The organism is Salinivibrio sp. PR919, assembly GCF_001995355.1.
Classification (GTDB): Bacteria; Pseudomonadota; Gammaproteobacteria; order Enterobacterales; family Vibrionaceae; genus Salinivibrio; species Salinivibrio proteolyticus.
On sequence record NZ_MUFL01000023.1, the window covers coordinates 1 to 45,479 of the forward strand.

The 45,479-nt window shown below is 48.6% G+C and carries 41 protein-coding genes; 20 read left to right on the forward strand and 21 right to left on the reverse strand.

Features of this window, described 5'->3' with window-relative positions:
• Positions 1-78 precede the first annotated feature (78 nt).
• The gene (gene hutC / locus BZG83_RS06295) at positions 79-783 is read right to left on the reverse strand and encodes a histidine utilization repressor (RefSeq protein ID WP_077479801.1); all 705 of its coding nucleotides are present in this window, start codon (positions 781-783) and stop codon (positions 79-81) included.
• Positions 784-1,035: 252 nt separating this feature from the next.
• On the opposite strand from hutC, the gene thrS reads away from it, so the two are divergent.
• The 6 genes from thrS (at position 1,036) to BZG83_RS06325 (ending at position 5,454) form a co-directional block, all read left to right on the forward strand.
• Positions 1,036-2,964, forward strand: a complete 1,929-nt coding sequence (thrS, locus tag BZG83_RS06300) for a threonine--tRNA ligase (RefSeq protein WP_069587636.1) — start codon at positions 1,036-1,038, stop codon at positions 2,962-2,964.
• Between the two features lie 3 nt (positions 2,965-2,967).
• Complete coding sequence (gene infC, locus BZG83_RS06305; protein ID WP_069587637.1) at positions 2,968-3,513, forward strand: translation initiation factor IF-3; 546 nt, start codon at positions 2,968-2,970, stop codon at positions 3,511-3,513.
• A gap of 95 nt (positions 3,514-3,608) precedes the next feature.
• Positions 3,609-3,803 (forward strand): 50S ribosomal protein L35, encoded by a 195-nt coding sequence (rpmI, locus tag BZG83_RS06310; protein WP_069587638.1) that lies wholly within the window; start codon positions 3,609-3,611, stop codon positions 3,801-3,803.
• 38 nt (positions 3,804-3,841) lie between these two features.
• On the forward strand, positions 3,842-4,195 hold the full coding sequence (gene rplT / locus BZG83_RS06315; RefSeq protein WP_069587639.1) for a 50S ribosomal protein L20: 354 nt from the start codon (positions 3,842-3,844) through the stop codon (positions 4,193-4,195).
• Positions 4,196-4,363: 168 nt separating this feature from the next.
• On the forward strand, positions 4,364-4,654 hold the full coding sequence (locus BZG83_RS06320) for a hypothetical protein (RefSeq protein WP_077479802.1): 291 nt from the start codon (positions 4,364-4,366) through the stop codon (positions 4,652-4,654).
• Positions 4,651-5,454 carry a PhzF family phenazine biosynthesis protein gene (locus BZG83_RS06325; RefSeq protein ID WP_077479803.1) on the forward strand — a complete coding sequence of 268 codons (804 nt, stop codon included), beginning with the start codon at positions 4,651-4,653 and terminating at the stop codon, positions 5,452-5,454. The genes BZG83_RS06320 and BZG83_RS06325 overlap by 4 nt, the downstream gene beginning before the upstream one ends.
• Positions 5,455-5,458: 4 nt before the next feature.
• Here the strand turns inward: BZG83_RS06325 and BZG83_RS06330 are convergent, their stop codons facing one another.
• The 3 genes from BZG83_RS06330 to BZG83_RS06340 are packed head-to-tail and all read right to left on the reverse strand — an operon-like array spanning position 5,459 to position 8,849.
• Positions 5,459-6,706: an ABC transporter substrate-binding protein gene (locus tag BZG83_RS06330; RefSeq protein ID WP_077479804.1), complete on the reverse strand. Its 1,248-nt coding sequence runs from the start codon at positions 6,704-6,706 to the stop codon at positions 5,459-5,461.
• Complete coding sequence (locus BZG83_RS06335) at positions 6,703-8,145, reverse strand: ATP-binding protein (protein WP_077479805.1); 1,443 nt, start codon at positions 8,143-8,145, stop codon at positions 6,703-6,705. Before BZG83_RS06335 ends, BZG83_RS06330 begins: the two co-directional genes overlap by 4 nt.
• On the reverse strand, positions 8,145-8,849 hold the full coding sequence (locus tag BZG83_RS06340) for a response regulator transcription factor (protein ID WP_077479806.1): 705 nt from the start codon (positions 8,847-8,849) through the stop codon (positions 8,145-8,147). The genes BZG83_RS06335 and BZG83_RS06340 overlap by 1 nt, the downstream gene beginning before the upstream one ends.
• A 200-nt stretch (positions 8,850-9,049) precedes the next feature.
• On the opposite strand from BZG83_RS06340, the gene ptsG reads away from it, so the two are divergent.
• Positions 9,050-10,486, forward strand: a complete 1,437-nt coding sequence (ptsG, locus tag BZG83_RS06345; protein WP_077479807.1) for a glucose-specific PTS transporter subunit IIBC — start codon at positions 9,050-9,052, stop codon at positions 10,484-10,486.
• 55 nt (positions 10,487-10,541) lie between these two features.
• On the opposite strand, the gene BZG83_RS06350 is transcribed toward ptsG, so the two are convergent.
• Positions 10,542-11,930, reverse strand: a complete 1,389-nt coding sequence (locus tag BZG83_RS06350; RefSeq protein WP_069587649.1) for a peptide MFS transporter — start codon at positions 11,928-11,930, stop codon at positions 10,542-10,544.
• A gap of 354 nt (positions 11,931-12,284) precedes the next feature.
• Positions 12,285-13,313: a lipoate--protein ligase gene (locus BZG83_RS06355; protein WP_077479808.1), complete on the reverse strand. Its 1,029-nt coding sequence runs from the start codon at positions 13,311-13,313 to the stop codon at positions 12,285-12,287.
• Between the two features lie 373 nt (positions 13,314-13,686).
• Here BZG83_RS06355 and pheS point away from each other — a divergent pair, with 373 nt between their 5' ends.
• From pheS to btuD, 6 genes are all read left to right on the forward strand, one after another.
• Positions 13,687-14,670: a phenylalanine--tRNA ligase subunit alpha gene (gene pheS, locus BZG83_RS06360; RefSeq protein ID WP_077479809.1), complete on the forward strand. Its 984-nt coding sequence runs from the start codon at positions 13,687-13,689 to the stop codon at positions 14,668-14,670.
• Positions 14,671-14,689: 19 nt separating this feature from the next.
• Positions 14,690-17,092, forward strand: coding sequence for a phenylalanine--tRNA ligase subunit beta (pheT, locus tag BZG83_RS06365; protein ID WP_077479810.1), 2,403 nt, complete (start codon positions 14,690-14,692; stop codon positions 17,090-17,092).
• Positions 17,093-17,499: 407 nt separating this feature from the next.
• Positions 17,500-17,796 (forward strand): integration host factor subunit alpha, encoded by a 297-nt coding sequence (gene ihfA, locus BZG83_RS06370; protein ID WP_069587653.1) that lies wholly within the window; start codon positions 17,500-17,502, stop codon positions 17,794-17,796.
• Between the two features lie 173 nt (positions 17,797-17,969).
• On the forward strand, positions 17,970-19,010 hold the full coding sequence (locus BZG83_RS06375) for a succinylglutamate desuccinylase (protein ID WP_077479811.1): 1,041 nt from the start codon (positions 17,970-17,972) through the stop codon (positions 19,008-19,010).
• A gap of 62 nt (positions 19,011-19,072) precedes the next feature.
• Complete coding sequence (gene btuC, locus BZG83_RS06380; protein WP_077479812.1) at positions 19,073-20,056, forward strand: vitamin B12 ABC transporter permease BtuC; 984 nt, start codon at positions 19,073-19,075, stop codon at positions 20,054-20,056.
• Complete coding sequence (btuD, locus tag BZG83_RS06385; protein ID WP_077479813.1) at positions 20,056-20,844, forward strand: vitamin B12 ABC transporter ATP-binding protein BtuD; 789 nt, start codon at positions 20,056-20,058, stop codon at positions 20,842-20,844. Before btuC ends, btuD begins: the two co-directional genes overlap by 1 nt.
• Here the strand turns inward: btuD and BZG83_RS06390 are convergent.
• Positions 20,828-21,280, reverse strand: a complete 453-nt coding sequence (locus BZG83_RS06390) for a tellurite resistance TerB family protein (protein ID WP_077479814.1) — start codon at positions 21,278-21,280, stop codon at positions 20,828-20,830. The two genes, btuD and BZG83_RS06390, sit on opposite strands and share 17 nt — an antisense overlap.
• A 225-nt stretch (positions 21,281-21,505) precedes the next feature.
• On the opposite strand from BZG83_RS06390, the gene hrpA reads away from it, so the two are divergent.
• From hrpA to BZG83_RS06405, 3 genes are all read left to right on the forward strand, one after another.
• Positions 21,506-25,399, forward strand: coding sequence for an ATP-dependent RNA helicase HrpA (gene hrpA / locus BZG83_RS06395; protein WP_077479815.1), 3,894 nt, complete (start codon positions 21,506-21,508; stop codon positions 25,397-25,399).
• Between the two features lie 183 nt (positions 25,400-25,582).
• Positions 25,583-26,218 (forward strand): murein L,D-transpeptidase catalytic domain family protein, encoded by a 636-nt coding sequence (locus BZG83_RS06400; RefSeq protein WP_077456138.1) that lies wholly within the window; start codon positions 25,583-25,585, stop codon positions 26,216-26,218.
• A gap of 172 nt (positions 26,219-26,390) precedes the next feature.
• Positions 26,391-27,248 carry a DNA ligase gene (locus tag BZG83_RS06405; protein WP_077479816.1) on the forward strand — a complete coding sequence of 286 codons (858 nt, stop codon included), beginning with the start codon at positions 26,391-26,393 and terminating at the stop codon, positions 27,246-27,248.
• Between the two features lie 39 nt (positions 27,249-27,287).
• Here BZG83_RS06405 and dld read toward each other — a convergent pair whose 3' ends face one another.
• Entirely contained in the window at positions 27,288-29,078 is a 1,791-nt protein-coding gene (gene dld / locus BZG83_RS06410; RefSeq protein ID WP_077479817.1) for a D-lactate dehydrogenase, read from the reverse strand.
• Between the two features lie 109 nt (positions 29,079-29,187).
• Complete coding sequence (locus BZG83_RS06415; RefSeq protein WP_077479818.1) at positions 29,188-30,879, reverse strand: L-lactate permease; 1,692 nt, start codon at positions 30,877-30,879, stop codon at positions 29,188-29,190.
• 195 nt (positions 30,880-31,074) lie between these two features.
• Between BZG83_RS06415 and BZG83_RS06420 the strand changes: the two genes are divergently transcribed.
• Entirely contained in the window at positions 31,075-31,977 is a 903-nt protein-coding gene (locus BZG83_RS06420) for a LysR family transcriptional regulator (protein ID WP_077479819.1), read from the forward strand.
• A 120-nt stretch (positions 31,978-32,097) separates the two neighbouring features.
• On the opposite strand, the gene BZG83_RS06425 is transcribed toward BZG83_RS06420, so the two are convergent.
• Both BZG83_RS06425 and BZG83_RS06430 read right to left on the reverse strand, forming a co-directional pair.
• On the reverse strand, positions 32,098-32,922 hold the full coding sequence (locus BZG83_RS06425) for an HDOD domain-containing protein (RefSeq protein ID WP_077456142.1): 825 nt from the start codon (positions 32,920-32,922) through the stop codon (positions 32,098-32,100).
• Positions 32,923-33,000: 78 nt separating this feature from the next.
• Positions 33,001-33,708, reverse strand: coding sequence for a DUF3581 family protein (locus BZG83_RS06430; RefSeq protein WP_077479820.1), 708 nt, complete (start codon positions 33,706-33,708; stop codon positions 33,001-33,003).
• Between the two features lie 215 nt (positions 33,709-33,923).
• Here BZG83_RS06430 and cobB point away from each other — a divergent pair, with 215 nt between their 5' ends.
• Positions 33,924-34,640: a Sir2 family NAD+-dependent deacetylase gene (cobB, locus tag BZG83_RS06435; protein WP_077479821.1), complete on the forward strand. Its 717-nt coding sequence runs from the start codon at positions 33,924-33,926 to the stop codon at positions 34,638-34,640.
• 31 nt (positions 34,641-34,671) lie between these two features.
• Here the strand turns inward: cobB and BZG83_RS06440 are convergent, their stop codons facing one another.
• The 4 genes from BZG83_RS06440 to potA all read right to left on the reverse strand — a co-directional run bounded on the left by BZG83_RS06440 (position 34,672) and on the right by potA (position 38,509).
• Positions 34,672-35,715 carry an extracellular solute-binding protein gene (locus tag BZG83_RS06440; protein WP_077456145.1) on the reverse strand — a complete coding sequence of 348 codons (1,044 nt, stop codon included), beginning with the start codon at positions 35,713-35,715 and terminating at the stop codon, positions 34,672-34,674.
• A 70-nt stretch (positions 35,716-35,785) separates the two neighbouring features.
• Positions 35,786-36,556, reverse strand: a complete 771-nt coding sequence (potC, locus tag BZG83_RS06445; RefSeq protein WP_069587677.1) for a spermidine/putrescine ABC transporter permease PotC — start codon at positions 36,554-36,556, stop codon at positions 35,786-35,788.
• On the reverse strand, positions 36,553-37,407 hold the full coding sequence (gene potB / locus BZG83_RS06450; RefSeq protein ID WP_077456146.1) for a spermidine/putrescine ABC transporter permease PotB: 855 nt from the start codon (positions 37,405-37,407) through the stop codon (positions 36,553-36,555). The genes potC and potB overlap by 4 nt, the downstream gene beginning before the upstream one ends.
• Complete coding sequence (gene potA, locus BZG83_RS06455; RefSeq protein ID WP_077479822.1) at positions 37,394-38,509, reverse strand: spermidine/putrescine ABC transporter ATP-binding protein PotA; 1,116 nt, start codon at positions 38,507-38,509, stop codon at positions 37,394-37,396. Before potA ends, potB begins: the two co-directional genes overlap by 14 nt.
• A gap of 275 nt (positions 38,510-38,784) precedes the next feature.
• Between potA and BZG83_RS06460 the strand changes: the two genes are divergently transcribed.
• Together BZG83_RS06460 and BZG83_RS06465 are read left to right on the forward strand one after the other, a co-directional pair.
• On the forward strand, positions 38,785-39,603 hold the full coding sequence (locus tag BZG83_RS06460; RefSeq protein ID WP_077479823.1) for a hypothetical protein: 819 nt from the start codon (positions 38,785-38,787) through the stop codon (positions 39,601-39,603).
• Positions 39,604-39,632: 29 nt separating this feature from the next.
• A complete protein-coding gene (locus BZG83_RS06465) occupies positions 39,633-40,289 on the forward strand; it encodes a DUF2987 domain-containing protein (protein ID WP_077479824.1) in 657 nt (218 codons plus the stop codon).
• A gap of 50 nt (positions 40,290-40,339) precedes the next feature.
• Here BZG83_RS06465 and ttcA read toward each other — a convergent pair whose 3' ends face one another.
• The 6 genes from ttcA to BZG83_RS06495 form a co-directional block, all read right to left on the reverse strand.
• The gene (ttcA, locus tag BZG83_RS06470; RefSeq protein ID WP_077479829.1) at positions 40,340-41,269 is read right to left on the reverse strand and encodes a tRNA 2-thiocytidine(32) synthetase TtcA; all 930 of its coding nucleotides are present in this window, start codon (positions 41,267-41,269) and stop codon (positions 40,340-40,342) included.
• A 133-nt stretch (positions 41,270-41,402) separates the two neighbouring features.
• Entirely contained in the window at positions 41,403-42,350 is a 948-nt protein-coding gene (gene uspE, locus BZG83_RS06475; protein WP_077479825.1) for a universal stress protein UspE, read from the reverse strand.
• 152 nt (positions 42,351-42,502) lie between these two features.
• Positions 42,503-43,246: an FNR family transcription factor gene (locus tag BZG83_RS06480; RefSeq protein WP_077479826.1), complete on the reverse strand. Its 744-nt coding sequence runs from the start codon at positions 43,244-43,246 to the stop codon at positions 42,503-42,505.
• 81 nt (positions 43,247-43,327) lie between these two features.
• A complete protein-coding gene (locus tag BZG83_RS06485; RefSeq protein ID WP_077479827.1) occupies positions 43,328-44,002 on the reverse strand; it encodes a sulfite exporter TauE/SafE family protein in 675 nt (224 codons plus the stop codon).
• A 12-nt stretch (positions 44,003-44,014) separates the two neighbouring features.
• Positions 44,015-44,221 (reverse strand): cbb3-type cytochrome oxidase assembly protein CcoS, encoded by a 207-nt coding sequence (gene ccoS, locus BZG83_RS06490; protein ID WP_077479828.1) that lies wholly within the window; start codon positions 44,219-44,221, stop codon positions 44,015-44,017.
• 9 nt (positions 44,222-44,230) lie between these two features.
• Positions 44,231-45,479, reverse strand: a 1,249-nt coding sequence (locus BZG83_RS06495) for a heavy metal translocating P-type ATPase (RefSeq protein ID WP_077479830.1), incomplete at its 5' end; no start/stop codon positions are given.

Here is a 45,479-nt window from a genome sequence, read left to right on the forward strand (position 1 = left end):
TGTCTATACAAATGTATAGACAAATAAGTGATTGAGCACAAGAGGAGATGTAAAGGTTTTGTGATCAGTTCGATATAATTATCGATCGGTGCGTGAAGTCAGCTTGTAACGGGTGCCGGGATGGTAGAGTAGTGCCGCACTGACCAACGTTTGTTGGCTCCATGTTCTTCGGTGCAGGAGCAAGCACGGTTCGTCGGCTTTCATCGCTAGCGCTTGGCGGACCGAATCCGAGGCGATGATCGCCTCTACCGTGTGTTCAATGGTATTCACAGGACATACCTGCGACAGGTACTCGTTGGGCGTGTGTTGACCAAAGTCTTGATGCAGATAATCCGGTGCAAGTGCCGGATTAACCCACCGTTGCTCTAGCTGCAGAGGGACATTATCGGCGTAGTGCACTATCTCGCTAAAAAAGACGTCCGTGCCAAGCATGWCACCTAGGCGCATCGCGACATCTGCAGAGGCCGATATCCGTTTTAGGGTGCGAATATCACTGCGATAGGTTTGGCCTCGCGCCGTTACTTCATCAGCAATGTTGCGGATATCCATTAGCGGCGATTCTGCTTTGGGTTGCGTAACAAATGTGCCTAGTCGCGGTGTACGCTCAAGCCGGCCTTCGTTTACCAAATCGCGTACCGCTTTATTCACTGTCATGCGACTTACATTAAACTGCGCGCAGAGCTCATGCTCAGTAGGAATACGCGCGCCCACAGGCCACACTTGCTGCTCAATCTTATTTACGATGTAGTCTTTGATTTGCTGAAAGCGGGGCGCTTTGGCCATGCGTGATCCTTTCATTGTTTATTGTGTATACAAATGAGCATCGATGAAGTTTATAACAAAATCAAGTGACTGGCAGGCGCAAATGGGGTGATAAGGACGAAAAGAAAAGGGAATTAATTTAGGGGATGACTTGCATCACAAAAGCGGTATCTTCATAATCGACGCTTACTTATTCTGCGCGGTTATTCTCAAACCGTGAAATACATTCATGTGCCACTTGGTGTGTGGCACCACTGAGAAGGATTGTTATCAATGCCTGTAATTACCCTCCCTGACGGCAGTCAGCGTGCTTTTGACCACCCCGTTTCTACTTTTGATGTTGCCAGTGATATTGGCCCAGGCCTTGCCAAAGCGTGTATTGCCGGTCGTGTTGATGGCGTGCGTGTTGACGCGTGCGACCTTATTGAAACTGACGCACAGCTAGAAATCATTACCGCGAAAGATGAAGACGGTTTAGAAATTATCCGTCACTCATGTGCTCACTTGTTAGGTCACGCAATTAAGCAGCTTTTCCCAGAAACCAAAATGGCGATTGGTCCAACCATCGACAATGGTTTTTATTACGATATCGATCTTGAGCGGTCGTTAACTCAAGACGATCTCGATGCGATTGAAAAACGCATGAAAGAGCTGGCGAAAACCAAATATCAAGTCGTTAAGAAAAACGTCAGCTGGCAAGAAGCTCGCGATACGTTTGAAGCGCGCGGTGAGTCATACAAGATGGAAATCTTGGATGAGAATGTATCACGCGACGACCGTCCGGGCTTGTACCACCACGAAGAATACATTGATATGTGTCGTGGCCCACACGTGCCGAATATGAGCTTCTGTCAGAATTTCAAAATTTTGAACGTAGCGGGCGCGTACTGGCGTGGTAACAGCGACAACAAAATGCTGCAGCGTATTTACGGCACAGCATTTGCGGATAAAAAGCAACTTAAAGCACACCTAGTGCGTCTCGAAGAAGCCGCGAAGCGCGATCACCGTAAACTGGGTAAGCAACTTGACCTGTACCATATGCAGCAAGAAGCGCCCGGGATGGTATTCTGGCATCACAATGGCTGGACGATCTTCCGTGAGCTTGAGCAATTTATTCGCGACAAACTGACTGAGTATGATTATCAGGAAGTTAAAGGCCCATTAATTATGGACCGTATCTTGTGGGAGCGTTCTGGTCACTGGGACAAGTATGCTGACTACATGTTTACCACTAACTCTGAAAACCGTGAATATGCACTTAAGCCGATGAACTGCCCAGGTCACGTGCAGATCTTTAACCAAGGCTTGAAGTCATATCGCGATCTGCCATTGCGTATGGCGGAATTTGGTAGCTGCCACCGAAATGAGCCATCAGGTGCACTGCACGGTCTCATGCGTGTGCGTGGCTTTACCCAAGACGATGCCCACATCTTCTGTACGCCTGAGCAGGTTCAGCAAGAGGTAAGTGCGTGTATCGAAATGGTTTACGATACCTACAAAACATTTGGCTTTGAGAACATTGAAGTCAAACTGTCTACACGTCCTGAAATGCGTGTTGGCTCAGAAGAAATGTGGGATCGTGCCGAAGAGGCGTTAAACCAAGCACTGACTTCAATGGATATTCCATTTGAAGTTCAAGAAGGTGAGGGCGCGTTCTATGGTCCGAAAATTGAGTTTACTTTGCATGACTGCCTCGATCGCGCTTGGCAGTGTGGTACGGTGCAACTCGATTTTGCCTTACCAGAGCGTCTGAGTGCCACCTATGTTGGCGAAGATAACGAACGCCATACGCCAGTGATGATCCACCGCGCTATCTTGGGCTCATTGGAACGTTTCATCGGTATTCTTATCGAAGAATACGCAGGACACTTCCCTGCATGGCTCGCACCACAGCAAGCGGTTGTGATGAATATCACGGATAACCAAGCTGATTATGTGCAAGAGATTGCGAAAAAACTGCAAAAAGCTGGATTTAGAGCATCTGCGGACTTGAGAAACGAGAAGATTGGCTTTAAAATCCGCGAACACACTCTGAAGCGTGTTCCGTATATGCTGGTTTGTGGTGACCAAGAAATGGAAGCTGGTGAAATCGCAGTACGGACCCGTAAAGGTAAAGATTTGGGTAAATTCAAGATTGACGATTTCTTAGCTCAATTGAAGCAAGAAGTGCAAGATCGAACACTCAATATTGTGGAGGAATAAGGTATTAAAGGCGCAAGAAAAGCCCCGGCAAAGAAGAACGCTCATCGTCTAAACAACGAAATTCGTGGTGTCAAAGAAGTTCGATTGTCTGATGACAGCGGCGAACAACTCGGTATCGTACCCTTTGATGAAGCGCTTGCGAAAGCGGAAGCTGAAAGCTTAGATTTGGTCGAGATCAGTCCGAACGCTGAGCCGCCGGTTTGTCGTATTATGGATTACGGCAAATTCCTTTACGAGAAGAGTAAAGCTGCGAAAGAGCAGAAGAAAAAACAAAAGACTATTCAGGTTAAGGAAGTTAAATTCCGTCCTGGTACAGATGTAGGCGACTATCAGGTAAAACTACGCAACCTGGTTCGCTTCATTGAAGAGGGTAACAAGGTCAAGGTTACTATCCGATTCCGTGGTCGCGAAATGGCGCACCAAAGCATCGGTGTTGACGTGCTGAACCGCTTGAAAGAAGACACTGCTGAAATCGCTTCAGTAGAAAGCTTCCCTTCACGCATCGAAGGCCGTCAAATGATCATGGTTCTTGCCCCTAAGAAGAAGTAATTTTGGCTTCCAAGTAACGATCGGCTGCGCCGAAAGGTGCGGCCGTTTTGTTCGCCAAATTGCTATGTTATTAACACAATGCGGAGTTATTCATCATGTCTAAGATGAAATCCAACAAAGGTGCTGCTAAGCGTTTCAAGAAAACTGCTGGTGGCTTCAAGTACAAGCGCGCAACCAAACGTCACATCCTGACTAAGCGTACTACTAAGAACAAGCGTCAGCTGCGTCCAAACGCGATCCTACCAGCGTGCGAAACCGCGCAAGTAGCTCGCATGCTGCCATACGCATAAGTTTTTAGTTTTAGTTTATTTAGTTTAGGAGAGACACAATGGCTCGCGTAAAACGTGGTGTACAAGCTCGTGCACGTCACAAGAGTGTAATGAAGCAAGCGAAAGGCTACTATGGTGCGCGTTCACGCGTATACCGCGTAGCTTTTCAGGCGGTAACGAAAGCTGGTCAATATGCTTACCGTGACCGTCGCCAGAAGAAACGCCAATTCCGTCAACTGTGGATCGCACGTATCAACGCTGCGGCTCGCCAAAACGGTATGTCATACAGCCGTCTGATTAACGGTCTTAAAAAGGCATCTATCGAAATCGATCGTAAGATCCTTGCCGATATCGCGGTATATGACAAAGCAGCATTCTCTGTGCTGGTAGAAAAAGCGAAAGCTTCACTGTAATTTTTACAGTAAAGAATTGCTGAGAAAGGAGAGCTTCGGCTCTCCTTTTTTGTTACCTCTGCGTGTCTAGATAATTGAGCTTTGTGCGTATAAAAATGTGCTCTAGCACTTCCTTCCAATTCCTATCATCATGATATAGTGCTTAAAAAGTGAAACAAAGGACACACGATGAACCAATACGTCTTTTTTTGTCAGCCTAACAACTGTGACCAGTTTACTTACTTGATCAAGGAATTCCCCAGCTATCTTGCTGAAAAAGAAGCATTGTTAGAGCAGGGATTGATCATCGAAGGAGATGTGATTGTTGCTGATTGTGCGGAGACTGCGATTGAAAAATTCCGCCAGATTAATCTCAATGCAATCGAGGATTACATTCAACACGATCCTATCGTTGGCTTTACGACCTTTATCATGGAAATGTATCATTCGCTGCGTCGCCGGCTTGGAATGAAATCATGATTGTGGATATCTATCAGGTTGATGCCTTTAGCGCGTCATTGTTTCATGGAAACCCGGCAGGGGTGTGCATCTCGGCGTCCATGTTGGATGAAGCTACCATGTTGGCTATTGCCGAGGAAATGGCGGTATCTGAAACCGCATTTCTTGCCTTAGATACCATGTCCTTACGCTGGTTTACACCGACAGTAGAAGTCGCACTCTGCGGTCATGGCACACTCGCCATAGCACATGTTTTGGCTGAGCGTGGTGACGTCAAAATAGGTGACAATGTCACTTTTTATACGCAGTCTGGACCTCTTGAGGTGACGGTAAAACGCGAGGGGATAGCGATGGCATTTCCTGTTCCTGAGCTTGCAGAAGTAACGCCAACCCCATCGCGGCTAGAAGCTTTAGGTCTACATGGCTCTATTATCCGCGCGAGTTATTGCTTTGGTGAAAAAGAGCTATTGGTAATTGATTCTGAAGACGATGTAAAAGCGCTGTCTCCGGATTTTGCGGCGCTAAATACGCAGCCTGGACGTGGTGTGGTGGTGACTGCGGCAAGCTCTGATAACACGATCGATATTGTCTCTCGCTACTTCGCCCCTTGGGTGGGGGTGAACGAAGACCCAGTGACAGGATCCGCACATTGTGCGCTGGCAGCTTATTGGTCTCAAGCACTGAGTAAAAAGCAGCTTATCGGTTATCAAGCATCCGCACGCGGTGGGTATATCAAGATGACGCTTAGCGAAGACCATGTGTTGCTACAAGGCCAAGCAGTAACCGTATTTAGCGGAAAGCTGGATTTAAGTAAGAAGTAGTCATTTATTTTCCTCGCGGTATATTTTCAAGGTGCAGAATAAATTCCTCTGGCCCAATACTTTCATCATTAAAATACCGATAGATCTCACTGGTTGTTGCTTTTTGAACGATAGGGCTTACAGCCATTGAATCAACCGTGCTAGGGAGCAAGCGGCCGTTTTGTTCTGCTTGCTCCATATCATGATGAGCTTGGCGAGAGCACGGGTTGAACCGGCTTAGGTCGATATCTTTACGAGCGGGCAGTGCTCCTTTTACTTGATTAAAAGCAGTAAGAAATGCTTTGGATGATAAGGCGCGAGCGAGCGTATTAGCCGTTTTTCTATTACTGCGTGCGCTATTAAAGAGCGCGAAGCTGTCCATATTGTAGATAAACCCTGTGTGCTTGGCGGGGGCTTGATAGCAGCCGATTACTTCTGGAGCCGCTACATGTTTGGCCAATAGCTCTCCCAGTACCCAATCGCCAGAAAACTGAAATGCGTGTTTTCCTTCAATCAGCAACTGAGTCGCTTCATCCCAGCGTATGTGAGACATCGTTGGCTGGATGAGGCGGCTAATCTCTCGGAACAAACTTAAAATCTCAAATGTGGTTGCGCTCCGCAGTGTATGTTCATCCATATCCATAAATGCACGTCGATAATAATCCGCACCTCCGTAGCCAAAAGCAAGGTTTTCAAACAGTAAGGCGATTTGCCATTGATCATTGCCGATGGCTAGCGGTTGCACATTATGACGCTTTAAGGTTTTAAATGTATCGATTAGTGCTTCCCAGTTGTCAGGTGGCGATAGGCTGTATTGACGAAGCACGTCATGATTCACCCACATCCAATTTAATCGATGAATAGTCACTGGCGTTGCCACAAATCTCCCTTCAAATTGATTGACCGCGCGCGCAATAGGATAGAGCTGCGAGCGCCAATGCTCTTGATTGGCTAACTGTTCTAGATCGTAAAGAAAACCCAGCGCTGCCCATGACTGGATCGCGGGCCCCTCAAGCTGAGCGATGGTTGGCGGTGTGCCCGCAATTGCGCGAGCTTGCAAAATAGACATTGCCGTATCCCCACCGCCTCCTTGAATTGCCTGTTGTTCGACGTGAACGTTAGCCTCCTCAAGCGCCTGTTTAGCGATGTTGGCAGCGCGGACTTCGCCTGCTGATGTCCACCAATGCAGAAATTCAACAGATGCTACGGTGGACTGTGCTGCGTTAATGGGGAAAGCGATTGTGAATAAAAGGGTAAGCAAGTATTTTTTCATAGTTCACACGCCAACTGAATGGTGACAATAAGCCCTTTTTGAGGGTGATTTTGTACATAGAGATCACCGCCATGGCTGCGAGCAATACTGCGTGAAATGGTTAGACCGAGCCCTGAACCAGGGTGTGTCGTTGCATCAACGCGAAAATACGGCTCAAAGACTTTTTCTTGCCACTTTTTATCTAATCCTGGACCAAAGTCGCGAACCTGAATAACAACCTTGTCATGATCGTCGTAAAGACCAACCTCAGCGGAGCCACCATATTTAATCGCATTGTCGATGACGTTATAAAGACATCGTTTAATCGCGAGGGGCTTCCCTAGGAATCGGCTTTCAACCGGTAGAGAAAGCTGAACCTTATGTTTACTTCGGTTGTAGTACGCCGCGCATTGTTCAAGCGTGTCGACCAAATTAATCCATTCAACGTCCTCATGGATGTCAGTTTCACGAATACACTGCAAAGCACCTTTTAACAGCACATCAAATTCAGTTAACACGGTCTCAAATTTTTGCCGCTCTGCATCATCTTCCAACATTTCCGTGCGTAATTTCAGGCATGCTAATGGCGTCTTTAAATCGTGTGATATGGCCCCGAATAGCATTTCACGGTCGCGGATATAGGCGCGTATACGTCGCTGCATTTTATTAAACGCTCGCACAGCAGCACGTGTTTCTTTACTACCTTCTTCTTTTACTTCTTCGACATATAGCTGTCCGCTCATTAGCGTAGCGGCTTTAGCCAGTCGCCGAATTGGACGAATTTCTAATCGCAACAACCAGACCGTACAAAAGACAAGGAGTAACGAAGATATCCCCAAAAAGACCAGCTGTTTTTGGTCAATAAACTGTGGAGATAAGGTAGAGAAGGGGACAGGTAGTGTCGCCGCGAGATAAAACCATTCGCTTTGTGACATTTGAATCTGTACCACAACGATAGGTAAATCCAGATCGCCTAAGGCTAAACTGTAGTCGGCCCAGATAGCAGGCAATGCCTCAAGCTTAATACCTGAGTTAAACACTTTGAGATCTTGGCGTCGGCTTAAGGCAACATCAATGTCTTGTGCGTGGCGTACTGATTTAGACAATCGCGTTGATGCCTGCTCTAAAATCATGGCGGTACGCGCAGTTTGTGTGGGTAAGCCAACATCTAATTTGCGTTGGTTGATGGAAATAAAGAATCGTGTACCGCCCATTTCTCTAATTTGGTTCAAGATGAGGTAGCGATAACTGACGGGAAGCGCCTCAAAGTAATTGTAAGTATCGGCAACGTTACTGGTTAGGCTTTGTACCGTTTTCTGTAGGCTCTCTTGCTCCTTTTGCGCACTGGTTTGGAACCAAATTAACCCTGCGATCAATTGGGCGATAACAATCACGATCAATAAGGTCGCGCCAATACGAAAGCGAATGGAGGTGAACAACGATAGCGCAAGCGTACGCATCAATGCACCTCTGTTGCGATGACATCAGTGGCGAGCATGTAACCTTTATTTCTTACCGTTAGAATCAGCGAACGCTCGTCGTCGTGAAGGTGCTTACGTAATCGGCTGATTTGCACATCAATCCCGCGTTCAAATGGCTCTGCATCTCGCCCCCAAATGCAGCGAGCAATATCATCTCGACTCAAAAGCTGATTGGGTTTTTCTAGCATTAAGCTGATCAGGTTAAAATCGGCGCCAGACAATTGTTTACACTCACCGTGAGGGCTAACTAATTGACGCTTCAGCAGGTCACACGTCCATCCGGCGAAAGTGACTTTATGGCCGACACCGGATGATTGGGTCATACGTGTACGCCGCAATAAGGCTTTAATGCGTGCCAGTAGCTCACGTGGGCTAAAGGTTTTTGTCATGTAATCATCGGCGCCCACTTCAAGCCCTGCAACACGATCAGCTTCATCTGTCACGGCCGTGAGCATGATGATGGGGACGTTAGAGTGTTTGCGAATTTGGCTACATAGCGTTAGCCCATCATCGCCCGGCAGCATAATATCGAGAATGATGAGGTCCGGTGCGTGCGTTTGATAGTGCGCCCACATTTGCTCACCGTCACTGGCAGTAAGAACATGAAACTCAGCACGCCCTAGGTAATCGGTAAGTGCATCTCTAAGCGATTGATTGTCATCCACAACGAGGATGGTTTTCATCTTGCACGTTCCTGTGTTTTTCACCAATGCCTTGTGTATACCTCAATTAAAACGAGATCACTATTGGCGCAAGCTGATATTGCCACACCGGTAGGCCTTGGTATGTAACAGCCTGCTTACAAACTCATAGGTTTTTGTAACCTTAGGGGAGACGCTTTTCTTTATCGTGTGTATGTCTCTACATAAAAAAGGAACATCACATGTTTAGTCACGCGTTTGGATTACTACAACGGATAGGGCGCTCTTTGATGCTGCCTGTGGCCGTATTACCTGTTGCTGGTCTATTACTCGGTATCGGTTCTGCTAACTTCGCATGGATACCGGATAGTGTCTCTGAAATCATGGCCATGTCAGGCGATGCCGTATTTAGCAATTTGGCACTTATCTTTGCGATTGGTGTCGCTCTGGGCCTATCAGATAACGATGGCGCGGCTGCGCTGGCGGCAACGGTTGGCTTTGCCATTATGACCGCGACCTTAGGGGTTATGGCTAACATCCACGGCATTGAGCCTGCGATGATCATCGGGATCCCTAGCCTTAATACTGGGGTGTTCGGCGGGATTATGATCGGGGCTGTGGCAGCCTATTTGTTTAATCGCTTTCATAACATCCAACTTCCTGAGTACTTGGGCTTCTTTGCCGGAAAGCGCTTTGTCCCTATCGTTACGGGTATTGCTGCAATATTCCTCGGTATTGGGCTCAGCTATATCTGGCCTCCTATCGGCGGCGCAATCAAGAGTTTTTCGCACTGGGCGGCTTATCAAAGCCCAACCACCGCTTTTGGTATTTACGGGTTTGTTGAGCGCTCTTTGATCCCTTTTGGCTTGCACCACATTTGGAACGTGCCTTTCTTCTTTGAAGTGGGGGAATATGTCGACCCTGAAAGCGGCAAAGTGATCACCGGTGAAATTCAGCGCTACCTTGCCGGTGACCCTACTGCCGGCAATCTAGCCGGAGGCTATTTGTACTCGATGTGGGCGTTACCGGCGGTGGGATTAGCTATTTATCACTCAGCTCGCCCTGACAAACGCGCACTGGTTGGCGGGATTATGGCTTCGGCAGCGTTAACATCATGGCTGACGGGTATTACCGAACCGATGGAGTTTTCTTTCCTATTTGTCGCACCAGTGTTGTATGCCATGCATTGTGTCTTAACGGGGATCGGTTTTGCACTCGTCACAACGTTAGATATCCACCATAGTGTCACCTTCGCACATGGCGCAATTGACTTCCTGATCTATTACCCACTGTCGACTAATGCTTGGCTTTTCGCACTGATTGGCCCGCTCTGGGCGTTAATGTATTACAGCTTGTTTAGATTAACGATCAGTAAGCTTAATTTACTGACACCAGGCCGCGAAACAGCTGAAACCGAGGTGAGTCAACTTTCGGAAATCGGTTCAGAGCTGGCACATCAATTGGTCAGTGCGCTTGGAGGAAAGGAAAACATTAAAAATGTGGATGCCTGTATCACACGACTGCGAGTCAGCCTGAATGATATCCAGCATGCTGATATCGCCGCAATTAAGCAGCTCGGCGCCAAAGAGGTACTGGTTGTTGGTGGCAACCTTCAAGCCATATTTGGTACACAATCAGACAGTATTAAATCTGAAATAAAAGCGGTGCTTGTTGGGTAAGTGACCATTAAAAAAGAGGCCAAATGGCCTCTTTTTCAGTAGTGAAGTGGGTGTATTACGCCACTTGTACTTGTTGTTGTTCGATTTCTTCACTTGGTGTAGCACCAGATTCAGCACCGTGCATCCAACGAATTAGCGTGCCGGATAGCGCCAATAAGATCACACCGGAAATCGCTGCTGTTGCTGCAATACCACCGAAGATGGCCATGGCACCGTAATCGCCCACATGTGAGCCAATAATACCTGCTACATAGTTAGCGACTGCATTAAAGCCAAACCATGCACCCATCATTAGCGAGGCCAAACGTAGTGGTGCAAGCTTGGTGACTAGCGATAAGCCGATTGGAGAGAGACAAAGCTCGCCCATGGTATGGAAGAAGAACGCGCCCACCAGCCAGAACATAGAGGTTTTAACCGCCGTGTCGCCACCTTGTTCTAAAACGGCGCCAATCATGAACACAAATCCTAACGCGAGCATAAATAGCGCCATTGCGAACTTCACGGGTGAACTTGGCTCTTTACTGCCCAAGCGAACCCATAGTGATGCGACAATTGGGGCAAACACAATGATGAAGAATGGATTAAGCGATTGGAACCAAGCCGCAGGGATCTCAAAACTACCCACCATACGATCTGTGTATTGTTGGGTATAGATATTCATCAGTCCGCCTGCTTGCTCGAAGCCAGCCCAGAAAATGATCACGAACAAGCCCATCAATAAAATCACTTTGAGGCGATCGATTTCTTTTTTCGTCAGTGGGGCATTGGTGGTCGACTTATTGGCGTCTCGCGCTTGTTGTGCGGCGGGTACTTTACCGATTTCGCCCAGCCATGAGTTCGCCATGGTAAGCTGGATTGCCAAACTGATTAGCATGCCAACGCCTGCCGCGAAGAAACCGTATTGCCAACCGTAAGCACTTGTTACTGTACCAGAGACAAAACCGGCGAGCAGTGAACCAATATTGATCCCCATATAGAAGATGGTAAAGGCACCATCTCTACGGTGATCGCCTTCGTTATACAGGTCGCCAACCATGGTTGAAATATTGGGCTTTAACAGGCCACAACCAGTGATCAGTAAGGCGAGGCCAGCATATAAGGTATGCACGATATCCAAGCCATATTGGTGAGCGGGAAATGCAAGGGTGAATTGACCGATGGCCATTAAGGCACCACCGAACACCACCGCACGTCGCTGACCAATATAGTTGTCGGCAAACCATCCACCAATTAATGGCGTGATGTAGACCAAGCCTGTGTAGTAGCCATAAAGCTCAAGTGCATCTTTGGTTGACCAGCCTAAGCCACCGTTGATGGTTTGATCGGTCAAATAAAGGACGAGGATAGCGCGCATCGCGTAGTACGAAAAGCGCTCCCAAAGCTCAGTGCCAAAAAGCAAAAATAGCCCACGAGGGTGGCCGAGTATATTCTTTTGGTTTTCCATAACTATCTAATTATTCACTTAAAGTTTTTGTTGGGTCTGCATTTCATCATTTGGCGTGCAGTACGTCGCCAAGGGGGAAGGTTGTGGTTAGGTGAGCTCCTTAAGTGTAATTTGTAACAAAATATTTAAATCTAGAGTAATGGTTTTTTACCAAAATTAAAATCTATTAATCAATCTCTTTATGAGTCATTTGATTAACTTTCGAGCAGGTAAATGAAATATTGTGTTTTGATGGTTTCAAAAAAGGCTGCCACCATCATAGTTGGTGTAGCAGCCTCTTAAATCTTTGAGTGGGATCAAAAGAAGGGTGTTTATGTGATATGTGTCACTATGGCGAGTGCGTTTGGGGAGAAATTAGACAATGGCGCTACGTAGCCACAGTGCAATATCTTCGTACATAGTTTGGTGGCTCTGATCGGCATCAGCCCAGCTCATCACAAAGTGATAAAGCTTTTCGTGGTGATACGCTTGCCCCACCATTTGATTGGCCAGTAACTCTAACGGACCGGGCGTCAGGCTATCGGTAAACAGTTTACAGTCCACAATCTCACCGTGTTTGACGTCCAAGTGTAATTCAACGCCACCCCAATCAAATCGCTCGTCAAAGGTGTGCATAAATTGCGGACTTTGGCCAAAGTTCCATTCCCAACTGCATTGCTTCTCGTAGATAGCATCAAACCCTTCGACGTCGGGTTTTGCTTGGGGAGAAATGTATTCAATCTCAGTGTGCTGACCAAAGTGCGCGAAGAATGCTTGCTTGATGGCGTCACAGACCTTTTCGTGATCCACCGATGGCACAAACTCCGCAATGTTAGCGACGCGAGCGCGGACTGACGTGATGCCTTTGGCTTGCAGTTTTTTGGGGTCGGGGTTGAGGTAATCACCCAATCGAGATAGATCGGCGTTAATCAACAATGTGCCATGATGAAAACCACGATCTTTGGCTTCTTTATACGCAGAGCCAGAAATTTTACGTTGTCCTTCAGGGGTGTCCATAACCAAATCGTTGCGTCCACTGGCGGAGGCATTCACGCCAAGCGACTTGAGCGCATCAAGGACGATTTGCGTAGAAATGGATTTATCATAGCCGGGTTTGCCTGCCATGAAGGTGAAATTGGTATTGCCGAGATCATGAAACACTGCGCCACCGCCACTTTGACGACGCGCTAAGACTACCTTGTCCTCTTCCATCTTTCGCGTATTACATTCGCGCCAAGGATTCTGACCGCGTCCAATGACCACCGTATTGTCATTGCGCCACAAGAACAGCACATTTTGTTGGGCCGACATGGTGCGAAATATGGTGTCTTCCACGGCAAGATTGAACCAAGGGTGAGTGGACGTGGATACAAAAACGCGCAGCGGCAGAGAGTTAGGGTTCATGCAAGGCTCCAATCAGTCAAAAAGCTGGGCAGTAGAATAACAAACTCACTGAGGCGAGCGGGAACAAATAGCAATAAAAATCATCACCGAGCGTCGCTAAGACTGACAACTCTGCTTAAAGAGCAGACAAATTTACTTTTTCTCCGCAAATCAGTGTGGAAAAATCCAACAAAAGCGGTTTAGGGTTTGGCATTAGCCGTGGCATTAATTAGTATGTAAGGTCATTTTTATTACCCGTTCTCTCAGTTAATTGGCATGGTAGTGCAAATCGGCGCTCTGTCAGTTTGCTCAGACAATTGGTAAACCACGATTTCCAACTGGTATGCCACTTCTTTAATCTGGTTGGACAGCCCCACGGGTCGACGAGGAAACAATGCAACAATTAGAAGAAATTCTTGCTAGCGCAACAGCGGCGATCGCCAGTGCCGCATCCGTTGCTGCACTGGATGAGGTCCGGGTGAAATTCCTGGGTAAGAAAGGTGAGTTAACTGCGCAATTACAAGCTTTAGGTAAATTGCCTCCGGAAGAGCGTCGTGAAGCAGGTCAAACGATCAACCAAGCGAAGCAAACCGTACAACAAGCGATTGCTGAGCGTAAAAATGCACTTGAGCGCGCCGAGTTGGAAGCGAAGCTTGCGGCTGAAACCATTGATGTCAGCTTGCCGGGCCGTCGTATTGAAAACGGTGGTATTCACCCTGTAACGCGTACTATTGAGCGTATCGAACAGTTTTTTGGTGAGTTAGGCTTTTCTGTTGCCGCTGGCCCAGAAGTCGAAGACGGCTTCCATAACTTTGATGCGTTGAACATTGCTGCGGACCATCCGGCACGCACAGACCATGATACTTTCTTCTTCAACCCTGATCTGATGTTGCGAACCCATACCTCGGGTGTACAAATTCGTACTATGGAAGCGGGTAAGCCACCGTTCCGCATTATCGCGCCGGGCCGTGTTTATCGAAATGATTACGACCAAACCCATACCCCCATGTTCCACCAAGTGGAAGGTTTATTGGTTGATAAAGACATTAACTTCGCTGACCTGAAAGGCGTGTTAAATGACTTTTTGCGTAACTTCTTTGAAGAAGATTTAGAAGTGCGTTTCCGTCCGTCTTACTTCCCGTTTACTGAGCCGTCAGCAGAAGTGGATGTGCGCCGTAAAGGTGGCAAGTGGCTTGAGATTTTAGGCTGTGGCATGGTTCACCCGAATGTCCTACGCGCGGTAAACATCGACCCAGAAACGTACCAAGGTTTTGCCTTCGGTATCGGGGTAGAGCGCTTGACCATGTTGCGTTATGGCGTGAATGACCTTCGTGCGTTCTTCGAGAACGATCTGCGCTTTTTGAAACAATTTAAGTAATCAGTGGGGCAAGGTAATAATGAAATTCAGTGAATCTTGGCTGAGAGAGTGGGTGAGCCCAGCAAACGACACCGAGGCGCTTGCCCACCAAATCACGATGGCTGGCTTGGAAGTAGACGAAATCGCGCCAGTGGCCGGTGACTTTTCCGGCGTAGTGGTTGGCGAAGTGGTTGAGTGTGGTCAGCATCCGGATGCGGATAAACTGCGTGTCACCAAAATCAATGTTGGCGGTGATGAGCTACTTGATATTGTTTGTGGTGCACCAAACTGTCGCCAAGGCTTGAAAGTTGCAGTAGCGACCGTTGGTGCGGTCCTTCCTGGAAACTTTAAGATTAAAAAAGCGAAGCTGCGTGGTCAGCCATCTTTCGGGATGCTGTGCTCTTTTACCGAGCTGGGTATCGATGTGGAATCCGATGGCATTATTGAACTGCCGACCGATGCGCCAATTGGCACCGATATTCGCGAGTACTTGTCACTCAATGACGCTGCGATTGATGTTGATTTAACACCTAACCGCGCTGATTGCTTGAGCCTGCGTGGCCTCGCTCGCGAAGTGGGGGTTCTCAACCGCGCCGATGTTGTTGAGCCGACCATTACCCCAGTGGCACCTAGCATTGATGATAAAGTCGCGGTACGTATTGATGCGCCTCAGGCATGCCCACGTTACCTCGGCCGCGTCGTTCGCAATGTCAATGTTGGCGCACAAACACCGCTTTGGATGCAAGAAAAACTGCGTCGCAGCGGCATTCGTGCCATTGATCCTGTAGTCGATGTCACCAACTATGTGATGCTCGAACAAGGTCAGCCGATGCACGCGTTTGACCTCAGCAAAATTGAAGGCGGCATTGTCGTGCGTCTTGCTGAAGAAGGCGAAGCACTGACCTTGCTTGATGGCAACGAAGCGAAATTGAATGCCCAAACATTGGTGATTGCCGATGACCAAAAAGCCTTGGCGATGGCGGGAATTTTTGGTGGTCAAGACTCAGGTGTGACGTCGGAAACTCAAGACATCTTATTGGAGTCCGCATTCTTTGCACCTGAAGCCATTCGTGGTCGTGCACGTAACTATGGTTTGCATACTGACTCGTCACACCGCTTTGAGCGCGGCGTTGATCCAGCACTGCAAACTGCTGCGATGGAGCGTGCGACTGAACTATTGATCGCGATTTGTGGCGGAGAAGCCGGTGAAATTGTGGTGGGTGAGTCATCTGAGCATCTGCCTAAGCGTGACACTGTGACTTTGCGCCGCGAGAAACTCGATCGCCTGCTGGGCCATCATATCGACGATGCCACCGTTACCGACATTCTGATCCGTCTTGGCTGTGGCGTCACGCAGACGCAGGAAGGTTGGCAGGCGACAGCACCAAGCTGGCGTTTTGATATTGCTATTGAGCAAGACTTGATTGAGGAAGTGGGCCGTATCTATGGATACGACAACATTCCGACGCGCGCACCGAAAGCCGCACTGACTATGCGCGAGCATCAAGAAGCCGCGATGCCGCTAAAACGTGTACGCGATTTGTTGGTTGACCGTGGCTTCCACGAGGCAATTACCTACAGCTTTGTCGAGCCAAAACAGCAAGCGTTGATTGTGCCAGAGGTTGAGCCGCTGATCCTACCAAGCCCAATTTCTGCAGACATGTCAGCCATGCGTTTGAGCCTGCTTCCAGGGCTTTTGAATACAGTGGCGTACAACCAAAAACGTCAACAACCGCGCGTGCGTTTGTTTGAGTTTGGTTTACGTTTCACACCAGAAGGCGATATGACGGGTGCTGTTCGTCAAGAAAATATTCGTCAAGAGCGTATGCTCGCGGGTGTGATTGCTGGTCCTCGTAGTGAAGAGCACTGGGATATGGCAACGGCGACGGCGGATTTCTTTGATTTGAAAGGCGATCTTGAAGCCGTTCTTGAATTGAGCGGTAAGTTGTCTGACTTCCGTTTTGTCGCCGCCAAGCATCCAGCGATGCACCCGGGTCAAACCGCTGCGATTGAATTGGATGGCAAGGTCGTTGGCTATATGGGTACCTTACACCCGGAGCTTGAGCGTGAGTTTGGCTTAAATGGTCGTACCGTGGTGTTTGAGATTGAGTGGCAAGCCATTGACAGTCGCTTTATTCCGGAAGCCGCTGGCCTTTCTAAATTCCCAGCAAACCGCCGTGATATTGCGGTGATTGCCGACCAAGCACTCGCGTCTGGTGACGTAGTGGCTGCTTGCTTGGAAAGCGGTAATGCGTTGGTGAAAGGGGCGAAACTGTTTGACCTCTACACTGGCAAAGGGGTGGAAGAAGGCAAGAAAAGCTTGGCGATTGCCCTTACGCTTCAGTCTGATGAGCGCACGTTGGAAGAAGCCGATATTAGCGATGCCGTGTCTGGTGTTGTGGCCCATTTATCAGAAAAACTGGGCGTAACTTTGCGTGATTAATCCCACTCTGATTAGAAAAAAGCAGCGGAAACGCTGCTTTTTTTATGCCTAATTGATCTAACATCTATCCGTTTGAAAAGCTGAGTAAATTCACTAAATCTGTATAAAATCCACTCAGATATTGATAAATTTGCCTAAAATCAGTCACTAATGGATATATGCAAATAGCGTGACTAAAATACGCTTGGTAAGTGGCTGGTAACAAAGGTCAAATTTTTGGACACTGTTCTTGCTTTTGCAACTTAAAAAAGTTGGCGCAAATCAGCCAGTTGGCATACACTTGTTTTGAGTTGGTCCTCAAATATCCCTAAAATACAAGGGCTAAAGACGTGTGGACCACGTGTAGAATGGTGGTGTCGATACTGCGGTATTGCATATGTGTTCAACAATTCTTGAGGGAAAAACCTATGGCGCTCACTAAAGCCGATTTGGCTGAGAACCTGTTTGAAAATATCGGGATTAGCAAACGGGACGCCAAGGAGACAGTCGAAGCGTTTTTCGAAGAAGTTCGTAAAGCACTCGAAAGTGGCGAGCAGGTGAAATTATCGGGTTTTGGTAATTTTGACTTGCGAGACAAGAATGAACGTCCCGGTCGAAACCCTAAAACAGGGGAAGATATTCCAATCACTGCGCGACGCGTTGTGACGTTTCGACCTGGCCAAAAACTAAAAGCACGGGTTGAGAACGCCAAGGTAGAGAAATAAACGAGCGTTACTCGTGCCAGTGGTCACGATGCCACGGATAAAAAGCCGCGGACCGAAAGGTTGGCGGCTTTTTAATTTGTCTATACATGATCACACTGTGAAGGGAAAACGCTGGGTTTATCGGTTAAGTCGCTGTAACGTTTTGTTGTCTAGTTGTAATAAAAGGAAGCATTATGCTGACAGCACGCCCTGGTGCCTTTATTGATGCGGCATTGACCGCACCTCACGCCTTTACCCCAGACTCATGGCGAGTTGGCTCGCTGACCTTCAATCACAGTGCGCCCGGTATTATCTCAATCCAACCCGATGTGACCAACGTTTCCCGTTGTGTGGTGCTATCGTCGGGGATCCATGGAGACGAAACTGCACCGATTGAACTGATTGATCAGCTGCTCTCGGATATGCTCGCAGGGCAATTTACCCCAGACGTACCACTGTTACTGATCATTGGCCATGCTGAGGCGATTAAAGCACACACTCGTTTTATTGAAGATAACCTTAACCGTTTATTCGGAGGCTGGAATGAGGAAAAAAACGAAGAGCACTACCTTGCCAACCAGCTGCAAAAAGCGGTGAGCGATTTTTTCGCGGCTCAACCGGATAACATGACCCGTTGGCATCTTGATTTACACAGTGCCATTCGCGAGTCCTACCATTATATGTTTGGTGTGATCCCAACCACGCCGACCGAGAAAGACGTGCGCCCATTGGCCGCATTACTCAATGACGCCAAAATGGATGCCACTGTCCTGTCTCAATCACCCTCACCAACCTTTAGCTGGTATAGCGCCAATCACCATAATGCGCTGGCTGCAACCTTAGAAATGGGCCGTGTGGCGCCGTTGTTTGAAAATGATATGCGAGAGTACGAGCCACTTGATCGCACATTACGGGGCTTGTTAAAAGCCGCTACGTTGCCGACTGAATTAGCGCCGATGCGCTTTTATCGTGTGACCCGAACCTTGACCAAGCACACGGAGCAATTTGCACTCACGTTTCCTTCCACCGCCAAAAACTTCACACCGTTTGAAAAGGGCGCATTATTGGCGACCGACAAGGGGCAAGAGATTTATGCTGAACACGACGGTGAGGTGGTGATCTTCCCAAACGCGAATGTCCAAGTGGGTCATCGCGCCGGGTTACTGGCCACACCATTTGAAGCCGATGCGAGTCAGCCTCTCTATGTGTACGTACCCAAAAAAGCCACCGCGTAGCGCTTTTCAAGCCTCACGCCAGTCTGTAAAGTGCGTCACAGAATCAAAATAATGGATGACGCATGCGAGTGTCCGAACTTACTGCACGCCAACAAGCCAGATGGCGGCGTGCTTTATTAGCATTTAGTGGTGTGTTACTGGTCGTCGGCGTTTTTGCTCTGAGCGTTGGGGAGATCTGGATCGCTCCGTTTGGCAATCACTCAGTATTAGAGTCGCAGCTGCTGGTACAACTGCGTTTGCCGCGAGTGATGGCGGCCATACTCATTGGCGCGTCGCTTGCCATTGCAGGGGCGAGTTTACAGGTGTTACTCGGTAACCCGCTTGCCGAGCCCGGCGTGTTGGGGATCTCAGGCGGCGCCAGCGTCGCGGTCGTGTTGTTGCTTTTTTTCGCGCCAGCATGGGCATCTGGTGGCATGATGGCGGTTGCAGCTATGCTTGGTGCTAGCCTCTTTACACTGATATTGGTGTTGCTTGCTCGGCGTGCCTTAGCGACGTCACGCATCTTGTTAGTGGGCGTAGCCTTGAGCATCCTTGCTGGGGCGGTGGTGACCTTAGCCTTTTATTTCAGCTCCGATTTTAACCTTCGCCAATTGATGTATTGGCTGATGGGTTCGTTGTCCGGTATGCGCTTAAGCCATATCGCGTGGTTGGCGCTGACTGCACCGTGTATCGCGATATTGTGTCATTTTGGCCAGCAATTGGATCAACTCATGCTTGGTGATGTACAAGCGCAACAATTGGGGCTAGATACTCATCGATTGCGTTGGCAATTGATTGTGCTGATCAGCATCTTGGTCGGGTTATCGGTAGCTGCAGCTGGCGTGATTGGCTTTATTGGCCTTGTGGTGCCCCACTACTTGCGTTTGTGGTTTGGCAGTCGGAATCGCTACTTGTTGCCTTTGTCGGCGTTAGCTGGGGCGATTTTACTGGTCAGTGCCGATACGCTGGGTCGATTACTGCTTGATGCGGCAGAGCTCCCCGTCGGGGTGGTGACCAGCGTGATTGGTGCGCCTTTATTCATTTGGATGCTGGTCAAGGCGGTGTAATGTTAACAGCACATCAATTAAGTCTATCGCCGCGTCTATTGCCTCTGTCTATCCGCTTTCAGCCAGGGCAAGTTACGCATTTGATTGGCCCTAACGGCAGTGGCAAAAGCACCTTATTGCATTTGCTGTCAGGGCTTGGTACGCCTGAACATGGCCAGGTGAGCATCCAGGATACCGCTATCGCCGGCCTACGCCGCCAAGATCTCGCGCATCTTCGTGGTTACTTAATCCAACAGCAAAAGCCTGCTTTCGTAATGGCGGTGTATGAATACCTCAATCTGGTCATCGACAGTCTACAGCTTGGCCAAGCGTCTACACGTGATGCGGTGGTAAGACGTGTATGCCAATCGCTGTCGATTGATGACAAGCTTCATCGTCGTGTTGACAGTTTGTCAGGAGGCGAATGGCAACGGGTTAGGCTGGCCGGGGTATTATTGCAAGTTGACAGGCAATTAAACCCACAAGCTTCTGTGTTATTGCTTGATGAGCCAGCGACGGGGCTGGATGTTGCTCAGCAAGAAGCGATTTACGCAGAAATTACTCACGCCGCTAAGCAGGGACTGTGCGTCGTCATGGCAAACCATGACCTAAACCGCAGCCTAACGCATGCAGATAACGTGGTTTTGCTCAACCAAGGCCGGATGGTGGCGAGTGGTGCACCCCGTGATGTACTCTCGGACACCCGCTTGTCCGACGTATTTGCGACCCCTTTAGTGCAGGTCAGTACCGCATATGGCCCGGTGATTGTGCGAGTTGGCGAGCAAGCCGATCTTAATCCGCCTCGATGACGTTCAGCTTGGCCCTGATAAATTCCGCGTGATCTACATAAAGCAGCTCGGCGGTTTTACGGATCACCGCTTCTTCGAGCGGGTCGATATTTTCATCGGCATACGCCACTGACCACATGGCTTCAATCAGTTCAATCCGTGCTTGTGGGTCTAAATCACGCAGCTTATCCGTGTATTCGTATAGCGACGTTGCTTGTTTACTGTGAGCTTGTGCCTCGGCCAACAGTGTATCTGCTTGCGATGGCTCGAGGTTCAGTAATTGGCAAATGCGATCGCGCTTAGTCACAAACTCCCGCTCATCAATGTCGTGGTCGGCCATCGCCACCTCACTCAGTAAGCCTGCCATCGCTTGATGCAGCGATAGCCCAGCGTCACTGTGTTGCGTCGCATCAGCGGCGAGGGCGGATTCAAGTTTTTTAAAAAGCTGTTTTAGCATGGCTGTTCTCCCAAACTGCGGAGTTTATTGGCCGTCTTTACACATTGAATACGTAGTGAACGGGCAATACGTTTACTTTAGCAACACCGTATTGGCGGTTTGTGCGTCGATGGCGCGGCTTTGTTTCTTTTTACTTTGTGATAGGATGCGTCTCCAATCAACCTTATTTATCGGCYGTGACACTGATAAACGCCTTAAAAGATTAAGCAGTAAGCAGGAATCGCCTTGAGTTCACGTCATCACAACACGTCAGAGACACTGTTTGCAGCGTTAAACGATTGTATGCTGCAAGACCGTTTTCGTTTTAAAAAGCGCATCCATGGCGCACAAAAAATCAAAAAAGACGACGCCAAACAGGCGGTGTACGATCAAATTGCCGCTGAAATGGCGCAGAGTATGCAGCGCCTGCTCGCCCGTCGTGCCAATACACCTGCTGTTCGCTATCCGGAAGCATTGCCAGTCAGTCAGAAGAAAGATGACATTGCCGAAGCAATCGCGAATAACCAAGTAGTGATCATTGCGGGGGAAACGGGCTCAGGCAAAACCACTCAGTTGCCCAAAATTTGTATGGAGCTTGGGCTAGGCGTCGCCGGTACCATAGGTCACACTCAGCCACGTCGCTTGGCTGCACGCTCGGTCGCCTCACGGATTGCTGAAGAGCTTGACGTCGAGTTAGGCAGTAGCGTCGGCTATAAAGTACGTTTTAATGACAAAGTCTCAGAGGCGACGCAAGTCAAACTGATGACGGACGGGATCTTGCTAGCCGAAATCCAGCACGATCGGTATCTGAATCAGTACGACTGCATCATTATCGATGAAGCGCACGAGCGCAGCCTAAACATCGATTTTATTCTCGGCTATTTGCGCGAGTTATTGCCCAAGCGCCCTGATCTCAAAGTTATCATTACCTCGGCAACTATCGATCCTGAGCGCTTTTCTAAGCACTTTAATAACGCGCCTATGATAGAGGTGTCTGGCCGTACTTACCCGGTGGAAGTGCGCTACCGCCCATTGGTGGAAGAGGACGATAGCGATCGTGACCAGCTGGAAGCGATCAGCGATGCGGTCGATGAGCTGTGCCTTGAAGGGCCGGGTGATATACTGATCTTTATGAACGGTGAGCGTGAAATTCGCGACACCGCCGATCATCTTCAGCGTCGTCAACTGCGCGATACCGAGATTTTACCCTTGTACGCAAGGCTTTCTGCTGGCGAGCAAAATCGTGTATTCCAACCTCACTCTGGGCGTCGGATTGTGCTGGCCACCAACGTCGCCGAGACCTCGCTAACCGTGCCGGGCATTAAGTATGTGATTGATCCCGGCACGGCACGGATTTCTCGCTATAGCTACCGGACTAAGGTGCAGCGACTGCCGATTGAGCCGATTTCACAGGCCAGTGCTAATCAGCGTAAAGGGCGCTGTGGCCGTGTGTCGGAAGGCATTTGTGTGCGTTTGTATAGCGAAGAGGACTTTTTAGGCCGTCCTGAATTTACCGATCCAGAAATTCTGCGGACAAATCTGGCCTCAGTGATCCTGCAAATGACGGCAATAGGGCTCGGTGATATTCAAGCCTTCCCGTTCGTTCAGCCGCCTGACAGCCGTCATATCAAAGATGGTGTCCGTTTGCTCGAAGAGCTGGGGGCGATCAAGCGGGGCCAAGCCACCGATAAACGTAAGCTGACCGCGATTGGTAAAACCTTGGCCAAACTGCCGATTGACCCGCGTTTGGCACGCATGGTGATTGAGGCGCCTAAGCATGGTGCCTTAAATGAGGTGATGGTGATTGCCGCGGCCTTGGCAATCCAAGACCCGCGTGAGCGTCCAGCGGATAAGCAGCAACAAGCGGATGAAAAGCACCGTCGTTTTGCCGATAAAGAATCGGACTTTTTGGCCTATGTAAACCTTTGGGATTACGTTAAAGAGCAGCAAAAAGCGCTGTCGAATAACCAGTTCCGTAAACAGTGCAAAAAAGACTATCTCAATTACCTGCGCGTGCGAGAGTGGCAAGACGTTCACTATCAGATCAGCCAAGTGATGAAAGAGCAGAATGCGCAATTCAACCAAGAACCTGCCAGTTATCAGGCCATTCACATGGCACTGCTCGCTGGGCTATTAAGTCACATCGGCCTGAAAGACCAAGAAAAGAACGAATACCAAGGCGCACGGAATGCACGGTTCCATATTTTCCCGGGTTCTGGGCTTTTCAAAAAGCAGCCTAAATGGGTGATGGTTGCCGAACTGGTTGAAACCTCGAAACTCTGGGGGCGAATTGTTGCGCGTATCCAACCCGAATGGGTAGAGCCACTGGCGCAGCATTTGATTAAGCGCAGCTACAGTGAACCACATTGGTCACGCAAGCAAGCCGCTGTAATGGCTAGCGAGAAGGTCACGCTATACGGGATCCCAATTGTCGCCAGCCGTAAAGTCAATTATGGCGCCATCGACCCGGTGCTTAGCCGTGAGCTGTTTATTCGTTCGGCATTGGTTGAAGGGGATTGGCAAACCAAACATGCCTTTTTCCGCCAAAACCAAAAGCTGTTGGCGGAAGTGGAGGAGCTTGAGCTGAAATCTCGCCGGCGCGATATTTTGGCAGACGACGATACCTTGTTCGACTTTTACGATCAGCGCCTCGATCATAGTGTGGTCAGCGGGCGTCACTTTGATACCTGGTGGAAAAAGGCACGTGAAGACAATCCCGACCTGCTCAACTTCGAAAAAGCCATGCTACTGCAAGGCGACGCCAGTCATGTCACCGAACTGGATTACCCTAATTTTTGGTATCAGGGCAACCTAAAACTCAAGCTGAGCTACCAATTTGAACCCGGCCAAGACCATGATGGGGTGACGGTGCATATCCCACTGCCGATCCTTAATCAGGTGTCAGAAGAAGGATTTGACTGGCACGTCCCCGGGCTACGTCACGAGCTGATTGTCGCGCTGATTAAATCGCTACCCAAGCCGTTACGACGTAACTTTGTACCTGCGCCAAATTATGCGGATGCGGTCTTACAACGCGTGACGCCCATGGAAGTGCCTTTGCTCGATAGCATGGAAAAAGCCTTAAAGCAGATGTCCGGTGTCACCATTGAGCGCGACAGCTGGAATTTGGCGCAACTGCCAGAGCATCTGCGCATTCAGTTCCGCGTTGTGGATGATAAAAATCGCACCTTGGCTGAAAGCGAAGATCTTCATGCACTGAAACTGTCACTGAAAGATGAGGTGCAAGCGACGTTATCGGACGTGGCAGATGATGACATTGAGCAGCAAGGACTCACCCAATGGACATTTGGGGAACTGCCGAAACGCTACCAGCAAAAGCGCAGCGGGTTTGAAGTTAAAGCGTATCCTGCTTTAGTTGATGAAAAAGACAGTGTCGCGATCCGCCTTTTCGAAACGGAAGATCAACAACATAAAGCCATGCAAGCGGGGCAGCGTCGATTGGTCTTGCTCAATGTGCCATCGCCGATAAAATACCTGCACACCCATTTGCCCAACAAGTCGAAACTCGGTCTGTATTTTAACCCTTATGGCCGTGTTTTGGATTTGATTGATGACTGTATCGCCTGTGGTGTGGATAAGCTCATTGAGCAACACGGCGGGTTAACCTGGGAAGCGCAAGCATTTGAAGCCCTTAAAGAGACGGTGCGTGCGGAGCTAGGCGATACCGTGGTAGATATTGCTCAACAGATCGAACAGATTTTAACCCATGCCTTTAGCATCAATAAAAAGCTGAAAGGCAAAGTGGATCTTTCGATGGCGTTTGCGATGTCGGATATCAAAGCTCAGCTAGAAGGGCTGATTTACAAGGGCTTTGCTACCGAATCAGGCTGGCAGCGGCTGCCCGATATTTTACGCTATATGAAAGCGATAGAGCGTCGGTTAGAGAAGCTGCCGATTGATCCAGCGCGAGATCGCAGTCATATGCTCAAGATTGAATCTGTGATGAATGACTACAAGGCGTTGCTGAATAAGTTACCGAAAGGCAAAACTCTCCCTGATGAGGTAAAAGCCATACGCTGGATGATTGAAGAGCTTCGAGTGAGTTACTTCGCGCAGCAACTGGGTACGCCTTATCCGATTTCAGACAAGCGGATTAAAAACGCCATTGCGGCGATTTAAACGCGGCAAGGTCGTGCCGCCGTGTGACGTCAGTGAATGGATAAATCGTGAACGATAATTAATTTATATAAATATCAATAGTTAATAGAAACCGTGTCAAATGGCACGGTTTTTGTTTTTGCCAATACGGACAACAAACGGCTCGGTCGTTCGTGTTGCAGTGGCAAAGTAAGGAGCAGAAAAATGAAACAAGCAGGTGTGGCCCCTTGGTATCGGGTAGTTTTTTATGTGTTAGCGCTCAGCATGCCAACCACAGTATGGGCCAGTTTTAAAGATGAGGTCAGTGGTTTATATCAGTCTCTCAACCTCGCTGGTGAGGTGTCGTATCAGGCCTTTTCTGATGCGTATCGCCATTTTAAGCATAACCAAAGTAGCAAGCCGGTGATGACGCTGATTGATTATGGCAAACCGTCGTCAGAAAAGCGGTTTTGGGTGATTAATGTGAAAAAACGCCAAGTGCTATTTCGCTCTTATGTCTCTCATGGCAAGAATAGTGGCGCCCTTTACGCAAAGCGTTTCTCGAATCAGATTAATTCCTTGCAAACATCATTAGGGGTTTATCGTGCGGCTGAAACCTATCATGGTAAACATGGCTACTCACTGCGTTTAGATGGGCTTTCGAAGGGCTTAAACGATAATGCGCGCGCAAGAGCGATTGTGATCCACGGTGCTGATTATGCTCACCCTAAGGTGATTAAACAAAGCGGCCAATTAGGCAGAAGCTGGGGCTGCCCGGCGTTACCTAGCTACCTATCCGCGCGCGTGATTGATGCTATCAAAAATGGCACCTTTATCTATGCGTTTGCCAGCCAAGCTTAATGGTTCTTGATTGCGCAGCAGACGAGGTTTCACGAGTCATTTCACGGTGGGCGATGTAACACCTGCACATTGTTCACCGTGAACGCAAATTCTCTACCAACAAAAAATAAAGGCATGTTGAGACGCCTTTTATCGCGCTAGCGTATGCTCCTTAACCACTAAGGAGGAATGCATGGCACGCCTAAATCCTGTTACTTTATGCTTACTCTCCGCGTTTACCCTGTTTCCTAGCAGTGATGGGGATGCAGCACCGTCCGCGCCAGCGTTGATGCATGGTGTTGACGGGCAGATTGCCGAACATGACTATCGTGGCTATTGGGCCAGTGAAAAACTGGATGGGATCCGCGCCTATTGGACGGGCACGCAATTCTTAACTCGACAAGGAAACCCCATTCACGCACCGGATGCATTGATTCGAACGCTGCCAACGACGCCTTTAGATGGTGAGTTATGGGCCGGAAGAGGCGAGTTTCAAACCGTGTTGCGTACCGTGTTGGACGATAAACCAGACCCTGACGCGTGGCAGAAAGTTCGTTTTTATGCGTTTGATTTACCGGATCAACCTGGCCCGTTTTCTGCTCGCTATGCAGCACTGAAAAAGATAGTCGCCAACAGCGCATCGCCATTCTTAGCCTTGGTAAAGCAAAAGCCAGTGACTGACAATGACACGCTCCAAGCCCAGCTTATTGCCATCAATGAATCGGGGGGTGAAGGTTTGATGCTGCATCATCCCGATAGCCTGTACTTAGGACACCGCGTAGAGAGTTTGGTTAAGCTAAAAACCTACCAAGAGAAAGATGCCACCGTTATTGGTATGACGCCCGGAAAAGGTCGGTTACAAGGCTTGATGGGGTCCTTAGTGGTACGTCTTGCCGATGGTACTGAGTTTCGTGTGGGATCAGGCTTTAGCGATGCACAGCGGGCTGAACCACCTGAAATCGGCAGTACTATTTTGGTTAGGCACAATGGTGTGACGGAAAAGGGCATCCCACGCTTTGCGCGTTTTATTCGCGAGAAACCCATGCTTTAAAAAGAACCCGCCTAACGGTTGGCGGGTTTGCAGGTCGGTTTAGTGCTCATGCGTGGCGGGTGACGTGTCCTGACTTGCTCGATGACGAAGCTGGTGATCTAGGCACTGACAGTCTGCACTGTATTTTTTCTTACTGGTTTTTCCGATTCCCGGGTTAAAACTATTGGTTGGGTCGAGCTGATGGTAGAAATGGGCTAAATCGGGCTCGGCGGCATAGAGATGCCCGACATTGTGCTCGGCAGGGTATTTCGCGCCACGCTCGTTGAGCTGGGCGAGCATTTTTTCCTTAATCGCATGAACATCGGCACCTTTTTTCACAATGTAGTCTTGGTGAAAGACGTGACAGAAAAAGTGTCCGTAATAGAGCTTGGTGACCAACTGTGACTCAATGGTATCAGGCAGTTGCTCGACCCAATGTTTTTCATTGCGCTTCAATGCAATATCAAGCGCGAGAATATCTTCCACATCATTGCTGTGCATGGTGTGATAGCGAATCGCTGCGCCGGCAGCAGCAAAGCGGTGAAGCATGGCTTTTTTGGCTTCCTCTTCGGTACAGACAAAAAAGTCGCTGTCATCATGGTCGGCAAAAAACTGCGTCAAGAATTGCGAGCTTTCCTCAATACCTTCGTCTGATGCTTTAAAAATCAAATGATGCTCAAAGCGGTCACGGAACGCGAGCATACGAGAAGGCAAATGCTGCGGAAAAAGCTGGCTAACGTACTGCATGACTTTATCCGGCAGTGAATTGGGCAGCAAGGGCACTTTATCCAGCCACGCGGTAATTTGGGCTTTTAAGGCAAACATTTTAGGAATGCTGTCCGTCCCTAGTCGGCCAATGGCTAAAAACACGTCTTTGCCATATCGTTCAGCAATATTAAAGGCCTCGCGATGCATGTATTCTGCCACTTCGGGAAGATGTGACAGTTCGCTGAGCACACGACGACGTAACTGGTACAAAACATCAGGATTGTTGGTGCCGATATAGAACACCTTTTCACGCTCTGGAATGGGATAGGTATCTAGTCTGACCGCAAACACTGCCAGTTTTCCTGCACAGCCACTCACTTCATGAAGACGGTGTTTATCGGCGTTATACCGTGCAGGGCTATCTGCGTCGACATCACGGAGGATTTGCTCGTAATCATGCGCGGAGGCTTTGCGCGTATCCGTGGTAATGTCTTCAGGACGATAATCGCCGCGTTCGACACGGGCGAGAATGGTTTCCGGATCGTCGCCAAGCGCAATCCCTAAATGATTGACCAAGACTAGCTCACCGGCTTCGTTTAACTGCGCAAAGAGCGAATATTCTGTATAGGCAGGGCCACGTTTAACCAACGCGCCACCAGAATTATTGGCCACACCACCGACAATCGATGCGCCAATACACGACGAGCCAATCACAGAGTGCGGGGCTCGGTTAAGAGGCCGTAAGGTTTGCTCTAAGTGATGAAGTGTGGTCCCCGGAAAGCTGATCACTTGCTTGCCCTGATCAAGCAGCTGTAAGCCGTCTAATCGTGTGGTATTGATTATCACCACATCGCGGTCATAGTCATCGCCCTTCGGCGTCGATCCTTCGGTTAAGCCCGTATTCGCGGCTTGCATAATGATCACCACGTCGGCGTCAACACAGGCTTGCAAGACACGCCATTGCATTACTAATGAAGTTGGGAAAATAACCGCCAGCGCACTGCCTCCTCCTGAGCKAAACCCAGTGCGATAGTGCTGGGTATGACTTGCATCCGTCAGTAGGTTCTTGTGACCGACAATATCCGTCAGCGTTTGTATAAATGCTTGTTGTTGTGATGAGGACAAACGTGATGGGGTGTTCATAAGCGTTCCTTTCCTTCCATATATTCAAAAAGGCTGAGGGTCAGCCTGGCTGGCCCGCTTGAGTTAGGTCAATCAGGCCGAGTTCTGCGCTCGGCCTATCATGGTCAGATTACGCCGCCATCAGGATGTCAGCAACTTGAATCACATGTATCGCGATGATGCCAATTACCCCAGCGGCAATCAGGTAGTAAATCGTAGGTAACACAGTTTTACGTAAGGTCGCGCCTTCGCGCCCCAATAAGCCCACAGTGGCGGAGGCGGCTACGACGTTGTGAATGGCAATCATATTACCTGCTGCCGCACCGACGGCCTGAAGTGCCAGCACGGTGACGGTTGATGCCCCCAGTGTTTGTGCGACTTCAAATTGAAACTGACTAAACATCATATTCGAGACGGTATTTGAGCCGGCAATAAAGGCCCCTAATGCACCAATGGTGGCGCTGAGAGYAGGGAAACCATCACCAACCAGCTGCGCAGCAAAACGCGCGGTCATCACTGGCATACTGACCAAATCGGCGGTATTCACACCTGAGTTGATAAATATACGCACCATAGGAATGGTAAACACCAACACAAAGCCTGCGCCGATGAGTGTTTTACTGGACTCGTTCGCCGCTTTGAATAGAGGCTGGAGGCGTTTGCTGTGAAGTAAAGTGGCAACTAAGGCGACGAATGCGAGGATTCCACCAGGGAGGTACAAAGGTTGAATCGCCGCGTTAATGCCGGTTTCTCCCAATAGGGCGTTAAAACTTAGGCTCACATCCGTTAGCAGTGATTTTACTGTTGGACTGACGCGGCTGATCACCAAACACAGTGCCAAGAGTAAATAAGGCGCCCAAGCCATGGCCATGTTCATGGGCTTTTCTTGAACCTTAAGATCCATTTTAAGCGAGCCTAACCATTGACTTGGCCACGTAGAGGCATCATCAAAGTCCCAGTGCTTTTTGGGAACAAGAAAGTTTTTCCGTGCCGCAGTGGTGACTAGGACAATACCCACTAATCCACCAAGTAGAGAGGGGAATTCAGGACCGAGTAACCACCCGGTCAAGGCATAAGGAATGGTAAAGGCTAACCCCGCAAAAATGGCGAATGGCGCCACGGCCAACCCTTCGCGCCAGCTTTTGTTTTTGCCGAAAAAGCGGGTCAACATCATGGCCATCAAAAGTGGCATTAGGGTGCCAATCATGGCATGGATGAGTGCGACTTGGGWGGTGATAGCTTGTAAATAGCTGGCCCAGTCACTGCCGTTAGTCAGTAATGTTTGCCCAATAGTGTGGCTATCAAGCCCTTTATTGACGCCGACAATGATAGGGGTTCCCACTGCTCCGAAAGAGACGGGGGTGGATTGGATCATCATACCAATCACAACGGCGGCCAGCGCAGGAAAGCCGATCGCAACCAACAAAGGGGCAGCGATTGCCGCGGGGGTCCCAAATCCTGACGCGCCTTCAATGAAAGAGCCAAAACACCAAGCGATAATAATGGCTTGAATACGCCGGTCATCTGAAATATTGGTGAAACCATTACGGATCACGGTAATCGCACCGGTGTGTTTCAATGTATTGAGCAGCAAAATCGCGCCAAAGACAATCCAGAGGACAGCGGCTGTAATGATTAGTCCTTGTAAAATCGAGGCTGAGACGCGAGTAAGGCTCATTTGCCACTGGAATAGTGCGATTAACACTGTCATGATAAATGCCACTGGCATCGCCTTTTTGGCGGGCCAATTTAATCCCACCAGCAAAATGGCAGCAACCACGATGGGTGAAAACGCAACAAGGGCGTAGAGGGTATCAGTCATAGTCTGTCCTTTTAGACGTCTCTTCCGTTAGTTCACGTAAAAGCAAGGCACGCCATCGTATTTTTATGCTGTCGCATCTGTTATTTTTTTGCTGACATCGTGATGACGTGATGTTAACTGGGTGTGACATTACTCGTTTACATTTTCTTGATATATGGAAATAATGAAAATGATTACTTCCATAATTGACATAATATGCCGAAAACAGACGATCTCGTACTTTTTGCTCAAGTCGCTGAATATGGTTCCTTCAGCAAAGTTGCCGAAATAAATTCCCTTACAAATTCAGTCGTTAGTAAACGGATTAAGAAGCTGGAGGAGAGTCTAGGCGTTCAGTTGTTGTATCGAACAACCCGAAAGCTGACACTGACGGATGCGGGGCGGACACTCTATCAAGGCGCAAAAACTGTGAAGCAAGCCGCTGATGAAGCCTTTGATGCAGTCTCGGGCTTTGGTGAGGCGATCAGTGGCCATATCAAAATCTCGGTACCAACGATTTCTGGTGAGTTACTGTTAGCGGAGGCAGTCGCGGAATTTTGTAGCCAATACCCGGGGCTTACCATTGATATGTCGTTAGAAAACCGCTTTGTTGATTTGATTGATGAAGGGTTTGATTTGGTAATCCGTACCGGTTATCTCGAGGACTCCAGTTTGATTGCCCGGCATATTCTTGACTCTCAATGGGTGGTTTGTGCCGCACCGGGCTACATTGCACGTCATGGTCGTCCGCAGCAACCTCATGATCTGAAAGCCCATAACTGTTTGCAATATGCCTATCAAACCACAGGGGCAAGTGATTGGGAATTTAAAGGTGAGGGCAAAAACCAAATGATTAAAGTGTCGGGGAATATATCGACGGATAACCCCATTGCATTGAGGAAAGGCGCGCTTGGGGGACACGGTATTGCGTATGTCCCGCGTTGTTTGGTTTATCAGGATATTACTCGGGGCGACTTGATTGATTTATTTCCCGATCAGGTGGGCAAGCGATTGGGGATTTATGCCGTGTACCCGTTTACCCGTCAGCCACCAAAGAAGATCCGCTTACTCATTGAGCACATTCGGCAAAAGTATTTAGATATTCGCCATTGTTTCTAGCAAGATGATGCATAAACAGATACCGAGTTTATTTGGCTGCAATGGCAACGTTCGGTGACAACCAAAAAGCGCCATGCTGGATGGCGATGACGCTTGTATTCTATGTACAGTCAGATTTAACTATTTCAGCATCTTCGCCATTTCACGGCCTTTGCCGATCACATCATCAACGGCGGCGACCACGGTTTTAGGAAAGCCGAGCATATTGTATTCGAGCTGCTGATTAAGCCACTCGAGCTTGGAGTCGGTAGTGACAAACTCCTGCCATGATTCGTCGACTTTCCCCGCCAGTCGTAAGATACCGGCCAGTGGCGAGAATTGTTCTTGATGGACGGGCGTAAATTGATAGCGAATTGCATCGCAAAGCCGATCAGGAAAATTCCACCTACGTGCTAACTCACCGCCTAACTCTGCACTGGTGACACCTAAAATGAGTTCCTGCGCTTCTTGCTTGGGTTTACCCGCTTCTATATGTAGGTTAATCCTATCAAGCTGTTCATAAGCGGTTGTCATGATCAGCAATTCGCCCAAGTTATGAAGCATCCCCGCAGTAAACGCCTCATTCGGATCCATTTTTAATGAGCCCGCGAGCGCTTTGCTGATGGTCGCTACTTCAAAGGTGTGCTGCCAAAATGCGTCGATATCCAATTCGCTATCGACGTCAAACGCACTCATTAATGCACTTGAAACGACGAGGGTGCGTACGGGGCCAAGCCCAAGCCGAATGACAGCCTCATTGACAGAACCAATGTTCCGGGCTCGTCCAAAATAGGCGGAATTTGATAAGCGGAGTACTCGGGCTGAAATCACTTGATCGTATGAAATTTTGTCCGCAATTTGATTGAGATCGGCACTATCACTGTTTACCAAATCAATCAGTTCTTGCACGATTTTGGGGATTTTCGGTAATTTATCGATACGCTCAACTAAGCTACTGGATTGCATAATAACTTCCCTATAAAAACGCCCTCATCTAACTATAGATCAGGGCGAAACGTGGGTGCGGATAAAATGCAAAAAAAGCTAAGCCGTACAGTATGCCYGCTTACGGGCATTAAAACGTTCAACCAAATCTTGAATCGCCTCTTCACAATAAGGGCGCAACCCGCTGGCGACCATCGTTTTACACCCGTGACCGACGCGCTTATCGCCGACCATAAAATCAAACGAGAGATCGACCTTGCCCCGTTTGCCGCTGACACTCATGGTCGAGCTAGAAAGGGCAACTTCTGCCGAGCTTATTTGTAAATCATCAAACGACAGACTCATGCTCTCATACATCACCAGCGGACGATCGGTATTGATCATCATCTGTTGCTCACGCATCAATGGCACCATGATATGGGGAAAGTTTTTACCTGAAAACTGTACATAGTGCTGAGCAATTTCGTTAGCAAGCGCAGGGTCGTGTCGCACAGCACCGCGGCGGGTCAGGGTAAGATAGAGCTTTTGGTTTTCATCGACCACAGTGACTTCATGCTCGGTTTCGACAATCTTTAATGGCGTGTTCGCACTGATCATGCCATTAAAATGAATCTGAATATGCTCACTGATCCCAATCTTTGCAAGCAAAATAGAGAGCAGAAGATCGCCGGGTACACAAAAGCGTGATGCCTCAGTATCGTGGATAGGGTTAAAGTCACCGGCAACACGTTTAGCAAAGTCACTGGCTTGCTGGCGAGTAAAAAGCAGTTTTCCGTCCTGCTCACTATAATAACGTTCAAGTTGCATAATTGTTAACAAAAGCGATAAACAAGTGAGTATTGTAACCCAAGCGGACCGATTGATTGGTCTAGCCAGTCGTTGCATTAGCGGTTCGTGATCGCGGTCGAGCATTTTTTCCCAAGGAAACCATTTCGCGACCAAGGWCTAAAGCCACCATGCTTCAAAGGTTTCAATTTGGGTGTTATAAATGAAGGTGTTAGATAAAAATTCAAGGATGGGCTATGACATTTCCCTACCGACACATTGTTGTGCTTACCGGCGCGGGCATTTCTGCAGAGTCGGGTATTCGTACCTTTCGTGACCAAGATGGCCTGTGGGAAGAGCACCATATTGAAGATGTCGYGACGCCAGAAGGCTTTGCGCGTAATCCGCGATTGGTTCAGCAGTTTTATAATGATCGCCGTCGCCAGCTGCAATCCGGTGTGTTACCCAATGCAGCGCACGACGCGTTAGCCCGTCTTGAAAAAGAGAGTGATGCCACCGTGCTGGTGGTCACGCAGAATATTGACGATCTTCATGAGCGTGCTGGCACTCAGCGCATCATTCACATGCATGGCGAACTCCTCAAAGCACGCTGTAGCCACTCGCAACAGACTATTGATTGGGTAGGGGATATTACTGAGGCTGATCACTGTCATTGCTGTCAAATGCCAGCCCCCCTTCGTCCTCATGTGGTTTGGTTTGGCGAGATGCCACTGGGGATGGGACAAATCCATGATGCACTCACCCAAGCTGATTTATTCGTCTCTATTGGGACGTCTGGTGCAGTCTATCCCGCGGCGGGATTTGTACATGAAGCGGCGATGCATGGGGCTCACACCATTGAAATCAACTTGGAGCCCAGTGCGGTTGAAAGTGAGTTCAGTGAACGCCGTTACGGCAAAGCCAGCACGCTCGTACCGGCGCTGGTGGATGAAATCCTCGCCCTTGAACAGTAAAAAGGGGCCCTCAGGCCCCAATGTCTCGTTATTACATCCCCGCCTTTAAGCGCTGGAAATAATCTTCGTACAAGCGGTTGGCATCACCGACCGCGTTTTGCCATTCACCGGCCTGCATCACCGCTTTCGGTGGGTAAATATTAGGATCATTTTTAAAGGAAGCCGGTAACAGCGGATAAGCCGCTTTAACGGGTGTTGGGTAGCCAATGTCGAGTGCGAGCTTCGCCGCGTTTTCTGGACGCAGCAAGAAGTCGATCATCTTATGCGCAGCATCGACATGTTTAGCGTTGGCTGGAATGGCAAGGCTATCCATCCAAAAGATAGCGCCTTCTTCTGGCCAAACAATCTCAATGGGAGCGCCTTCCTGACGGGCCATATAGGCAGAGCCATTCCAAAGCATCCCCAAGGTGACTTCGCCGGCAAGGTAGGGGTTGGCAGGGAAGTCGGAGTTAAATACCAATACATTTGGCATGAGTTCACGCAGCGCCTCGTAGGCGGCTTTGATCTCATCCGGATTGGTGGTATTAGCTGAATAGCCCAGCTTACGCAGTGCGATGTGGAAGAGCTCGCGCGCGTCATCCATCATCAGCAATTGCCCCTGCCATTTCGGATCCCACAGATCGGCCCAGCGAGAGACAGCGCTGCTATCCATAAAATCAGTGTTGACTCCAATGCCCGTTGCTCCCCAGATATAAGGGATAGAGTATTGGTTATCAGGATCAAAGGGTTTGTTCAGGTTATCCGGGTCAAGGCCGTCAAAGTGGCTTAATTTGGTCTTATCCACTTTTTGTAGCATGCCTTCCTGACGCATTTTGGAGACGTAATAGGTTGAGGGAACAACCAAATCATAGCCTTCAGGATGCGTCTTTAATTTCGCATACATGGTCTCATTGGATTCATAGGTGGAATACATGACTTCAATACCGGTTTCTTCGGTAAATTCTTCTAGCACGGATGCTGGAATGTATTCGGACCAGTTGTAAAAGTAGAGAACATCATCTTCAGCCGAAGCCGTTGATGGGACCAGTGACGCACCCAGCAGCGCCAACGCAGAGAGTGAAGACCATTTGGTCATGGTGAAAACTCCTAGACATTACAGACAACAGGAAGCGGGCTGCCAGCGGGGTAGCAGCCCGAGGAAAGGTTTATTTTAGTCGATCTTTAGCCAGCCATTGTGAGCACATGACTAAGACGAGCGATACCATTAGCATGATGGTCGCTAAGGCATTGACTTCGGGTGAGACGCCAACTTTAACCATTGAGTAGATTTTCAAGGGTAAAATTTCATAGCTTGGGCCCGTTACGAAAGAGCTGACAATCACATCATCCAAGGAGAGTGTGAAACTCAGTAACCAGCCTGCGCCCACCGCAGGTGCGGCCAGGGGCAGTATGATTTTGGTCAGAATGACCCACTCACTGGCGCCCAAATCACGTGCCGCCTCAAGCATTTTGACATCGAAGCCATTTAAGCGGCTGTACACGGTGACCACCACGAACGGCAGACAAAAGGTGATGTGCGAGAGCAGTAAGGTAAGAAAGCCCAATTGTGCGCCCATCAAGACAAATAATGCCAACAATGAAATGGCCATCACGATATCAGGTGACATCATCACCACGAACAGCATACCATTGACGAATTGCTTGCCACGAAAGCGATAGCGGAACAGCGCAACCGCCGTAAGGCTACCGATGATGGCAGCTGCAGAGGCAGAGAAAATCGCGATGGTGAGCGAGTTCCCTGCCGCCTGAACCAAGCTGTCATTGTTGATAAGCTGCTCATACCATTTCCAAGTAAAGCCTTTCCAGTTCATCCCAAACTTGCTGGCATTAAAGGAATTCACAATCAATATAATGATTGGAATATATAAAAAGGCATAAACTAAGGATAAGAATCCACTGCGTAAGATACGGCTCATGCGAGTGTCTCCTTACGATTCATCCATTTGCCAACCCGCCAATAGGCGAACAACATCAGACCCATGAGAACGGTCAGAGAAATACTGGCTGCGGAACCAAATGGCCAATCTCGTACATTGAGGATTTGGCTCTTAATCACATTACCAATCAGGAGGTTTTTCGCCCCACCCAATAAATCAGAGACATAGAACATGCCCAAGGCGGGCAGTAATACCAACAAACTGCCAGCAATAATCCCCGGAGTGGTTAAGGGAAGGATCACGCGAATAAAACGTTGAACCGTATTCGCGCCAAGATCGCGCGCCGCTTCAAGGTACGCGTTGTCCAGCTTTTCAATGCTGGAATACAAGGGCAAAATCATAAACGGTAGCAAGATGTAGACAAGACCAATCATGACCGCGTATTCGGTATACATAATGCGAATGGGGCGCTCAATCACGCCAAGCCACATCAGGCTTTCGTTCAATAAGCCGCGCGTGCCGAGAAAAATCTTAAGGCCATAGGTACGGATCAGTGAATTCGTCCAGAAGGGCACAATGACCAAAAAGAGCATTAACGGACGCATGCGTTTTGGCATTCTGGCGATGATAAACGCGAACGGGTAACCGATTAACAAGCAAATCAGGGTCGCGATGGCTGCCATATAGAACGAATGCCATACCACCTTGGCGTAGAGAGGATCCAATAACTTGGCATAGTTACTGAGTGTGAAGGTCATCTCAATCAAGTTGGCATCGTCACGGGTTAAGAAACTGGTGATGATGATCATCAGGTTGGGCATGAAGACAAAAACCAATAACCAACCGACAACCAAGCCAATGATGGCGGTTTGCAGGTTAAGCTTTTTCATCGGCCAATACCACCTCCCAGCTTTCAACCCAAGTGATTGCTACTTTTTGGTCGAGTGAGTGGTCAACATCCGGGTCATCTTCGTTAAAGAATTCGCTGACCATTACGGTTTGCCCTGATGGCATCTCGAGCACAGAGTCTAGCGTCATGCCTTTATAGTTACGTTCACGCACGTAGCCAACTAGGCCATTGGGGTTAGCATCATTACTGATTTCTTCAATGCGAATATCTTCTGGGCGCAGCAAGACTTTAACTTGATCGCCGGCATGCACATCCAGTTTGCAGTAGACCTCACATTCACGCGATTCAATACGCGCCCAAATGCGTTGCTCATCCATCCGTTTGATTACGGTAGCATCGAACACATTGATCTCACCGATAAAGCGCGCCACAAACAGGTTCTTCGGCTCTTCGTAAATCTCACGAGGGCTACCGTCTTGCTCGATTTCACCATCACGCATCACCAAAATCCGGTCGGACATCGACAGTGCTTCTTCTTGGTCATGTGTGACAAAGATAAAGGTGATCCCCAGTTTACGTTGTAGCTGTTTGAGTTCCATTTGCATGCGCTTGCGCAGCTTATAATCCAGCGCGGATAAAGACTCATCTAACAACAACACTTTCGGTTTATTGACAACAGCACGAGCAATCGCAACACGTTGTTGCTGGCCACCTGATAGTTGATGTGGCTTACGCGACGCATAATGGTCAAGCTGCACCATACGCAGCGCTTCCATCACCCGAGGCTCGATCGTCGTACGATCCACGCCTTGCATCCGAAGTCCGAACGCAACGTTTTCGAATACGCTCATGTGCGGGAAAAGGGCGTAGCTTTGGAATACCGTATTTACGTGGCGCTGTTCGGCGGGGATATCCGTGACATCCTTGCCATCAATAATGACATGGCCGCTGTCCGCATCTTCAAGGCCAGCGATAAGACGTAATACCGTTGTTTTCCCGCAGCCAGAAGGGCCGAGGATAGTCAGAAATTCACCATCGTTAACGGTGAGATTGAAACGGGAAATGATTTCTTTGCCGTCAAAGCTTTTGGTCAGAGATTTAAGCTCAACAACCGGTTTGTGAGATACATGCGCGTGGTTCAATGGTTCGTTCTCTCCCTACCTGGCAAATTGTTGTTCGCGGATTTACCCATAAAATAGACGGCGCATGATAGACGTGCATCCTGCTAAGTTAAAGCAATTTTTTACACATTTTCGCTGTGCTCAAATCCGCCGCTATTATCGGTAAATCATGATACATCCTTGATGTTAACGTTGGGTAAAAATAGCACGGATTCCTTGTTTTCTGGTGAGATTGGTTTTTGGCTATTGGTAACAGTCAGATATACTGTCAACAACAGCCATGACAAATAACGATTATGAGTCAACAAGATTTCAACAATGCGCTACATATTGGTGGGTCGATAGAGACCGCACTCAACGGTCGATATCGCCTCGAGCCATTTGAGATTATTAAAGAAGCGTTCACGCTGACATTTAAACACTTCTGGTCCTTTCTGCCCGCGGCTTTATGCTTGTTTGCCGTTCAAGTTGGTATTCTAGTGTTAATGCTGACGTTACTTCTGGGCGATCCCTCTCATTTATTCGAGGGGTTAGTCGGGCAGCGCGAAATGACCACAGATATGGTGTCATCCGTGTGGTTATCTAACTTTACCTCTGAGGTGCTGATTGCCCCTTTGTATGCAGGTGCAAGCTTGATGGGGTTGGCGCATGCAATTGGGTTTAGATCCAAACCTCGCCATTTAGTTAAGGGATTGGCGTTTGCACTGCCTGTCACTGTGGTGATTTGTTTGTCTGCGACGTTACAAAGCGTTGCCAGTATGATTTTTCCATTATTGAGCTTATATGTCGCGATGGTCTTTTCAATGGCACCGCTACTGATTTGTGAAAAACGTTTGACGCCGTTAAAGGCGATGGCGGTTTCTTTCCGTGCCGTCAACAAGAAAGTGCTAGCCCTTGCTACGATTTATGCGGTGGTCGGTGTGCTATTTCTCATTTCTTTTGTTACCGCTGGCTTTGCATTGGTTTGGGCATTACCCTTTCTGTTCAATGTTAAGGGTGTGATTTACCGCGAGATGTTTGGTGTCGGCGTCGAGGTGACGGTGTCACAAAATAACGATAACAATGCCACCCCTGAAACATCCCATTCGTCAGGCAACGATACTTTTGATGCCTGATTGGCGTTTAGCCCGTACACGGAGTGTCCATGAAAAAATTAACCAGTGCATTGGTATTGGCAGCTTGTATGAGCTTGCCTGCCCATGCCGATACCATGAGATTTAGCTACAGCAAATTGTTCACTCAGCTCAAGCATAATGTTGAAGAAGGGCACCCCGATATTGGTGTCGCGTATTTTATGGTTTCGCCTGACACCGGCGAAGTGTGCCCCATATCTCGAGCGTGGATGCGCAAAAAGGAGCATTACGAAGCCTTTGATATCCCGCCATCGCAAGCCTTGCCGCTGCCACTGGATAACCAGTTACGCAAAGTGAACCCAGATGTATTTGTGGAAACACCTGCGGGCATGACCTGCGACATCTCTTTTCAGGTTCTAGTGAATACGCCGGTTGATCAGCAACTGACGGGTGAACAAATTCAAGACTGGTTGCCGCAAATGGATGCGATGATGAAAAATCTCGGCGGTATGTTTGCGTCGTGGTTTATGCCGAAAACGCAGGGCGTCGTGGTGCATTTTGGCCCAGATGTTAGCGGTAATGTGGTATCAACAACTGGCCAATCGTACGTGATTGAGAATCGTAGAGTGACCATTGATGCCAGTGCGTTGCAACCGGAGTCACGCTTAACGCTTCCAGCCACGCCAATTAAAATATCACCATGGCTACCGAAAGCCCCTTCCTCTTGATACAAAAAAAGCGCTCTTAGAGCGCTTTTTTACGATAATGAACGGGTGAGCTATTGGCTCACGTTCATCACATTTAACGTTAATGCCGGGTCTACCTCAACCACATCATCATTATCGGGGGTCGGGTTGGTAAAGGTTTCTTTATCGAAGGCAGTGTCTCCATCGCCTTCATAGGCCATACCTGCTGCCACTGATTTGAAATCAAACAAGTTAAAGTCAGCCATGTGCGAAGGCACCACATTTTGCATCGCACGGAACATGGTCTCAATACGTCCAGGAAAACGCTTATCCCAATCACGCAGCATATCCTTGATCACTTGGCGTTGCAGGTTAGGCTGCGAGCCACATAGGTTGCATGGAATAATTGGAAACGCTTTTTGCTCCGAGTAACGCTCAATGTCTTTTTCGCGACAATAGGCCAGAGGGCGGATCACCACATGTTCCCCGTTATCAGAGACAAGCTTGGGCGGCATGCCTTTCATTTTGCCACCATAAAACATGTTTAAAAATAAGGTTTCAAGTATGTCGTCGCGATGGTGGCCCAAGGCAATTTTAGTGGCTCCCAACTCTTTAGCCGTACGATACAAAATACCGCGGCGTAAGCGTGAGCAGAGTGAGCACGTTGTTTTGCCTTCCGGCACTTTATCTTTCACAATCGAGTAGGTGTCTTCTTCAACAATCTTATACTCGACGCCGAGACTCTCAAGATACTCTGGCAAGATATGCTCGGGAAAGCCGGGCTGTTTTTGGTCTAAGTTGACCGCGATAAGCTCAAACGAAATGGGGGCGCTTTTTTGCAAGCTTTGTAGCATATCTAGCAGTGTGTAACTGTCTTTTCCGCCAGATAAACACACCATGATGCGATCGCCATCTTCAATCATATTGAAGTCAGCAATGGCTTGGCCGGTATTACGGCGAATGCGCTTTTGCAGTTTATTAAACCCGTATTTTTGTGCTTTGGTCAGCTCTTGCGTGCTCATAAGTACTTTCGCGTGATGGGCAGCCCAACCACGTTGCGCTGCAGTGAATGCATGAATGGCGGGTATGATACGGATTTTGGCTATAAATGCCAGCAGCAGGCAGTGAATAGCACTGCCTGCTGGGGTTGAAGGATTAATCGTTAGCGCGAGGATCAAGTGGGCTGATGTAACCATCCGGCTTGATCGCGAGCAAGTCACAATCCAGTTGATCAATCATATGTTCTGCCGTATTACCAATAAAGACCGCAGAGAGGCCGGTTCGCCCTGTTGTGCCAAGGATCACCAGCTCTGCATCTAATTCACGTGCAATCTCGGGAATAACATCTTCAGGCAATCCCTCATGCACATGTGTGCGTGCCTCTTCAATGTGATGACGCTGACGCAGTGCTTTCATAGCGGTGAGGTGGTGACCCCTGACCGCATCGGTGTACGAGGTGGGATCAAACTCTGGTAGCTCGATAGTAATGTTCACCGGTGTTGCAGGGTAGGCATTGGCTAGATGAAGCTCAGCACCAAGCATGGCGCTCATCACTTCACCTTCATCTACGAGTTTGTCATTCAATGCGGCGTGTGTTTCGCTCTCAGAAGCAACGTGTACGGACGCAATGATTTTGCCTTTGTCTGGCCATCCGTGCTCTTTCACCAGCAATACGGAACTTGGGCATTTGCGTAATAGATGCCAGTCCGTTGGGGTAAAAATCACGGATCCCAAAGTATCATGCTTGTGCGTGGCCTTAACCACTAAGTCATGCTGATGGCTAAGGACTCGCTCAACAATGGCTTCATAAGGACGGTTATGCCAAACCACCTCTTTTTCAATATCACAACCTTGAGCATTGTGTGACTGAATGATGTCATTCATCCATTCTTCACGTTGGTGCATCACGCCATTTCGCATTGCTTGACGCTCATCGGATGAGAGCATCGAGGTCATTTCATAAGAAAAGTCATAAATGGCAAGAAATAGGGTTAGCTTTACATCCGCATCGCAACGCTCACTCAACGTGACTGCGCGAGACAGTGCGGGCTGTTGGTCTTGAGCGGGGTCGATCACAACCAGAAGATTTGTATACCTGGACATATCTGCCTCCTTAGCACAGATGCACCGTGTAGTTTCAATGTAACGCACTACATCTAAGAGAGCGATATAAAATCGAGATAGGAGAGTAAAAAAGAGAAATGGCGCATAAAGCKCCATTTGTTAAGTTCTTGTTTGTATGCCGAATCGGAGATTTAAAGCTCTTCTCCAGCTAACCGTGATAGCTCTTCTAAATTTAAAACCGTGATGTACTTGCCTTTAACAGCAAGAATTTCTGATTTTTGGAAACGTCCCAACAGTCGGCTAATTGTTTCAACGGTAAGGCCGAGATAGTTGCCAATATCACCACGGGTCATCGTTAGTCGGAACTCGCGAGGAGAAAATCCACGTTGAGCAAATCGTTTAGAAAGACTGTAGAGGAAGGCTGCAAGACGTTCTTCGGCGGTTTTCTTTGAAAGGAGCAAGATCATATCTTGATCTCCTTTAATCTCATTACTCATCAACCGCATGATTTGTTGCCTTAATTTTGGCATAGAGCCTGACAATTCATCTAGCGTCTCGTAAGGAATCTCACAAATCATTGAGGTTTCAAGCGCTTGCGCAAAACTTGGATGCTCTCTCTCGTTAATGGCATCAAAGCCAACCAGATCGCCCGCTAAATGGAACGCGGTAATTTGTTCATCACCTTGTTCGGTGATAGTGTAGCTTTTGATGGTTCCTGACCGAATTGCGTAAAGTGCTCGAAGATGATCACCCGCTTTGAACAACTCTTGGCCTTTCTGAATAGGTTTTTTTCGCTCAATGATGCTATCCAGTTGATCCAACTCTTGCTCATTTAACGTAAAGGGAATACATAACTGGCTGATACTGCAATCCTGACAATGAATTGCACAGCCGCCAGATTGTACCCGCCGAGTGATGATCTTATTAGACACCATACACCTGCCTGAAATAAAAAACGTCGTTAGTAATATTACACCATCATGGCGTACTCGGTCGACCTTATCCTTAAGGTCTATCTACAAAAGTAACTTTAATGCGCCATAAGCTGTATAAACCCCATACAGTGCCATGAGTGTAGCACATGTCAAGCGTACTAGTTGATTGTTGAGTATGGGTTTGATCCGCTCCGCAAGTACACCCACAGTGATCATTGCGGGCAGAGTACCAAGCCCAAAGCCAAACATAATCAGTGCGCCTCCTGATGCGCTACCTGCAACCGCTGACCAACTGAGGGCAGAGTAGACAAGTCCACAGGGCAACCAGCCCCACAGTAAACCAAATGGAAGTGCATAGGTTGGTGATTTGAGCGGTAATAGCTTAGAGGAAAGCGGGGAAACACGCTGCCACAGCTTGCCACCAACCCGTTCAATATAACTTAGACCATTCCAAATATGGGCCAGATAAGCCGCAAGCAACAGCATCATGACAGCAGCAAAAAGGCGTAGTATCGCCAGCTGATGGGTGAGGTCACTCATGGCAAGGATAGAGGCAACCGCCCCGCCAATAAGTGCACCCGCAATGGTATAGGAGGTGATTCGTCCAAGGTTATACAAAAGTAGGTAGGGCCATTTAGCCTTATTTTGGGGGATGCCGAGTGACATTGCCGCCGCCACACCGCCACACATTCCAATACAATGTCCGGCACCGACCAAACCAATGACGAAGGCGCCAATAAAATCAACGTTAGTCATACAAGAGCTCGTTTAGGAGTGTTTAGATGAGTGCTGGTTGTCTGGCTCGTTTTCGTTGCGCTGTGTATTTTGCTCTGGCTCTTCCTCATCAAATAGAATTGATGAGCCTTGGCGCTCTAAATCTTCAAATTGATCGGACTTCACCGCCCAAATAAACACCACAGCAGCCACACAGACCAGCATGATGGCAATTGGGATCAAAATATAAAGGCTGGCCATAAGGTTTCCTTACTTTCGGTTGAGCAGACGGAGTGAATTTGAAACCACAATAATGGAACTAGCAGACATGCCGACCACAGCAACATAAGGCGCGACAAACCCCATGACTGCTAAGGGAAGAATGGTGACATTGTATCCCAGAGCCCATGCGAGGTTTTCGGCAATGATACGTCGCGTACGACGCGCGAGTTGCCTCGCCGTAAGCAGTTTTTCTAGGTCATCGCTTAGTAACACCATATCGGCAGAGGCTTTGGCGATATCAGTACCACCTCCCATTGCCACCGACAGGTGCGCGCCTGCGAGTACAGGGGCATCATTAACACCATCGCCGACCATTAATGTAATCGTATCGCTTGAAAGCTCCTGAAGATACGCCAGTTTTCCTTGTGGTGATACACCTGATATCACAGTTTCAATGCCAAGCTGGTTTGCGACCATGTCGGCATTGGCTGATTGATCGCCTGTGAGCATGGTGGTTTGAATGCCTGCGCTTTTGAACGCAGCAATCAAGGATGCGCTGCTTTCTCGAATGGGATCATTAAGCGAGAAGGCCGCAATCGGAGTATCATCACACGAGAGAACGACAGGGTAATGACTAAACGCCGTCTCCGTTGTCGTCAGCGCAAAATTCGGTTTGCCGATACGCCACTGTTGGCCGTTTATCGTGCCACTGATCCCTAGCCCAATGTGGTTATCGGCGTCAACGACTTCATAGCACTCTGACGCTCTCAACTGAAAAGCGTGGGCAATCGGGTGGTTGGCAAACGTTTCTAAGCTGGCGGCAATGTCCAGTACGTTTTGTTCATCATATTCAGGATTGAGGATCGCGACATCACTGATCTCAATCTTACCTTCTGTCAGGGTACCCGTCTTGTCGACAACCAACCGATTGACTTTCGTTAACGTCTCCAGCACATGACTGCGGCGCAACATGATACCGAGCTGACCAAAGGTTGAAGTTGAGCAGGTTAATGCGGTCGGTGTTGCTAAAGACAGTGCACAAGGACAGGTCGCCACCAACACTGACAGCATGATCCAAAATGCATCGTCAGGTCGCTCAAAATGCCAATATAACCACGTTGAGGCGGAGATAAGTAAAATCGCGGCGACAAAGTAGCGGGCAGTTTTGTCCGCGAGGACAGCGACTTTTGGCTTCGCCATTTGCGCTTCGTCTTGTAGGCGAACAATGTTGGCGACTAATGATTCTTTATGATTGGCTGTCACTTCAAGGTCGACGTTACCTTCAACATTCATGGTC

Bases quoted from the DNA above. Each gene is read 5' to 3' on its own strand.
- thrS (WP_069587636.1), top strand. From the start codon at position 1,036: ATGCCTGTAATTACCCTCCCTGACGGCAGTCAGCGTGCTTTTGACCAC.
- rpmI (WP_069587638.1), top strand. From the start codon at position 3,609: ATGTCTAAGATGAAATCCAACAAAGGTGCTGCTAAGCGTTTCAAGAAA.
- rplT (WP_069587639.1), top strand. From the start codon at position 3,842: ATGGCTCGCGTAAAACGTGGTGTACAAGCTCGTGCACGTCACAAGAGT.
- BZG83_RS06320 (WP_077479802.1), top strand. From the start codon at position 4,364: ATGAACCAATACGTCTTTTTTTGTCAGCCTAACAACTGTGACCAGTTT.
- BZG83_RS06325 (WP_077479803.1), top strand. From the start codon at position 4,651: ATGATTGTGGATATCTATCAGGTTGATGCCTTTAGCGCGTCATTGTTT.
- BZG83_RS06330 (WP_077479804.1), bottom strand. From the start codon at position 6,706: ATGAAAAAATACTTGCTTACCCTTTTATTCACAATCGCTTTCCCCATT.
- BZG83_RS06335 (WP_077479805.1), bottom strand. From the start codon at position 8,145: ATGCGTACGCTTGCGCTATCGTTGTTCACCTCCATTCGCTTTCGTATT.
- BZG83_RS06340 (WP_077479806.1), bottom strand. From the start codon at position 8,849: ATGAAAACCATCCTCGTTGTGGATGACAATCAATCGCTTAGAGATGCA.
- ptsG (WP_077479807.1), top strand. From the start codon at position 9,050: ATGTTTAGTCACGCGTTTGGATTACTACAACGGATAGGGCGCTCTTTG.
- BZG83_RS06350 (WP_069587649.1), bottom strand. From the start codon at position 11,930: ATGGAAAACCAAAAGAATATACTCGGCCACCCTCGTGGGCTATTTTTG.
- BZG83_RS06355 (WP_077479808.1), bottom strand. From the start codon at position 13,313: ATGAACCCTAACTCTCTGCCGCTGCGCGTTTTTGTATCCACGTCCACT.
- pheS (WP_077479809.1), top strand. From the start codon at position 13,687: ATGCAACAATTAGAAGAAATTCTTGCTAGCGCAACAGCGGCGATCGCC.
- pheT (WP_077479810.1), top strand. From the start codon at position 14,690: ATGAAATTCAGTGAATCTTGGCTGAGAGAGTGGGTGAGCCCAGCAAAC.
- ihfA (WP_069587653.1), top strand. From the start codon at position 17,500: ATGGCGCTCACTAAAGCCGATTTGGCTGAGAACCTGTTTGAAAATATC.
- BZG83_RS06375 (WP_077479811.1), top strand. From the start codon at position 17,970: ATGCTGACAGCACGCCCTGGTGCCTTTATTGATGCGGCATTGACCGCA.
- btuC (WP_077479812.1), top strand. From the start codon at position 19,073: ATGCGAGTGTCCGAACTTACTGCACGCCAACAAGCCAGATGGCGGCGT.
- btuD (WP_077479813.1), top strand. From the start codon at position 20,056: ATGTTAACAGCACATCAATTAAGTCTATCGCCGCGTCTATTGCCTCTG.
- BZG83_RS06390 (WP_077479814.1), bottom strand. From the start codon at position 21,280: ATGCTAAAACAGCTTTTTAAAAAACTTGAATCCGCCCTCGCCGCTGAT.
- BZG83_RS06400 (WP_077456138.1), top strand. From the start codon at position 25,583: ATGAAACAAGCAGGTGTGGCCCCTTGGTATCGGGTAGTTTTTTATGTG.
- BZG83_RS06405 (WP_077479816.1), top strand. From the start codon at position 26,391: ATGGCACGCCTAAATCCTGTTACTTTATGCTTACTCTCCGCGTTTACC.
- BZG83_RS06420 (WP_077479819.1), top strand. From the start codon at position 31,075: ATGCCGAAAACAGACGATCTCGTACTTTTTGCTCAAGTCGCTGAATAT.
- BZG83_RS06425 (WP_077456142.1), bottom strand. From the start codon at position 32,922: ATGCAATCCAGTAGCTTAGTTGAGCGTATCGATAAATTACCGAAAATC.
- BZG83_RS06440 (WP_077456145.1), bottom strand. From the start codon at position 35,715: ATGACCAAATGGTCTTCACTCTCTGCGTTGGCGCTGCTGGGTGCGTCA.
- potC (WP_069587677.1), bottom strand. From the start codon at position 36,556: ATGAGCCGTATCTTACGCAGTGGATTCTTATCCTTAGTTTATGCCTTT.
- potB (WP_077456146.1), bottom strand. From the start codon at position 37,407: ATGAAAAAGCTTAACCTGCAAACCGCCATCATTGGCTTGGTTGTCGGT.
- BZG83_RS06460 (WP_077479823.1), top strand. From the start codon at position 38,785: ATGAGTCAACAAGATTTCAACAATGCGCTACATATTGGTGGGTCGATA.
- BZG83_RS06465 (WP_077479824.1), top strand. From the start codon at position 39,633: ATGAAAAAATTAACCAGTGCATTGGTATTGGCAGCTTGTATGAGCTTG.
- ttcA (WP_077479829.1), bottom strand. From the start codon at position 41,269: ATGAGCACGCAAGAGCTGACCAAAGCACAAAAATACGGGTTTAATAAA.
- uspE (WP_077479825.1), bottom strand. From the start codon at position 42,350: ATGTCCAGGTATACAAATCTTCTGGTTGTGATCGACCCCGCTCAAGAC.
- BZG83_RS06480 (WP_077479826.1), bottom strand. From the start codon at position 43,246: ATGGTGTCTAATAAGATCATCACTCGGCGGGTACAATCTGGCGGCTGT.
- BZG83_RS06485 (WP_077479827.1), bottom strand. From the start codon at position 44,002: ATGACTAACGTTGATTTTATTGGCGCCTTCGTCATTGGTTTGGTCGGT.
- ccoS (WP_077479828.1), bottom strand. From the start codon at position 44,221: ATGGCCAGCCTTTATATTTTGATCCCAATTGCCATCATGCTGGTCTGT.